The organism is Gemmobacter caeruleus (assembly GCF_008271655.1).
GTDB classification, from domain to species: Bacteria; Pseudomonadota; Alphaproteobacteria; order Rhodobacterales; family Rhodobacteraceae; genus Gemmobacter; species Gemmobacter caeruleus.
The window spans coordinates 1-55,031 of the sequence record NZ_VKKX01000003.1 but is presented as its reverse complement, the minus strand read 5'-3'; the positions used below and the strand labels follow the sequence as shown (position 1 = coordinate 55,031).

Sequence of the window (55,031 nt, the reverse complement as noted above, 5' to 3'; positions counted from 1 at the left end):
GCAATGGCTCTGGACTTACAACAACGACCGCCCGAACATGGGCATCGGCGGCATCACACCCGCACAGAAATTGAAAATGGCCGCGTGAATTCTACGGATGCACCCCGTTAAAAATGGGGGGATTACCCTTACACGCGGCCTTGACAGCAGACAGCCAGTTTGGGCTCAGTTATCGGGCGATGACCATACGGATAAGAAGCTTTGGAATATGCACTCGTTGGAGGCGAAAGAACGACTCCGCAACGCAATCTTGTCGGGCAGTGTCCCATTTGCAGAGCTGCGGTAACCACAAAATGTGGTGAAGTCAGGATTTGGCATTGGGCGCATAAGGGCAGGAAGCACTGTGATCTTTGGCACGAGAATGAAACCGAGTGGCACAGATCTTGGAAGCATCGGTTTCCAGCAGCATGGCGCGAAACAATGGTGCAATCAGTAGACGGCACGCGCCATGTGGCCGACATCAAAACGGAAACAGGATTGGTAGTCGAGTTCCAACATTCGCATCTTTCGACAGTCGAGCGGCGAGAGCGTGAATCGTTCTATGACAATCTGATCTGGGTAGTGGATGGACGACGCTTAAAGCGTGACCTGGATTTCTTTGCGCAGATTCGGTTTCACGAGCGGTCGGGCCCCCGGCAGGACGTGGTCCCATTCAATTGGCGGGTACCTCAGATTACTCGACGTTGGGACGAGAGCACTAAGCTTGTCTTCCTAGACTTCCACGACGATCATGTTTGGTGTGTTCCTCCAATCACGAACGTCTGGCGCAAGTACGCGACAAAGATTGCCAAGGAAGAGTTCGTTTCCGCATTGTTGGCAGGCTCACTCCCCACCAGCATTTTCCGCTACGAGCACGTTGAAAGTGTCCCACAGCGTGGGCTGACGCCCGCTTGGTACGGCGCTCGTAAAACGTTGACATGGTGTTGACACAAAATGCGCAAGCAAAAAACCGCCCTTGCGGACGGCTCGTAACTTCTTGATATCGTTGTAATATTCTGGTTGCGGGGGCAGGATTTGAACCTGCGGCCTTCAGGTTATGAGCCGAACGACGCCATAATCGAAAAATATTTTTTATCAATATGTTAGCGAACCTTTCTGGGTTTCCGTCAGAGACTCCTTCACCACTCGGCGACATCAGGAGGCTTTCAGCGTGCTTTGCCCCCAGAAAGCGCCAACGGGCTGCTTCCTGTGGTTGAGGTGGTGTTGAGGTGAAGCTGACAAAGCGTTAATCTCGATTTCTAGGGCCTGACAGACGAGCCATCGTGGCAAACATCAGGCGCTGCGCGCAACTTGTTATCTTAGAGAGAGACAGTATGTTCCTCGTGACCGGCGCTTCTCGCTCTGGCAAGACTTCGACCATCTCCGCGCTAGTTAAGCGCGAGCCAAAATGGAAGCACATAGTTGCTAGCAGCGTGCTTCGGGACATAGGTTGCCCGTTAGTCAACCTCGACACAACGTCTGCCTGGGAAAACCAATTGGCGCTAGCCAAAGAGTTGCGTCGCCGAGGGCTTCTGCATTCGCCTAGAGTGCTCCTCGACGGGCACGCAGTTATAGAGCTAGATGCGAAGCCCTTTCCGATCCAAGATGAAGCGTTCGACGATCTAGCCCCGTACGGCATTGCAACAATCCATGATACAAGAGACCGGATCATTGAAAGGCGACGCGCGGCAAGCAGGCCAAACATATCACAAGCGGAATTAGAACTTCTTCAAGAGAGAGAAATTGAACACTCTAGGTCGCAGGCAGTTCGCCTAGGCATACCGTTCTTGTTGGTCCAATCTGGAGATACTGAGTCGCTCTCAAACTGGCTTCAAAGAATTCAAGCGTGAACCGGCGGCGTCAGAGCCCCATTGAAAACGTGCTCAATACGCCCAGAACCATAGAAATCGGTTACTGTCTCACGATGTTCGAAATCAAAAAAATCGACAAGCTTATAAAACTCGCACATCCGCCCATCCGGCACTGTGAACAGCGGCCGTGGAGTTCCCACCCAAGTAATCGCACTTTCCATCAGCTCACGCGCAATGGCCCGGCCGCGGAATTCTGATGGAACCCAAACAGTACAGATCTTCTTCTCACTCTCGCGTTTTGCGATCACGATGCCACTAATTCGACCATTGTAGGTCGAAGTAAATATACGCCGACTTCCTAGGGCGACTCCGGGCACAACCTTGCCCCAATACCAATGTTTAAAGCCTGGATAGACGGCTTCAAGGTGACGGAGCTCGCACCAGATGGACAAAAGCGGAACTGCGAACGCGTCCGTGGATCCGGCCGCGCGCTCTACAGATGATGCCATGCAGTGGTTTAGGGTCCTCATGACTTCTTCCTACAACATGTGGGCGTGATTAGGGAAGACACTTTCGGAGCCATCATCTGAGCCGCCTGAAGAGCTTGGCATAGCCTGCCCTGCACCACGCGACCCCGCGGGAGATCAAACCAAGAACGCCCCATCCGGCCCATCGCAGGACGAGCAAGGAGACAAGGAGGAGGACGACGAGCATCAGCCACCCCTCCCATCCAGGCGGTGCGACCGGGGTTCCGGCTCGCGACCAATTCACGAGATTCGCGAGCCCAACGGCCAGCGTGCTGCCGAATGCGCCTAGTAGAACCGCGAAGATAAGATAGAGCCAAATGTTGCGGGAAGTAGCTCGGAAACTTGCAAATGCTACGAAGTCCTCGACCGGCCTGTTGTCCTGAGCATCCTCCCGCCAGTGATAGATAACCATCCTATCCGCTAGACGTTCATATTCTGCAACACTCTCACTGCCACCGTTCCGCAACAAATAGTGTCGCCAGAGCTTTCCCTCCAGCCTACGAACTTTACGAAACTGTTTGTGCTGCATCGTAAGTTCATAGCGCAGGTCTCTAATCAAGAAATAGTGGATCTGCCGCACGTAGAACTGCCCATTTCTAGCCAGTTCTGCAATTCTGGTTGGATAGCTGCGTTTCTCATTTAGTCGAAACTCTGTGAGCTCTAGGCGACCAATTATCGGTACTGTAAACTTATCATTGACATTGACCTCTTGGCTAAACAGCTCAGACGCATCCCCCTTGAGATAAAGACGAAAACGAATATAGGAATTTATGCAGCCCTCAGATTGCTGCTGCCGAAGCCGCGCGCACAAGCCCTCCGTAAAGACGATCAATGAACCAGTGGAGCCATCATCATTCTCGAGGCTTTCTACACGGACATCACCGTTCAGCCTAAAATCTACGGAGTGAACGGTTGTGAAGTGACGCCCAGACTCGACCGTTCTATAGTATCGATCTCCCTGATCCCCTAGAGCAACCACTGAATTGAACACCGCATCTAGAGTTTGACCGAACTTTAGCATTTGGCTCAGATCTTGAAGATCATCATTCCCTATTCGGCGCGGAACATACAAATAAAACTGTTTAACTTGCTGGAATGAGCTTCGCACTCTAATTCCGACATCAAGAAAGTTTGTTTCAAGGGATGCATTAAGATCGCGCCATAGGTTGAAATGTAGCTCGACTTCTGGCCGAACAATACCACTTTGTTCAATCCCGAGAATTCGCTGCGCGTCACGAATTATCTCGGCGCCCGTTTCGCGCTCATCGTACCAGAGTGCAAGCGTCCCACCCATTTTTCTCAATCCTGCCAAGATCTATGCAACCACAAAGAGTGGCTCCGAGCCGTGAATGCGCACTGCCACCTTGGCCCCACGCTTCACTCTAGACGCGACGATCGCAGCGCACAACCTGCAGTGATTTCACCTTCAACTTCTTCGTTCGTGCGAGATGCAGCGACCCACTCCGTATCAGACGACCTTTGGCGCAACTATTGCTACCTCGGAAGCGAAGACCATCATTCACTTCACGCACCTTAATGGACCTAGTCGCAGCGGAGCGCCGACCGATGTACATTTTCACAACATAACTCCGCGGGCTCCGGGCCAAAGCCGACAACAACAGGGCCATAGTTGCATGGATAAGTGTTGGCGTTGACGTCGACTTCTGCAAGTCCGGAGAGGTTGTGGCTAGAGCAATTCCGGTCTCCGCCTCCTTTCCGGTCTTCCCGCCATGCTTGCCTTGATCCAGGCGCGAATCCACGCCTCATGTCGGGACGAGCAAGATGGAGCGATGCATGGTCAAGAGGCTGAAACTGAATGAGAAAACCGTCCGCGAGGCGGCGAACCTGGGGCGGGACTACCAGATCTTCGACACGGATGTGCGGGGGTTTTCGGTCACCATCTACCCTTCCGGAAACCGGGCCTTCACGCTGGATTACCGGGTTGCGGGGCGCCAGCGGCGGATGACGATCGGGCGCTGGCCGGAATGGACCGCGACGGCCGCCCGGGAGCGGGCCAAGCAGCTGCGGCGCGAGATCGACGAGGGTGGCGATCCCCTGAGCCAGCGCCAGGCTGCCCGGGAGGCGCCGCGGATCAGTGATCTGATCGAACGGTATCTGGCGGAACACACGCCCAACCTCGCGCCCCGCAGCGCGGCCGACCATCACACCATCATGCACAAGCTGGTCGGCCCCGACTGGAACAAGAAGCTGGTGACGGAAATCACCAAGGCCGATGTCGAGAAGCTCTTGAACAAGATCGCCGCGGGTCGGGCCCGACCGTCGAAGGCGAAGCCCAACAACCGGGCCCGCAAGCTGCAGGGGCCAAAACCCACGCCGGTGCGCGCCAACCGGGTGGGCGAGGTGCTGCGCAAGATGTTCTCGCTCTCCATCGAGTGGGGGATGCGCACCGACAACCCGGCCAGCGGCTTTCGCCGCCGGATCGAGACGGAGCGCGAACGGTTCCTGTCGCTCGAGGAGATCGCCCGTCTGGCCAAGGTGCTGGACGCATGCGAGGATCAGCGCGCGGCCGGGATCATCCGCCTCTGCATGCTGACGGGCGCCCGGGTGGGTGAGGTTCGGCAGGCGCGGTTCGAACAGTTCAACCTCGATCTGCTCAGCTGGTCGAAACCGGCCAGCACGACCAAGCAGCGCAAGATCCACCGCATCCCGATTTCCGACGACGTCGCCGCCATCGTCCGCCAGCGCAGCCTGCTGGTGCCGCGGGGGAACCCGTGGCTCTTTCCCGGCGACACGCCCGGCCAGCCGGTCAAGGAAATCCGCCGGTTCTGGGTCGGGATCCAGAAGCAGGCAAACCTGCCCGGTGTGCGAATCCACGACCTGCGCCATACCTTCGCGTCTCTCCTTGTCAGCGGCGGGGCCTCGCTCGAGATGATCGGCAAGCTGCTGGGCCATTCGCAGATGACGACGACCCAGCGGTATGCGCATCTGATGGACTCGCCCCTCCGCCACGGGGTGAATGCAGTCGCCAGCATTTTCCGGCCGCGGCCGCAGTTGGTCCATGACGCCGACCAGGAGCAGAAAAGCGCCTGATCGCCGCCCTGCCGGTCAGTCCCGCTCGCGCAGCACCCGCCAGATCGGCGCGATCTTCTTCCGCGTGGTGCTTTCCTCGGGGATGTCGCCGTTGGGCGAGTTCTGGGCGAACCAGTCCTGCACCTCGTTGATCAGTTCGCCCTGCGTCGCAGGAAGGCCCCGTTCGTTGATGCGGCGGAACAGCATCAGGTTCACCCCGTCCCAATCGTAGCGCGGCGCGGATCCCGGCGGCGATGCCGGGCGCCGCAGCAGATCGCGCTCGTCCTCGAACTTGTGGACCTCGTCGGCCAGAAGCAGCAGGTCGGTGATCTTCACCAGCACTCCATCGGTCGGGTCGGTGATGAACTGCCACTCGGTGGTTCCCGGAAGCCGGATCCGGTAGACCCGGCATTCCTCATCGCTCGGCCCATGGCGACGAAACATCCGCATCATGTCGGCCGCGCTCACCTGCACGATTCCCGCCACGGGCTGCCTGCCGCAGATGACCGAGGCGATGCTGGTGTTCAGCGAAAGAAGGCCGGTCGCGGACCACCCGGCGACATCGGCAGCAGTGCAACCCCAGCGAGCAGAAATCTCGGTCAGGGAATAGAACGGGCGGGGCGGCAGGTTCATCGCGGCGGTCTCCTTTCTGCAATCGATAAAACCCAGGTCAGAAAGGCATGCGGCAGGGATGCTGTTTGCAAACAGAGACTTGTCGGCGCGTATCTGGATGTCGGCACCATTTCCCCGCCCCTCCCACAGGCGTGCGTTATTGTTCGGGCTGATTGCCCGTCATTGGCCGTTGGGGATCATGGGAATCGCCTTGATCTGACAGGTTCAGGCTACTCGCCTTTCGCGCGAATTTGCACTATCTCACCCTGACAGGTTCGGTCAGGGATCAAGAAGTGTGAACAAGCGTCTGGGTAAAGCCATCGACATCATGCGGCTGGCGGAAGTGGCGGCCGCGCAAGCGGACGGGATCAGCCTGGTGCAGATCACCGAGACCTTCGGCGTGAACCTGCGCACCGCGCAGCGCATGTCCAAGGCGCTGGAGGCAGCCTTCCCCATGGTCGAGATCCGCATCGACAAGGACCGGCGTAAATGGTGGAAGCTGAACGAACAGAAACTGCTCCATGGGCAGGGCATTCGCGACAGCGAATTGTCGGCACTTGAGATGGGCATTCGCCGGGCCGAGCGGGACGGTGCCCTGACCGAGGTTTCGGCGCTGACGTCGCTGCGGGACCGGCTTCTGGCCACCATGCCGTCTTCCCACGCACGCCGCGCCGAGGCGGATGCTGAGGCAGTGCTGGAAGCCCGTGGCCATGCCTGCCGCCCCGGCCCCCGGGCCAAGTACGACCCGCTGATCCTCGGGGCCATCGAAACGGCACTGAAGGGACCGTTCACGATGCAAATCGACTATGCCGGGGCGCAGGACGCCAGCCCGCGGACGCGGCAGATCGAACCCTATGGCGTCCTGTTCGGCATGCGCGGATATCTTATCGCCCGCGAAATCGGGAACGGAACGACCTACAGGCATTTCCGGCTCGACCGGATCCGCAAGGCCCAGCTGCTGCCATCGTCCTTCAAGCGCGATCCGGATTTCGACCTGCGCGCCCATGCCGCGCGCGCCTTTGGGTCGTTCCATTCGGAGGCAGAGCTTGCCCCGGTCGAATGGCGGTTCGCGCCCGCGGCGGCGCCGGTCGCGCGGGATTTCCTGTTTCATCCTGACCAGGAGGTGACGACCGAGGCCGACGGCAGCCTGACCGTCCGTTTCACCGCCGGAGGGTGGCTGGAGATGGCCTGGCACCTCTACCAGTGGGGTGACACCGTCGAGGTGATCTCACCGCCCGAACTGCGCGCCATGGTCGAGGCGCACCGCCGACCGGACTTCCCCGCCCTGCCCTGACACCACACCGCAGGAAGCGCCGGAACGGCCGATGCCCGCTTCCGGACCAGATTCCCTGCCTTCTGCCGATGAATGCGGCTCGAGGCGGCGATCCGCGCTGATCAGCAGAATCAACGCGCCGACAATCACCGGAAATGGCGGAATAGCGCTGGGCGCATCTGCAATTCCGGATTCCGGTCAGGCCAGTAATCCCCAATGAAACTTGGGCCGGAATGGCCCTTGCCAGGCCTGTTCCGGTCTCCGCCTAGGTTCCGGTCCCATCGCTCTGCTTGCCTCGCCCCGTCTCCGGCATCGACCGGGATCTGGATGGGAGTACGAGATGCAGACCACGACCGCTGCCCCCGAGGGCCAGCCCCTGAACCTTCTCGCGGACTGGATCAGCCGCGACCAACTTGCGGGTGAGCTGGGCGTTGCCAGCGACACCCTCGCCCGATGGGAAGCCCGCCACGAAGGCCCGCCCTGCACCCGCATCGGGCGCAAGGTGTTCTATCGGCGCACCTCGGTCGAGGCTTGGATCCGCGCGCAAGAACAGGTCCGCCCCGCGCCGAAAACCCGGGGGCGGCGCTGATGGCCGCCCCGCATCGCCCCGCCCGGCGCCCTGCGGTCGATCCCGCCTGGCGCGCGCAGCGTCTGGCCGAGGCGCGCACCGTCGTCGCCAATGTCGCACGACATTCCGATCACCTCGTCCGCCTCGCCTGTCAGGTGCTGACCACCCACGGCCAGTCGGAACGCGAACGCCGCGATGCGCGGGCCCTGCTCTTCGCCATCGAGGCCCGATGCCCCGCGCGCCATCGGCGCGCGCAGGCCCTCGACCCAGAGGTCCGCCGATGAAGCGCCGTGGCACCCCCGAGGCCGATCTGCAGCGCGCCGTCGTGCAGGCGCTGCGCATCGCCCTGCCCCGCTCGGCCATCATCCATCACTGCGCCAATGAGGTCACCGAAGCCGGGCCCCGCGGGGCCAAGCGCCAAGCGATCCTTGTCGGTATGGGCGTCCATGCAGGTTTCGCCGACCTGATGGTGATCTGCGACGGCCGCGTGCTGTTCCTCGAGCTGAAGGCGCCGAAGGGGCGGCTGCGGCCGGAGCAGGAGGCGTTCCGCGATGCCGTTCTGGCGCAGGGGTTCGGCTGGGCGCTAGTGCGGAGCCTTGACGATGCGCTGGGCGCGTTGGCGGACCATGGGTTCACCACGCGCATCGCCCCTGCCCCGCGGAGGCCCGCGCCATGAGCCACGAGGCCACCAACTGGGCCATCAAGCAGCGCGGGTTGAAGCCCACGACCAAGATCGTGCTCTGGCACCTCTGCGACCGGTTCAACCCTGATTACGGCTGCTTCCCCTCGCAGGACCGGTTGGCGCACGACTGCGAGATAAGCCGATCCACACTGAACGATCACCTTGGCCAGCTCGAGGCCGTGGGCCTGCTGCGGCGGGTGCCGCGGCTCGACCCCGTGACCAAGCGCCAGCTGCCCACCCGCTACATCCTGGGGTTCGAGCCGGGCTTCACACCCGTGGCTGTGGTGCCGTGTCCGGAAATCGGACACGGGGACGACGGCGCCGCGGAAAGCCTCGACGAAGCCGATGGTTGTGATGTCGACGGCATGGCCGACGCCCTGCCGTGTCCGGATTTCGGACACGGAGAAGACGCCGGAGCCGTGTCCGATTTTCCGGCCGAGCCGTGTCCGGAAAATCCCGAAAGCCGTGTCCGGAATTCGGACACTAACCCTGTAAGGGAACCTCTAAGTAAACCAGTAAAGGAGGAGGAGGGCGCGCAGGCGCGCGAGACGATTTCCGATGAGGTTTTCGGGGACCTGCTCGCAGCACTCGGCCTTGACCCCGACGCCCTGCCCGGCTGGTGGCAAGGCTGGCCACCGCGGCTGCACGTCCAGCGCTGGCGCGACGAACTGGGCCTGACCGAGGCGGAGATCATTGCGACGGCCGAGGCCAGCCGCGAGGAGCATCCCGAACCGCCCGATGGACCGAAGGCGCTGGACCGCGCCATGCAGCGTGCAGCAGGGCGCAAGGTCGAGGATGCCGGGCGGAAGCACCGGAAGCCCAAAGCGTCCCCTGCCTCTGCCCCGTCGGCAAAACCGATCACCGACCTCCCCGCCTTCTACGCCGATCTGGTCAACTCCGACCGCTACCTGCCGGTCAGCGCGATCAGCAACACGATGCGCGACGCCATGCTGGCCCGGGGGCTGGTGACGCCTGAGCGCCTGCGCGAGCGCGGGGTGCGGTGAATGGCATGGTGTCACGTCCCCGGCACGGACTGTCCCTCTGCGCAGGCGGCGGAGGCCTTGATCTGGGCCTCATGCTCGCCGAGCCCGGCTATCACACCCGCGCCTTCGTCGAATGGGAGGACTGGCCAAGGGCGGTCCTCATCGCCGCCCAGCGCGCCGGATACTTCGACCCGGCCCCGATCTGGACCGACCTGCGCAGCTTCGACGCCCGGCCATTCCGCGGCGCCTTCGACACCGTCCTCGCCGGATACCCTTGCCAGCCCTTCAGCGCGGCCGGGAAACGCGGCGGCGCCGATGATCCTCGCCACCTCTGGCCCGATGTCGCGCGGGTCATCGGCGAGTGCCGCCCGGAATGGGTCTTCCTCGAAAACGTCGCCGGTCACGTCACCCTCGGGCTTGAGACCGTCCTGCGAGAGCTTTGGGGCATGGGCTACACGCCTGCGGCGGGCCTGTTCTCGGCGGCAGAAGTCGGCGCGCCGCACGAGCGGCTGCGGATCTTCATCCTGGCCCACACCGATGAGCCTGCACCCCGGCACCGGCCACTACAACCCGGCCGGGAACAGCGACTTCACCCGCAAGGCCGAGGCGCTGGCGCTGGGCATCGCGAAGGCCCTGCCGAACCAGTGGCCGACTCCGGCAGCGCAGAACTGGAAGGGCAGTTCCGAGGCCAGCATCACCCGCACCGACGGCAAGTCCCGGATGGACCTGCTGCACTACCGGGCGGAGCAGGGCTTCACCCGCCCGGCCCCAGTGACCTTGCCGGATGGGCCGCGGTCCTTGCCGCACGCCCCGATCTCGCGCCCGCTCTGGGCTTCGATGATTGCCTCGCATGGGCGCGTCGTCTCGCGGCGAATCCTGAAGAGCCGGTCGCGGCGGCGGCTGAACCCGCTCTTCGTCGGATGGCTGATGGGCTGGCCCATCGGGCACGCTCTCTGCGACTGCTCGGCAACGGACCTCGCGGGCTCTCTCGAACCATGGCGTTCGCCCGCTCGAACCCTCTGGCAGCAGCACATGCGTGGCGCTCTCTCGCAGCTGCCCATGGCCTCGGGCCCGTGGATCTGGCGGCCGATGGATGCCGCCCAGCGCCCGGCGCAGATGGATTTCCTTGAAGGATTGCAGCCATGAGTTTCCACGGCCGCGTCAGCGGCACCAGGGTGAAGCGCGCGCTGGGCGTGCAGGCCGCGCTGGAATGGGCGTTCCGGGTTGAACAGGCGCAGCTGGAACTGCCCCTTCCACCCGACGTCACCGAGGAGGGCTTCGGCTTTGGCCTGGAATACGTCCTGCTGCAGCGCGCCGTGCTGGGCTGCAAGATCGACGGCGGACAGCACAAGATCGGCGGCTACACCCACGAGGACGCCGAGGTGATCGCGGCCACCGTCGCCGGGATCCCTGACAGCCTCGGTGGCAAGCGCATGGCGATCCGCGTCGCCGAACTGGCCCGCGCCGGGCTGACCCCGGACTGGATGCCCGGCGCCGTCCCGCGATGCGTGCCGACCATCGTCAAGCAGAACCAGCACGGCACGCATGCGGGCGCCATCGTCGTGGGCACAGAGCGCATCCGCGTGCGTGGCGCGGGCGCGCGTGCCACATGGAAGACCGTCGACCTCCTGGCCTGCCCGGTCACGTTCTCCCCCCACCCGCAGCAGATCGAGGCCGCCCGACGCGGATATGACGATTGGTGGCAGGCGCTGGGCTGGATCCGTGAGGGACTGATCGCGGGCGGGATGCTGCGCGAGGTCGAGGTGACGGCGGTGATGCCGAAGGCGCGGCCGTGGAAATCGCGTGACGGTCGATGACCGTCACGCATTCAATCACTTGATCACTTTGTCTATGAACCCCAGCGTATTCGCGTTCTCGAGCAAAGTGCGCACTTTGCTTCGGTCGAGGCCATTTGGAACCTCGGCATCGATCTCGAGCTTCAGTGTCACCTCGCTGCCGGGCAGCACAGTAAGCTGCTCGATAATCGCCTCTACGATCTGACGCATCTCGTGTGCTGGCCGGTCTGCGGAGATCATGACCGTCCCGATGAACCGCGTCGGATCACGTTCGGGCTGCACAACAGCTGCCGTTGGCTTCAGGCCGGTCTGTTCTGCTGCAGCTTTCGTCGGTGTCTGCGCCGGTTCCGATGGCGCGACAGCGGCCGCTGCGGTTTCGAGCGCCTGCTTTTCCGCCACCTCTGGCTTCACGATCACGCTGTCGGAGTCGATGACCACCGGGGCATTCGCGGCATTCTGCAGAACGAGGCCGATGTAGCGGCCGCTCTTCTCGTCCCATCGTTCCGCATAGGCGAATGGACCAGGCACCATTGCGCCGACAGCCGCGCGCACGGCCTTGATCAGGACGTTCCGATCCTTGACCCGTGGCAGGTAGATGTAGCGGTTCAGGTATTCCCAGAGATCCCTGAGCGACAGATGGCCTTTTCCATTCCAGATGTACTTCTGCAGTTCGCGGTCGAGGCGAGCCGGACCAAGCTCCGGCAGCAAGCCCTCGTCGCTGGCCAGTTTCTTACTGGCACGGGACAGAAGTCCATCCTGAGCCGGAACCTTCGACGCGATCCATTCGACATCAGCCTGCGCACCATCCTGCATCGGATACAGGAGGTAGCACCAGGTCTCCTTGAGCCGCGTCTTTACCGTCTCGGCCGCCTCGGCAACTTTGGCCTTGGCCAGCGCGCTGTCGCGCTGGGTGAGGTTCAGCCTATCCGTGTCCTTGACGATCCCCGCCCAGGCAAGGGACGAGCGCATGGCCTCCTTCAGCCCGTCGAGCTGGCGTGACTCCGCCGCGAGGAAGACGAGCATGTTCCGATAGACCCGCGGTGTAGAGCCGCGCTGAAGCAGAATATCCTTGGCCTCTGCCATGGCATCGGAGTTCTCGCGGCCGGTGTGCGGGTGAGCGACGCCAAGCACGACGGCACGAACGCCACCGGCTTCGTCGGGAACGTCTGCAGAACTGCTGGGCGCGACCTGCACGGTGTCGAAATGCCCGCGGTCGCCCAAACCGTTGATGTAGGTCGCCAGCGCTTTGTCGATTTCCAGCAGGACCAGCGGCTCTTCAATCTGCCCGGCCCGGTCGGCCGCCAACCGATTCAGACTGGCAGACATCGAATACCAATATCGGCCGAGATCGCCATGCATGAACCTGGCGTTGTTCGCGAGACGGCGGAGGGCATCGCCGAAGATGGCGGGACGTTCACCGGGTTGAACCACGCCAAGATTGATCTGGCGATCATCGAGGCCCTTGTTGTCTTGCCCATGGGTCGGCGCGGTTCCCATGAAGATCGCCCGAGCCACACGGCGGGTGGCCGAGTAGCGGTTAAGGTTCGGGGCGGATTGGTCAATCCGGTAGGGCGTCGAGTTCGGCCCATCGACGTCGCCCGCGATGATCGACTGCCACGAGACGTCGAGGTAATGCAGCAATTCGGGTTCGACGCGCGCCGAGCTGATGGAAACGCTGCCCGGCATGATCATCACCGAGGGGTCATTGTTCATCCACAACTCGTGGATCACCTGAGCCATCAACCGCAGCACGCCACGGGTGCGCTGGAATTTCTCCAGTGAACCCCAGCTGGTGTAGAGCTGATCGAACAACTCCGGGTGGATCGGATACGCCTTCTCCAGCTTCCGGCGATAGTCCTCACCCTCGCAGTTCTGCGGAAACTCGTTCGGGCTGTCGCGATACATCTTCGCGAACTGCTTCAAGGTGTTGTCGCGATGGTGGAACTTGTCGCCCGGGATTTCCTTGAACAGCCGCCGACGGACGATCTCGTAGCTTTCCTCCTGGTCGGCCGGGCGCCAGCCGGTCTCGACCCGGCTGAAGGTCTGCTTCAGGCGCGACAGCGCCTCCTGGCCACCTTCCCCGCCGACCTCGATCTGCGACGCGGGCAGCGATGCCACCAGCAGCGTTCCGGGGCTGGCCTTCACCGCCTCGGTCAGCGACTGCACGAAGGACAGGTTTGAGTCGAACGAGCCCGACGGCAGTCCTTCCACCTTGTAGATCTGGCGCAGGTAGGCGACCCATTCATCGATCAGGATCAGCGATGGCGCGCATTGCCGGAACAGCTCTTCCAGCAGGTTTGACCCTGGCGCAATGCCGTTGGCGTCGTTCTCGGCCACCAGCGCATAGCCCGCCTCGCCCCCAAGCTGGAACGCCAGTTCCCCCCAGGTCGTGCGGATCGGCCGCCCGTAATCCTTCTGCCGCTTGGCCGCATCCGAAGGCCCGTAGGACGTGCCCACCAGCACCGCCCGGTTCACCTTGCCCGGCACAGACAGCCCTTCACGCGACAACAGCTGGTCAAGCCCCGGCAAATCCTCGACCGGCGTACCGCCCGCCATGTGGTAGAGCGCCAGCATCGAGTGGGTCTTGCCGCCCCCGAAGTTCGTCTGCAACTCCACCACCGGATCACCGCCGGTGCCAGACAGCCGCTTCGCCGCGCCGATCAGCAGGGTCGACAGGCCGGAGGTCAGGTAGGTGCGCGAGAAGAACTCGGTCGGGTTGCGGTATTCTGACGGCGCGCTGCCGTTGTGCACCTTGGCGAGGTCGGCCGCGAACTCGGCCTGCTGGAACTCCCCCGTCGCGACGTCCCGGTGCGGCTCTACCACCTCGCGCCACGGCAGCAGACCCGCCACCGTCTCGACCGAGATGTCGGACCGCTGGCTCTTCTTCCGCTCCTCGTTGCGCTGCAATTCGGTGAACTTGGTGCGCAGGATCGTGTCGCGCATCTTGCCCAGCTGGTCCGCCACGTCCGAGGCGCTGATCGCCTCCATCAGCCGCCGCATGCTGTCCAGCGCGCGTTCTGCATCGTCATAGGTGAAGGTCTCGTTGTGCGACAGCTTGTTGCGCACATCGACCAGCTCGTTGACGATCGACCGCTCGGCCCGCCCCAGAACGGTCTTGAACGCCTCCATCCAGAAGCGGTCCATCGCGTTGAGCAGCGCCGCCTGGTCCCAACCGACCTTGCCCTGACTGTTCGGCCGCAGGCCCGGAATCTTCTCCAGAACCTGAACCTGCCAATGCCCCTGCAACGAGGCTTCGAGCCGCCGTTCGACAAAGGGGATCAGCGCCTCGGGCAGCAATTCCATGCCCTCGAACACATACTGGCGCGTGCTTTTTGCCATGGCTCTACCCCTTAAACCTCAAATCTCATCTGACCGCTTCGGTTGGTCAGCGGCGCGGTGGCGGCTTCGCGGGTCAGGTCAGTCCAGTCCGCAATCAGCGCGTTGTAGGCGGTCGCCTCCTTCGCGTCGCCCCGCTTTTCGCAAATGTTGTAAAGCACATAGGCCAGGTCGCGCACGTCATCCGCCTTCGGGCCGAACTTCTTCAACATCACCGCCGCCTCATAGCCGATCCCGTATTTCTCGTGCAGCCGCACCAGATGCTGGCAGCATTCCCAGACGGTCAGGTGGCCATCGGCATCCGGCTCCCACTCCGCATCCATCTCGTCACGCTTCAGGATGCGCACCTTTCCGGCGGCGCTTTCCACGATCCCGGCATGCTTCACGCTTTCGACCGAGATGCCGCGCGCCGTGGCGATGTTGTTCGCTGTGCCATAGTCGCCCGCCTTCAACCCGTTCTGTTCGAACCAGGTGATGGCAAAACGGGTGTCGGCGTCGAACTCGCCCTGGATGCCGCCAAGGTATTCGTCGAGCTCGCGGTTGATCAGCTGCAGCGCGGCCTTCACCGTCATCGGGCTGTCGTCGGATTCCAGCACCGCCTTGTAGCGCGAGAAGACGCCCATGCCGGGGCCGATAGCCGATTGCGGCATGTCGGCCGGGGCGATGTTGGCGGCCTGAAGCTCCCCGATGGCCGGGGGCAGTTCGCGCTTCAGGGCGCGGATAAATTCTGCCCGGGTGATGACCTCGGCCGAGGCTTCCTTCTTGCGGCAGACGAGGACGACCGAGTTGGCGAGGGCGTTGGTGCCCGAAGCGATCATGCGGTTTGCCATCTCGGTGCGCATGGGCCATGTTCCGACGACGGCATAGCCAGCTTCGACCACCGCTTGCAGAAATGTGGCCCAACCGGTGGAGCTGATACCTTCCTGGTCAATTTCGCTTTGCTTGAAAGCGTAGTAGATCGTTGCGGGATAATCGTCTGAAGACTGCGTCGCCATCCCGGCAATCGCCCGACTCATTCCCTCCAGAAAAAAGACTTCCGCGGCGACTCGTCCGCCATGTCGATGCGCAGTAGCCACCAACTCCTCTCCTTTCGGCGTGGCCAAGACCGCAAAAAGCTCAGGATAAATCTCCCTTAAAGCTGGTTTGAGCCAACAAAAGAAGAAGTCAGAGAGATCGGCATAGCCGATGTTATCGTAGTATGGTGGGTCAGTAGAAATAACTGTGCCACTTGGGTATTTTACCGTTTGCGCATCAGCATTTACTTCGAATCCAGTGGCCGCAGGGCAAAATCTGTCAATTACCTTAACTATGCTACCTAAACTGGTTCGAAAATCACCGGCAGCATCCGCAAAAGCGTTATTCTCGCCAAAATCCCAAATCATCGGGATAGCCTGCCGACCGAACAGATTTCGCACTTGAGTTTTGGAGGTTTCCCATCTGCACAAAGAGTTTTGGATGTCGGACAAGCGGCTCACACCGAAGCCCAAATAGACGCCAACAGCTTCGGCATAGGCTCTTGCTCCAACTCCCCCTTGATTTAGGCCTCCTTCGTCTTTGTCTAATCCGCTCGCGACAGCATCGCTCTCAACTCGCGCCCTCACTTCATGAATAAGATCGCTCAGGGTGCTCAGGAGGACCAATTGCCTATTCGTAAAAAGGTCTCCAAAGTTTGTTAGCCCATATTCGACAACATTAGTGCGGCCTGGCCAGTGGGATATATTCAAGTCAGGACGGTAGGTTGGGTGAATTGCCTGCGCCAGTGCGCTTTGGGTTTCATCTGGAGGGAGGAAGAACCGGCCCTTTGGTCCGCTGACAACGATAGCCATAAGCCGCTGTCCCATCCCACCCTTCTTGGCCATGTCACGAACATACTTGAACGGCATTGCCGCGCCCGAGACCAAGCACTTGGCTCCGGCGCGGCTCACCGTGCCAGATTGTTCTTCATAAATGTGCCCAGAAGACTTTGATCGTATCTCAAAGTGGTAGTCCTTTCCGCGGATGACTGGCTTTATCCAAACCTCTTCGCCCTTCTTGGTGGAAAGGTCAAAGCTACTTACCAACGGGACCTGCACATCCGCAAACGCGGGGTCCGGGCTTGGAACTGTCCGTGCCCAAAGCCACGCGATGACCGTTCCTTTCCCGCCCCCATACTCCTTCGGCAGGTCCACTTGCGGGTAAAGATGCCCGATGCGCTCCCATGCCTTCTCGCGCATCCATTCGCCGTAGTATTTCACATCCTCGGCCAGCCCTTCGGCGTTGCGGTAGAACGACCGCTCCTTGATGCCGGGGTGGATGGGGGGCATGTCCTTGAACTTGGGCGGGATCTCGATCATCGCCTTGCCGATCATCACCGCCACCGGGTTCAGGTCGGACCCATAGGCAGGCAGGCCCAGCCGCTGCGCCTCGAGCGGGATCGACCCGCCGCCTGAAAACGGGTCATAGACCGGCGGCAGCACACCACCGCACGACCGCCGGATTTCCGCCCGCGCGCGTTCCAGCACCTCTTCGTTGGTCGAGTTTTCCCACTTCACCAGGTCCTCAATGATGGCAAACAGCCGCTGCCGCTCGCGCTCCTGATCCTCATGGGTGGGGAACTGGTCGGGGTGGCTGGAGGGATCGTCCACCAGCTGCGCAAACAAAACCGCCCGACATGCCGCCAATGGCCGCCGCGCCCACCACAGATGCAAGGTGCTGGGGTGCCCATGCCGGATCGACTTCTCCCGCGCCGAGGCGGCGTTGATGGCCTCAAGCGGGATGGCGACTTCGATCAGTTTCTTCTTGTAGGGTTGGGTCATACGAGTGCCTTTACCGCTTCATCGTTTGCCAAGGCATCGGTCACTTGTTGATCAAGAGCGACCCAGATAACAGCACCGCTTTTGTGTTGGTATCGGACGGGCCGGTGAAGGCGAACTGCGCTGGACATTATCCACGCGTGGCGATGCTTGGAGAACTTTCCGGCAAGGAAGATGTCGGACGGAATATGATGCTTGTCGACGTTGTCGATCATCTTCTGATCAGATAGCGGCCCGTCAGCTCCGACCATTTTGGCGACGCCAACCACATGGCCACTGCCTTTCTTGATCAGGCCAATCCAGCCGCGCTGCTTTGCGGATGTACTGCGCATTTCCCAGATCTTGGTGCCATTCATGATCTTGGTGATCCAAGGTTCATCGATGATCAGCGCTTTGTCGATTCTCAATTGGGCACCTCTGCCCGCTCCAGCAGGCGCTTCAAGTTGAATTGGATGGCTGTGTGCTCGAACGAGGGTTCGTGGTCTGACAGCGCGCCCCGCACATACCGTGGTTCCTGCGCGTAGCCACTCTCGATCTGAACGATGGCCAGGATGTATTTACCGGGTTCATGCAGAGACGTGATGATTTCCTGTCGCGTCAGCATGACCGTGTCAGCACCATCGATCCTGCCCTTGACCTCGATGAAGCGCAGATGCCCAGACTTGGGATCGAACGAGGAGATGTCGTAGCCCACCTTCTGCGCCGACACATCGGACGGCTCGTTGCCCAACGCCCGCTCGGCCTTGATGACCGCCTTCATGGCCTTCAATTCGCTGATCCGCCGGGCCTCCGCGTCTTCGGCAAAGCCGCTGGCCTTGGCCCCGCCTGCAACAGCAGCCTTCGCCAACAGCAGCCCCTTCGGCACGACGACCATGCCACCCCGCACTCGCGGCGGCTGGGCGGAGATGAAGCGTTCCTTCTCCAGCAGCTCCATCCTGCGTTTCAGACGGTCGGCTAAGTCCTCGGCCCGGCGCTCTGCGTTCTGCCAGTTCAGGCGGGTCTTCTTCCCAGCCTTTTCGTCCTCGCGCAGTTCGGCGGCGCGGTTGTCCCAGAAGTTGATCTCCTTCTTCAGGCGGGCCTTTACCTCCTGCTCGACCTTGGCGACCTCGGGCAGGCGTCGTGCCTTCACTTCGGCCACATGGCTCTGGGCGAGATCGACGGTGGCGAAGCGGATCGCCGCCTTTTCCAGGTCGTTCCGCAGCCAGTCCTCGTGCAGCTTGTCGGAGACCAGCGCGATTTCCTCTGCCGTGGCAGGCCGAAGGTTCAGGTGGGGGGCGATCCCCGCATTCGCCGCTTTCCCTGTCTTGTCGATCGAAGCGAACTGCAGCTTTTCCGAGATGATGTGGGGTTTGCCGGTGCTGGTTGGGCGGCCGTCCTGGACGCTGTGTTCCAGCAAGAAAATGGCAGACAAGTCCTGGCCGAGGTCGGTTTCGTCGACCATGACCGCACCCTGCTTCATCAGGTGGTCGTACTGTTCGCGCACAATGCTGATGACAGCTTCAAGCAATGGGTGGCCAGGGCAGACGAACGTTGCCACGGGCTGCTGGTTCACCTTGCCCTTCTCGAAGCAGATGCGTTCATACTTCTTCTGAACCGGAGACCCTGTCCCAATCTGCCGGTCACGTTCGCGGATGCTGACCGGGACATGGGTGATCTCCCACCGCCCCTCTTCCCGCGGCTTGATCTGACCACCGAGGCGCTTGAACGCCTCGACGAAGAAGCTCTGGATATGGTGCGGCTGCAGGCGCTGGGCCTCAGCGCGTTCCATGTCGATGCGGATTTCCTGCACCTTGGCGGCAGGCATCGTGTCATTGGTCAGCGCCCGACGGGCTAGAAGATCGAGCAGGTGCTGCTGATCGACTGCACCATCGACGGCCTGGAATAGCCGGGCCTTCACATCGGGTTGCTCGCCATACTGGATCGCCTCGAACAACAGATCCTTCAGCGCCGTGCCGTCGAACAGCTCGCCGAGGACGTCATAGACCCGACCACCTAGCGCCTCGCGTGCTGCTTCCAGCTTTTCCAGAAGCCGGGCGTAGACCTCACCCTCGCGCGTGTCGGCCGCGACAAGGTTCCAGAGATGGCAGACCTCGGTCTGGCCGATCCGGTGGATACGGCCGAACCGCTGCTCAATCTTGTTCGGGTTCCAGGGGAGGTCGTAGTTCACCATCAGGTGGCCACGCTGGAGGTTAACACCTTCACCAGCCGCGTCGTTCGCGATCAACACCAGCATGTCACGGTCCTGCATGAACCGCTCGACAATCTTCCTCCGATCCTCGCGGGATACGCCGCCATGGATCACCTCGACCGCATCGGCGCGGCCAAGACGCGACCTTACGCGATCATGCAGGTAGTAGAGGGTGTCCTTCGGCTCGGTGAAGATGATCAGCTTGCGGCGGTTGCCGTGCGAGTCGACCATCAGCTCATCATCGAGGATGCGGTTCAGCTGCGACCACTTGGTGTCTTGGCCAGAGCTGAGAACGCCCAGCGCCATTCGTTCAAGGCCTTGCAGCGTTTCGACCTCAAGGGCGAGCTGATCGACGGTTTCGGCCGTGGTCGCGGTCGTGGAAATCCGATCCTCGATGTCGTCGATCTCGTCCTGGCCAAGTTCCTCCAGGTTCTGCAGGGCGTCATCCGGCACGTCCGGGGTATCGAAACCGGATCTCTTGCCGCGGACCATCAGGCGCGCCTCGGCTAGTTCAGCTTCCAGCCGTTCGCGCCGCCTTTTCAGGGACTGGTAGATCGCGGCCGGTGAGGATGCGAGGCGGCGCTGTAGGATTTGAAGGGCAAAGCCGACGTTGTTCCGTTTCTTACCATCCTCGGCCGCAAAGCGCTGGACCCGGTTCATCTCGTTGCGGACGTACTCGGTCACGGCAGCGTAAAGCGCGGCCTCTTCAGGCGACAGTTCGTACTTGACGGTATAGGCACGGCGCTCCGGGAAGAGCGGGCGGCCATCGAAGCGCAGCAGTTCTTCTTTCGTCAGGCGCCGCATCATGTCGGCGGTATCCGCGTAATGCACGCCATCACGGAACCGACCCTCGAACCGGTCACCATCCAGCAGCGCCATGAACAGCTGGAAATCTTGCTCATGCCCATTGTGAGGGGTCGCCGACATCAGAAGCAGGTGGCGGCAGGATTCGCCGAGTTTCTGACCGACGCGATACCGCTTGGTATACTTGGCTTCACCACCGAAATAGGTCGCGGACATGCGGTGGGCTTCGTCACAGATGATCAGATCCCACTCCGCCGCCTGTGCCAGCTTGTCCTGCAGTTCCTCATTCCGAGCCAGAACATCAAGCCGGGCGATCAGTCGATTGCGGTCGCTGAACGGATTTCCGGACCGGGAGTTTTCGATCATGTCACGGGTCAGGATATCGAATTCCAGCCCGAATTTCTCTCCAAGTTCATCCTGCCACTGCTCAACCAGGCTACCGGGGGCCACGACGAGGCACCGTTCCAGATCGCTGCGGGCGATCAATTCCTTGATCAACAATCCTGCCATGATGGTTTTGCCAGCACCCGGATCGTCGGCCAGAAGAAAACGCAACGGCTGGCGCGGCAGCATTTCGCCATAGACGGCAGAAATCTGGTGAGGAAGCGGATCAACCAGGCTGGTATGAATGGCGAGATAGGGGTCGAAGTAATGCGCTAGCTTTATCCGATTGGCCTCAGTGACAAGGCGCAAGAGATCACCATCGGCATCGAAGGACCATGCCCGGCCGCGGGCATCCAGTTCAATTCGGGCCTGATCATCACGATACAGGGTTGTTTCAGCAACACCGCCACCGGGCACGCGATAGACAAGGTTTATTGCCTGATCCCCAATCCACTCGACAGTAACAACCTCGACGGGCTGGCCTGGAACGACGCCACGCAATTGAGCGCCATTCTTGATATCTTCCAGAACCGTCATCTTCCCTCCGCCCACTTGCACCGGGATCGAATCGGTGCAGCACTCCAGTCTACTCGAAACGCATGGCCAAACAGCCTGAAAGCCCAGCAATTTCTATCAGATGGACGTTAGACGCCGATGCATCCGGGAACAAGCGGCGACCGCCGCCGAAAGCCGACGATCTGGAGGCTGACCACGCCTCTCAACCCACCGATCGTGCACCCTCCCCCCTTCTCTGGTTCCTCCCCGGCCCTGAACGTATGCGGGGGGGCGCAGCGCGGCGGTTCGCTAGCGTGAGGCATTTTCACCGGGGAAGCCAGGCGGAAGCCACCTTGCGACCCGGAGCCGAAAATCTTGAGTCAGATCAGCGGCTTGCGGAATCACGATCTGGCCACGGTGGATCCCCGGCGGGAAGCCAGGGAAGCCACCTCCGGGGAAGCCAGGTGGCCGGAAGCCACCCCGGAACGCCAATTCATTAGAAGCCGTTGAATCCGCTTCACTTTTCGGGTTGACAGACCTGCCCCCATTGACCTACCCCTTGATCATCGAAGCATTGCGCCCGGAGGACCCCCCTCGCGGGCGCTTTTCATTTCCCTCCCCCACATCCCGAGCCCCATCCCATGGACCTCGTCTTCGCGCCGAGCCAGATCGAAACCTGGCCGATTGCCCGGCTGCGCCCCTATGCCCGCAATGCCAAGATGCATGGCGACGACCAGGTCGCCAAGATCGCCGCCAGCATGGCGAAGTTCGGCTGGACCGTGCCTTGCATGGTGGCCGACGACGGCGAGCTGATCGCCGGGCATGGCCGGGTCCTGGCGGCCGCGATGCTGGGGCTGACCGAGGTGCCGGTGATCCGGCTCAGCCATCTCGACGAGGCGGAACGCCGGGCGTACCGGATCGCCGACAACAAGCTCACGGAGCTCGGCGAATGGGACGAAGCCCTGCTGCGCGACGAGATCGCTGGGCTCTTGGCCGAGGATTTCGACCTTTCGCTCCTGGGCATCAGCGATGAAGATCTGGACGCCCTGCTGCGGGATTCGGAGGCGCTGGGCGGCGATGGCCCGGTCGACGGCGAGGACGATGTTCCGGACCTGCCGGTCACGCCGGTGTCGGTGCCAGGCGACTTGTGGCTGCTGGGCGCGCACCGGCTGATCTGCGGCGACAGCACCGCGGCCGATGTGGTCGGGCGGCTGCTGGGCGATGTGCGCCCCCTGTTGATGGTCACCGATCCACCCTATGGCGTGGAGTACGATCCCTCCTGGCGCAACCAGGCGGGCGCGGCCAAGACCAAACGCACCGGCAAGGTGCTGAACGACGACCGGGCCGACTGGCGCGAGGCTTGGGCACTGTTCCCGGGCGACGTCGCTTATGTCTGGCACGGGGCGTTGCATGCCGCCACCGTGGCGGACAGCCTGGTGGCCGCTGGCTTCGCCATCCGGTCGCAGATCATCTGGGCCAAGGACCGGCTGGTGCTCAGCCGGGGCGATTACCACTGGCAGCACGAACCCTGCTGGTATGCGGTGCGTGCCAAGGGCAAGGGTCACTGGGCAGGGGACCGCAAGCAGACGACGCTTTGGGCCATCGCCAACCGGGATCAGGACGCTGACACGGTGCACGGCACGCAGAAGCCGGTGGAATGCATGCGCCGCCCGATCCTGAACAACTCCAGCCCCGGTCAGGCTGTCTATGAACCGTTCATGGGTTCGGGCACGACGCTGATCGCGGCCGAAACCACGGGCCGGGTCTGCCTCGGCGTGGAACTGAACCCGGCCTATGTCGATGTCGCCATCGAGCGCTGGCAGTCCTTCACCGGTCAGGAGGCTGTTCTGGCGGAAACCGGCGAGACCTTCGCCGTGCTCAAGGCGAAGCGGCTCGCAGCATGAACGCGCCCCTCCTGCCCGGCCGGATCGAGCATTGGCCGCTGGCCCGCCTCCGCCCCTATGCCCGCAACGCCAAGACCCATGATTCTGATCAGGTCACGAAAATCGCCGCCAGCATGGCCGAATTCGGCTGGACGGTCCCTTGCCTTGTCGCCGCCGATGGGGAACTGATTGCAGGCCATGGCCGCATCCTGGCCGCAGCCCAGCTCGGGCTGGCAGAGGCGCCAGTCATCGTGCTGGGCCATCTGACCGAGGCGCAGCGCCGGGCCTACCGGATCGCCGACAACAAGCTGACCGAACTGGGCGGGTGGGACGAGGCGCTTCTGCTTGAGGAACTGCGCGGGCTGATGGCCGAGGACTTCGACCTCGGGCTGATCGGCATCCCCGAGGACGAACTGGACGCGCTGCTGAACGATGCCGACGACCGCGCGCCCATCGACGATGACGCCGCCGACACGATCCCCGAGGCCCCGGCCGAGCCGATCACCCGGCTGGGCGATATCTGGGCGCTGGGCGATCACCGGCTGATCTGCGGCGATGCGACCAACCCCGCCGTGGTGGCGCGACTGATGGACGGCGCGCAGGCCGCGCTGATGTTCACCTCCCCGCCCTACGCCCAGCAGCGCGACTATGGCGCGGCGAAGGAGAAGGTCGGCGATTGGGATGCGCTGATGCAGGGCGTCTTTTCCGCAGCGCCCGTCACCGCCGATGCCCAGCTTCTGGTGAACCTCGGCCTCGTCCATCGGGACGGTGAGTGGGTCCCGTACTGGCAGGGCTGGGTCGACTGGATGCGGACGCAGGGCTGGCGGCGGTTCGGCTGGTATGTCTGGGACCAGGGGCCCGGCCTGCCGGGCGACTGGAATGGGCGGCTGGCTCCGTCGCACGAGTTCATTTTCCACTTCAACCGCCAGCCGCGGAAGCCGAACAAGACCGTGGAGAGCAAGCACGCAGGCGAAACCCTCGGCGGCGGCGGCCTGCGCGGGGCGGACGGCACGGTTCATCGCAAGACCGGCTACGGCAACGAGATCCAGAGCCACCGCATCCCGGACAGCGTGTTCCGCATCATGCGCCACAAAGGGGGCTTGGGCGCCGCCGGATCCCACCCGGCCGTGTTCCCCGTGGCGCTGGTCGAGGCGGTGCTGGAGGCCTTCACCGATCCCGGCGACCTCGTGTTCGAACCCTTCTGCGGCTCCGGCACGCAGCTGATCGCCGCCGAACGCACCGGACGGCGCTGCTGCGCGGTCGAACTGGACCCTGCCTATTGCGATGTCGCCGTGCGGCGGTGGGAGATGGCGACGGGGCGGAAGGCATCAAGATCTGGTATCAAAAGCTCTCACCTGATCATCCACGAACCTGACCATCCTTGAAAGCGTATCGGTCAAGTCATGTAACGATTCTTGAGTGACAACATTCAACTCACCAGTTTCTTGGTTCTTTCCGTTTCTATGGACACAGTCGTGGCGTATCTTGATCGCTTCTTGAATTATATCTGCGGCATCACCCTCAGGCAAAATGGTTACGCCCATTCCAATTTGATAAAGGTTTGAAACCTTGGTGATATTGTGAAAGGAAATTGATCGCAGATGTTCTAGCAACTTTTCCTTTGCAAAATCTTCCACGCCGAAAGCGTCCGTCAACTTGAACTGCTTGGTTCCAATCTCGAGGCTCTTTGACCGAAGCAACTTCTCTTGGACCGCTTTGTGACTCAGAACTGCCAGTATCAAAGTGTCAGACAAGAAAACCTCGAGAGCAGTGACACTCTGCGCCAACAGCATTCGCGCTAGCATCTGAGGTTTCGGCTCCAAAGATATCTCAGAGGCCAATGCGGCGACATCATCGATCGTCCGTAGAAAGGCCTTCAGTATTGGCCTAGAAGAGAGCTCTTGTTGCTCGAGCCACTCAAAATAATCATGATCATATTCTTCATAGTCACTGGTCGAACCGCGCGCCGAATTAGCTTTGACAACTACATCTGGATGTTCATCGAGTTCAATCTCGCATGTGAACCAGTCGGTCTTAACCCATCCATCGAAGCTTGAATTACAGCTAAAGCAACGAATGCTTATTGGCAGATGCTCTTCGCCACCGTGTTCGTAGACAACAGGCAAGCTGGTGGTTCCATCCACGTCGTATTCGCAGTTCGGACAACAGAAAGAGACATCGGCCTCCTCCCATTGGGCTTCCTCCATCTCCAACATCAGCTGCTTAGCTCTACCCATTCTAACCTCTTCAGTCAGCAGCCGCGGCGACATCTATACCGGAAAAGATGCACAATAGCGCAGCAATCATCTGAGGATGATACCCCGATACCCAATCTACCTAAAGCTATGTCCGTGTCGCAGGTACACAGAAGAAATGCTTGGCGGGCAACAATAAACTTCGGTCATGGCAACGAAGGACCGCCACCCGGGTGGGGCGGCGGCGCAGTGTGGCATTCATTGAAGGCTCAGCTGGGCAGCCTATACACCGTCCCCCTGCCTTCGACCTTCTCGGCGGCGATGGGCAGACCCAGCTTCTTTTTCAGGGCGCCAGAGATGCAGCCGCGGACGGTATGCGCCAGCCATCCGGTGGCCTCGACCATCTCCGCGACCGTTGCGCCATCGGGGCGCTGGAGCATGGCGATGATCTGCGCCTGCTTGGTGCCAGCGCGGATCGCGACTGGCTTCGCGGCATCGGTGTCGTCGGGCATCTGCACCGGTTTCGGCTTCACCTTTCGCGCACTGGCGACAGCGCTGGCCGCGAGCGGCTCGATCCCGATGGCCTCGAGCCCAGCCTCGGTCGCAATCAGCGTGGTGCCGTGGCCGTCGCCGGTCTCGCGCCACATCGGCTCGCTGCGGCGCAGGTTGGCCTCGACCTCCTCGAGCCAGCCGCGGGCGATCATCTTGCCGACGACCATCTTGGCGGCGGCGCCGACCAGCCCCTCGGGCAGCGGCAGGGCGAGATTGCCGGGCCGGGTCGCAGCTCGGGACAGGATCAGGGATTGGGTATCGGACGGGGTGGTCATCGCGGCCTCCGTGGCTGTGGGCGCGCGGTGTGCGCGCCTTCTACGGAGGCAAGCCCCGTCGTCGGACGGGGCGGCCATCGCGCCGTGTGGGCGCGTCAGGCGGCGTGTTCGCCTTCCTTGAAGGCGCTGTCGGTAATCTGGCGCAGCAGGCCCGCATAGTGCTTCAGCGTGCCAACATGCCCCCAATGAATCTCGTCGGGGTGGGTCTCGAAGTGGTCGTCGCTGAGGGCCTTCAGGCGCTCCAGCATCACGTCGATCTCGGCCTTGGCGGCGATGAAGGCGTCGAGGGCTTTGGAATTGTCGGTGGCGCGGCGGATGGTCATGGCGGGGCGTCCTTCGGTGAGTTGCATCGTTCCGGTGCGAACACCATCGCTCTGTCGGGCGAATGATCGTAGGCAAATCGGAGCAATATCAGTGCTTTCTGATCGCTCCGGTCAGATCAGCCGCATCTCGGCCAGCGCGCGGCTGGCGGCGCCAAGCTGGGCAGTCGGCAGTTCGATCTTGAGGTGCGACAGGACGTCGGATGCCTCGGCCGGGATCCCGCTCTCGCGCAGCGCTTGCTCGATGACCTCGGCGATGGCGTCCGGGCGGCTCAGGTCGAACCCCTCGGGAAGGGCAGAATAGTCGATGCGGATGGTGGTGATGGCCATGGTCATGTCTTTGACCCCCCTCAGCGCCGGGCCGCGGCAAGACCCGCGGAATAGGCCTCAATCAGGGCGGCGCGGATCGACCAGACGGCGACGTCGTGGAAATCCAACCCGTCGCTGTTCCAGGTATCCAGCGTCTCGACGAAGAAGTGGCGCTTCGCGATGTCGAGCATCAGCGCCTCGGGCGCGTTGGGGGTGGGTTTGGCAGTTTTGGTCATGGTTTGGCCTCCGATCCAGGGTGAGTTCCTGATCGCAGAATCGCTCCGGAGGGGGAGACAATCAACGGGAATGATCGTCTTTTCCTGTTTATTTTCAATATCTTGATAGGCTTCACAGCGCCATGAAGGGCATGAGCGAACGCGAGTACGCCGCGCATTCCGGCCTGTCCCGCGGCGGGGTGCAAAAGGCGCGCAAGAACGGGCGGCTGGTGGTTTTCAACGACGGGTCGATCAACGCCGCGGCCTCGGACGTGCGGCGGGCGGAGATGACGGACCCCGACCAGCAGCGCCGGTCCTTGGGTGGGGATGGGTTGGCCAGTGGTGCGGGCGAGACCTCGTCCTACATCAAGGCGCGCACGCTGCTGACGGTCTATGCTGCGCAAGAACGCCAGCTGGCGGTCCAGAAGAAGAAGGGCGCGCTGGTCGACCGCGCGCGGGCGGAAACGCTGGTGTTCCGCCTCGCGCGGCAGGAACGGGATGTCTGGGTGACCTGGCCCGGACGGGTGGCCGCGCTGATGGCGGCGCAGATCATGGCGGAGGTGGAACGGCAATCCGGGGCATCGGTGACGATCGAGACCGCGATCATGCAGAGGGTGCTGGAAGCCCATGTCCGCGAACAGCTCGACGCCCTCGCCGACCTCCGGGTCTCGCTTGCATGATGAGGATGACAACAACGACCTGACCGCGGGTCTCGACCTCGGCTTCGACGGGGCCGAAGACCTGCTCCGGGTCTGGCGACAGGGGCTGCGCCCCGACCCGGACCTGACGGTGTCAGAATGGGCGGATCAACATCGCTGGCTGTCGTCGCGCGGCGCGGCCGAGCCGGGGCGGTATCGCACCGCCCGCGCACCCTATCTGCGCGAGATCATGGATGCGCTGTCGCCCGGCCATCCCGCCCAGCGCATCACCTTCATGAAGGCAGCGCAGGTCGGGGCCACGGAAGCGGGCAACAACTGGATCGGTTTCGTGATCCATCACGCCCCGGGGCCGATGCTGGCGGTTCTGCCGAGCCTCGAACTGGCCAAGCGCACCTCACGCGGCCGTCTTGATCCACTGATCGCGGACAGCCCGGCGCTGCGCGAACGGGTGAACCCGGCCCGGTCGCGTGATGCCGGGAATTCGATGCTGTCGAAGGAGTTTCCAGGCGGCATTCTGGTGCTGACCGGGGCGAATTCGGCGACCGGCCTGCGGTCGATGCCTGCGCGCTATGTCTTCCTCGACGAGGTCGACGCCTATCCGGCCTCGGCCGACGAAGAGGGCGATCCGGTCACGCTGGCGGAAGCGCGGACGACGACCTTCTCGCACCGGCGCAAGGTGTTCATGGTCTCGACGCCCACGATCCGGGGGTTGTCGCGGATCGAGCGGGAATTCGAGGCATCGGACCAGCGGCGCTACTTTGTACCCTGCCCCCACTGCAGCACCATGCAGTGGCTGCAGTTCGACCGGCTGCGCTGGGCCACGGGGAAGCCGGAAACCGCCGCCTATCACTGCGCGGGCTGCGAGAGGCCCATCGCCGAGCACCACAAGACCGAGATGCTGGCCCGCGGGGAGTGGCGGGCGACTGCGGTCTCCAGGGATCCGAAGGCCATCGGCTTCCACCTTTCGGCGCTCTATTCGCCCTTGGGCTGGAAAAGCTGGTCCGACGTCGCGCGGGAGTGGCTGGCGGCCCAAGGGTCGGACGAGACGCTGCGCGCCGCGCGCAACACGCTTCTGGGCGAAACATGGGTCGAAAGCGGCGACGCGCCGGAATGGCAGCGGTTGGCGGATCGGCGGGAGGCTTGGAAGCCGGGCACCGTGCCTGTGGCGGGGCTGTTCCTGACCGCCGGGGCCGACGTCCAGAGGGACCGGATCGAAGTCGACATCTGGGCCTGGGGCCGGGGCATGGAAAGCTGGCTCGTCGATCACATCGTCATCCCGGGCGGGCCTGATGATCCGGCCGCATGGGACAAGCTCACCGCCCTGCTCGGGCGCAGCTGGCAACATGCCAACGGCGCCTTCATGACGGTAGCACGGCTTGGCATCGACACTGGCTACGAGGCTGCGGCGGTCTATGCCTGGTCGCGCAAGGTCGGGTTCGAACAGGTAGCGCCGCTGAAGGGGCTTGAGGGCTTCAACCGGTCAGCGCCGGTCTCGGGGCCGACATATGTCGATGCGACCATCGGCGGGAAACGCCTGCGCCGCGGCGCGCGGCTCTGGTCGGTGGCAACGGCGACCTTCAAGGCAGAGACCTACCGGTTCCTGCGGATCGAGCGCCCGTCGGATGAGGACCGCGCCACCGGAGTGCTCGACGCTCCCGGCACGATCCACCTGCCCGGCTGGGCGGACACCGAATGGCTGAAGCAGCTGGTGGCCGAGCAACTGGTCACGATCCGCAACAAGCGCGGCTATGCCCGTCAGGAATGGCAGAAGATGCGCGAGCGGAACGAGGCGCTGGACTGCCGGGTCTACGCCCGTGCCGCAGCGTGGATCCTCGGCGCCGACCGGTGGGACGAGGCGACATGGCGGCGGCTGGAAGCGCAAGCGGGCGTGGAAACGCGCATGCCCACGGCCACCGCAACCGACAGTGCCACGCAAGACCCGGCCCAGCCAAAGGCCGGAACCCTGACCACGCCACGCCGAAAACGGCGAGCCTACACCCCGAACTTCATGAGGGACTGATGGACCTGGAACGCATGCAGGCCCTGCTGACCGCGCTGCAGGAAGCCCGCTTCGCGGGGCTGCGCAGCGTCAGCTACGATGGCAAGACCGTGACCTATGGCTCGGACGCCGAACTGGCAGCGGCGATCCGGGATCTGGAGGGCCGGATCGCTACCGCCTCTGCCACACCCCGTCGCCGCCGCTGGGGCACAATCGCCACGAAGGGTCTGTGACCGATGGTCTTCGACGCCTTCCGCGCGCGGCTCGGGTCCATCATCGGTGGGTTCGACGCTGCACAATCCCACCGCCGCATGCGCGGGTTCCGCGCCACCCGCTCGCATGTGAACACGCTGATCGCCGCTTCCGGCGAGACGATCACCGCCCGGGCGCGCTGGCTGGTGCGCAACAACGGCTATGCCGCGAACGCCGTCGACGCCTTCGCGAACCATGTCGTCGGCGACGGAATCAAACCGTCCTCGAAGATCGCGGATGCAGGGAAGAAGGAGGAGCTGCAGAAGCTCTGGCTCGCCTGGACCGACGAGGCCGATGCCGAGGGTCTGACCGATTTCTTCGGCCTGCAGCGGCGGGCCGCGCGCGAGGTGTTCCTGGCGGGCGAGGTCTTCCTGCGCATCCGCACGCGGCGGTCGGAAGACGGGCTGACGGTGCCGATGCAGCTGCAGATGCTCCCCTCGGAAATGCTGCCCCAGGACATGACCCGCGTGCTGCCCGGCGCGGGATCGATCCGGCAGGGGATCGAGTTCGACGGGATCGGGCGGCGCGTGGCCTACCACTTCCTGCGCCGCCATCCGGGCGACATGACCGATCCGGGGCTCATCGGCGAAACCGTCAGGGTTCCAGCCTCGGAGGTGATCCACATCCTGGACCCCGTCGAGGCGGGGCAGCTGCGCGGCGTATCGCGCTTCGCCGCGGCCGTGGTGAAGCTGTTCACCCTCGATCTCTACGACGACGCGGAACTGGAGCGGAAGAAAACCGCGGCGATGTTTGCCATGTTCATCACCTCCCCCGCTCCGGAAACTGCCCTCGATCCGGCCGAAGACGATCTCGAGGTCGAACCCGGTCAGGTGGTGCGCCTTGACCCGGGCGAGGATGTCACCACGCCCTCGACGCCGGATTCCGGGTCCACCTATGAGCCCTTCCAGTACCGCACACTCCTTCAGATCGGCGCCGCGCTGGGCGTGCCCTATGGGTATCTGACCGGTGACACGGCGAAGGGGAACTTCTCGAACACCCGGATCGCGCTTGTCGACTTTCGCCGCCGCATCTCGGCCTTCCAGCATTCGGTTATGGTCTATCAGCTCTGCCGCGCGGTCTGGACCCGCTGGATGGATATGGCCGTACTGGCGGGCGCCATCGACCTGCCGGGCTATGCCAGCGACCGGCGCGCTTACCTCGCCTGCGACTGGCTTCCCACGAAATGGGACTGGATCGACCCGGCCAAGGATGCCGCGGCCGAGATCCTGCAGATCGAGGCGGGCCTGAAATCTCGCACACAGGCCATCGCCGAGCGGGGATACGACGCCGAGCAGGTCGACCGGGAAATTGCTGCGGAACGGAAACGCGAGGCGGAACTGGGTCTGGACTTCCGGCGGCCGGGGTCGCCCGCGCAGGCGGCGGGTGGCGGCACTGGGCCGGGTGATGCCGAGGGCCAGCAGGAAAATCGGCAGGACGGCAGCAATCAGGATGACGACGGCGAGAACCGGGAACCAAGGCCTGCGGAGGACGCATGATGCACCACACCCAGATCGCCCAGCGAGTCTTCAACACACCGCTGATGGTCGATCCCGCAAAGGCGCTGGCCTTCCTGACCGGGCTTGGCCCCCGGATCGTTGGGCGGGAAATCAGCGTCGAGGGGCTGGAGATTGCGGCCATAGATCGGGATGCGGCCAGCCTGCCCGCGCGCGCCTCTCTCTTCGGCGACGACCTGACCAGCCGCCAGGCGCGCAACGGCGGCCAGCCCTTCGCGGTCGTCGACGGGATCGCGGTGATCGAGATCGCTGGCACGCTGGTGCATCGCGGGGCCTGGATCGGGCAATCCTCCGGTCTGACCTCCTATGAAGGGATCGCGGCCCAGCTGCAGGCGGCCGTCACCGATCCCGCCATCCGCGGCATTGCCCTCGACATCGACAGCTTTGGGGGCGAGGTGGCCGGTGCCTTCGATCTGGCGGATCGCATCCGCGCAGCGCGTCAGGTCAAGCCTGTGCAGGCTTTCGTCGCCGATCACGCCCTCTCGGCCGCCTATGCGCTGGCCTCACAGGCCGACCGGATCATCCTGCCCCGCACCGGCGCCGTTGGCAGCATCGGTGTCGTGGCCATGCACAGCGACATGAGCGGGGCGCTCGACCAGAAGGGCATTGCCGTCACGCTGATCCATGCCGGGGCCCGCAAGGTCGATGCGAACCCGTATCAGCCGCTGCCTGAGGCCGTCCGCGCCCGGATCGCGGGCGAGCTGGAAGACCTCCGCCAACTCTTCGCCGAGACCGTCGCCGAAGGGCGCGGCCGCCGCCTCGACACGCTTCAGGCGCTCGCCACTGAGGCCGCCGTCTTCCGCGGCGAGGCGGCGATCTTCGCCGGTCTCGCCGACGAGGTCGCCGATCCCGTCACCGCCTTCCGCGCTTTCGCCGCCGCACCCCGCGGCACATCCACCCTCACATCCACCCCCAAAGGAAAGGGCCCGATGATGACCACCGCCCCCGAAGACCATGCGCAGCCCACGGCCGCTACCCCGCCGGAACCGGCCGCGCCCGCGGCAGTCGCACCGCCGCAAACCGCGGCGGCCGACATGTCGCCCGAAGCGATCAGGGCCGAAGCGGCCGAGGTCGCTCAGGTCTGCGCGCAGGCCGCCCGGCTCGGCATCCAGATCGACGCCGCCGATGCGGTCGCAAAGGGCGTGAAGCCGGAAGCCCTGCGCACCAAGGTCCTGGCCGATCTCGCCGCCCGCAGTGATGCCGCGGGCATCATCGCCTCCGCCCCGGCGGCTGGCGCGAAGGAAAGCCCCATCGTGGCGGCCGCGAAGAAATCGGCCGCCGCCTCGCGCTGATCACTGCGCCCACCACTACCGCGCCCGCGTTGGGCGCCCCCTTTCCCCAACATCCTGGAGTCTGAACCATGCCCGTCCTGACGGAACCGCCCAGCATGGGCGATGTCCTCAAATATGAGGTCAACCCGAACTACACCCGCGAGGTGATCACCGTGCTCGCGGGCATGCCCTATCCCGTGGGCGCCGTCCTCGGCCGCATCACCGCCAGTGGCAAATACAAGCTGGCAACCAGCGGCGGCACCGATGGCGCGCAGACTGCCTCGGCCGTCCTGCTCTATGCCGTCGATGCCACGCTGGCGGACGCCACCGGCATTGTTGTCGCCCGCGGCCCGGCCATCGTCTCGCGCGCTGGCCTCGCCTACGACGCCACCGTCGATGACGCGGCGAAGATCACCACCAAGATCAGCCAGCTGGCCGCCGCAGGCATCATCGCCCGCGACGGCGTCTGATCCCCCTCATCCCCCGGAGCATCCCCATGACCCTCGTCCGCAATCCCTTCGACGCTGGCGGTTACTCGCTGGCCGAGATGACGCAGGCCATCAACATCCTGCCCAACCTCTACACCCGCCTCGCCCAGATCGGCCTCTTCCGCTTCGAAGGGGTCAGCCAGCGCTCGGTCATCATCGAGCAATACGAAGGCGTCCTGAGCCTCCTTCCCTCCGTCCCCCTTGGCGGACCCGCCACGGTCGGCACCCGGGAAGGCCGGTCCATGCGGTCCTTCGCCCTGCCGTGGATCCCGCATGACGACGTGGTCCTGCCTGCCGACATCCAGGGACAGCCCGCGCTGGGCGGCGCGTTCGATGCTGCCGATCCCCTCGTCGAGGTGATGAACCGCAAGCTGCTGCTGATGCGCCGGAAGCACGCCCAGACCCGCGAATACATGGAAATGAATGCGCTGCGCGGCATCGTGAAGGACGGGGCCGGGACGACCCTCTACAACTACTTCACGGAATTCGGCCTGGCGCAGATCTCGGTGGACTTCGTGCTGGGCACCGCAGGCACCAACGTGCAAGGCAAGGTCCGCGAGGTGCTGCGCGCCATCGAGGACAATCTGCTGGGCGAGGCGATGACCAGCGTCCATGCGCTGGTCAGCCGGGAGTTCTTCGACAAGCTGATCGCGCATCCGAAGACGGAAGAGGCCTACAAGTTCTACGCCTCGACCGGCGCGCAGCCCCTGCGCGAGGATGTCCGCCGCAACTTCCCCTTCGGCGGCATCCTGTTCGAGGAATACTCGGGCACAGTCACCCTCTCGACCAAGGCGACCGAACGGCTGGTCCCGGCGAACGAAGGGATCGCTTTCCCGCTCGGCACGATGGACACCTTCACGACCTATGGCGGCCCGGCGAACCTCCTGGAAACCGCCAACACCATCGGCCTGCCGCTCTATGCCCGCCAGCATCTGGACGAGAAGGGTCGCTGGATCGACGTCATGACCGAGGCCTCGATCCTGCCGGTCAACAAGCGGCCCCGGCTGGCGATCCGCCTGCACACGTCGAACTGATGGACACGACCCATGTCCGTCTTTGCCGCTGCCATGGACCGCATCTTCACCCAGGCTGACATGGCGGTTCCGGCCCTCTGGATCTCGGCCACCACCTCCGAGGAACGCCCGATCCGCATCATCCGCCGCGCACCCGACCGCCTCACCGACTTCGGCGCGGGGCGCTTCGTCAGCGACACGACGGTGGTCGACGTGCGTGTGGCCGACCTGCCTGCCCCGCGCCCGGGCGACATGATCGTCATCGGTGCCGACAGCCATGTCATCCAGGGAGAACCCCTGCGCGACCGGGAACGGCTGATCTGGACCCTCGACCTGCGCCCGGCGTGATCCGATGAAACTGAAGCTCACCATCGATCCTGACCTCGCCGCCCTGATGCAGGTGGAAATCGCTGCCGGGGAAAAGGCCGTCACCATCGCCATGCGCGAGGCGGGCGCGGGCCTCAAATCCGCCTGGCGCGGCCAGATCACCGGCGCGGGGCTCGGCACCCGGCTCGGCAACTCGATCCGGCTGGCCACCTATCCCAAGGGCGGCGAAAGCCTGAACGCCGCGGCGCTGGTCTGGTCGAATGCCCCGGTGATCGTCGGCGCGCATGACACGGGGCCGCTGATCCGGTCGCGCAACGGCTTCTGGCTGGCGATTCCCACCGCCGCCGCAGGCAAGTCCACCCGCGGCGGCCGCATTACCCCCGGCGAATGGGAACGCCGCACGGGGCTGCGCCTGCGGTTGATCTACCGCCGCCGCGGCCCGAGCCTGCTGGTGGCCGAGGGGCGGTTGAACAGCAAAGGGCGCGCCGTGGCATCCCGCGCGAAGACCGGTCGCGGGCTGACCACTGTGCCGATCTTCCTCCTCGTGCCGCAGGTCAAGCTGCGCAAGCGACTGGATCTGGCGCGGGATGCCGAGCGGGCCATCGATGGCGTGCCGGGGCGGATCGTGGCAGGGTGGGTTGAAACACGATCTTGACGGGGCTTGTCGACACGGAAGACCGATTGGCATATATTGCCAATGATACGCAGGGAGATTCCCATGGCCACCCGGAACGTCGTCCTGACAGAAGCGCAATCCGACCTCGTCGACCGTCTGGTCTCGACCGGCCGGTATCAGAACGCCTCGGAGGCCCTGCGCGCCGGGCTGCGCCTTCTCGAGCGCGAAGAGGCGGAGATGACCGAACTGCGTGCACGCCTGACGGCTGGTCTGGACGAGGCCCGACGTGGTGATCTGGCCGAGGGCAGTGGCGAAGATGCCATCCGTCGGGCATTTGCCGCTGCGCGTACAAATACCTGATGCCGAAACCCTGGCGTCTGACAAGGCAGGCGGAGGCCTCGCTGATCGAGATTGCCCGCTGGACCATCGAGACCTTTGGTCCACGACAGGCGGCGGCGTATGAGGACGACCTGATCTCCACCTGTCGCGAGATCGCCGCGGGCACCGCCCTGTCACAGGATTGCCGTCGGCTCATCGACCCCGCCTTGGCCGAGGACCTGCGCTTCGCGCGGGCAGGCCAGCATTTCGTGGTCTTCGTCGAAAACCCAGAGCAGGTGATTATTGTCGATTTCCTGCACAGCCGCGCCGACCTGCCGCGACGGCTGGCCAACCTGCCGCTGCCGAAAGGCGGCGGGGAACACTGACCCGGGCATGATCCCGGTAGAGGGACGCATCACGACAGGATGGGTGACAGATTCGGACAGGGACCTATACCGAAATCGGCGAGTTCGCTTGATGGCTGAAATCTGCATAGTTAGCCTGATTCCGAAAGTGACCAGATTTCGGAGCTGCCAATGTCGTTGAAACCGTTCGTCTTCGCCATTTCCCTCGCCGCGGCCCTTCCGGCCTTCGCGCAAGACACCTCCCTTTCCACAGAATTGGCCGATATCGAACGGCAGCTGACCGAGATCGACGCGCAAGCCGCGCGCTACGACGGCGGCCTGATCCTGACGCTGATCGAAGCACGCCGTGAGGCGCTTCTTCTCGCCAAGACACTCATCGAAAACCGGATCAACGCGGAAGCGGGTGGCGCAACTGTCGAAGTGACAGTACCGGCTGTTCAGCCTGACGAGGCGCGTGCAGCGCAGATCCTCGGTGAAATGGCCGCTGCTCAACAGCGTATCGAAGAGGCGGAACGCGAAGCTGCAACCGGCGGCGGGCTGATCCAGGCGCTTGCGCTCAGCCGCGCCGAAACCGAACGCCTCACGCTGGCGCAGCTGCAGATGGGGTATCTGCAGGCGAAATACGGGATCGCTTTCCCTGTGATGGTCGCTCAGCCTCCGGCAGCAGCTCCGGCCGCAGCGCCCGCGGCTGAACCGGCGACGCCGCCGGAGGGTGCGGCACAAACCGTCGCGTGGGCGGATGCGCGGTTTTCGGCCATCGACTATACGCTCGCGCCATTCGAGCAGGCCAATCGGGATGGGCACCGGATTTCCGGCTGGTGGACGATTGAATCGAGCCGGGCGGCGGTGGACGACAGTCCGCAGATCGTCGCGCTGAACCATTCGCAATTTCAGCCGAACAACTTCATGGGCCAGACCGCCCTCGTCGCGCGCTGCATCGAAGGCGAGACGGCATTCGTCTTCGTGCAGGACGATTTCCTGATGAACGACTACCGCCGGAATTCGTTCGAAATGACGCTGCGCATCGATGACCAGCCGTCGCAGCAGTCTCGCTGGAGCAGTCTCACCTCCAACAAAGGGGCGGGTCTGTTCGGGCGGGATGCAGAGACGTTCATCCGGTCGATCTACGATGCCGACCGCCTGTTCATCCGGCTGGTCGAGTCAAACGGCCAGCAACATGATGCACTGTTCGAGCTTGCCGGGGCGCAGGATGCCTTCGAGGAGGTCGCCGCGGCATGCGGATGGACCACCCTGTCGCTTTCCACAGACGACTACCGCGCCATTCAGACCCTCCTGAATGCCGGAGGTTTCGATGTGGGCACGCCGGATGGACAATGGGGCCCAGCCTCCCAGAGGGCTATGCGCGCCTATCAGGCATCGGTCGGACTACCCGAAACCGGCGCGCCTGACCGGGCAACCCTAGAAAGGCTCGGCGTCCGTCAGTGACGAACGGTTAGGCGGGCTGGACAGAGACCGACGTCGCGACTCTTCAATCCTGCCGACTTTCGGCACTCCCGATGGCCTGATCATGCCCACCACCCGCGAAACTGTCCTAACCGCGCTGCACGCGCGGCTGCAACCGCTTGCCGCCCTCACCCTGCGTGACGAGGTCCTGCCCGAGCGGATCCCGACAGCTGGTCTGATCATCCTGCGCGACGGCCAGCCGGGCGAGCCAGAGGTGACACTGTCACCGCTGCGCTATCACTACCAGCACCGGGCCGAGCTGGAAGTCGTCGTCCAGGCGGGCACCGCCAGGGCCAGCGCCTTCGATGACCTGATCGCCGCCATCGGCGCGGCGCTGGAAGCTGACCGGACGCTGGGCGGCCTCTGCGACTGGATCGAACCCGAGGCCCCGGCCTCGGTCGACCTGCCCATCGAGGGTGCCGCCGCCCTTAAGGCAGCGGGAATCACCGTCGTCCTGCACTACACCACGACCGGCCCTCTGGCCTGACATCCCCCACACTCAAAGGAGACCCCCATGGCACGCGCACACGGCGCGCGGGCGCAGATGGCGCTTGCGTTCGAGACCGTCTACGGCACCCCGCCCGCCTCGGGCTACCGGACGGTGCCCTTCGCCAGCACTACGCTCGGGTCCGAGCAGCCGCTGATCGCCTCGGAACTGCTAGGCCAGGGGCGCGACCCGCTGGCCCCGATCAAGGACGCGGTCACGGCCGATGGGGATGTTGTGGTGCCGATCGACGTCGAGAACTTTGGCCTCTGGCTGAAGGCGGCCTTCGGTCAGCCGACGACCACGGGCACGACGCCCAAGACCCATACCTTCCAGTCGGGGAACTGGACGCTGCCGTCGATGGCCATCGAGACGGCGATGCCGGAAGTGCCGCGCTATGCGATGTACACTGGCTGCGTCTGCGACCAGTTGTCGTGGCAGATGGCGCGATCGGGGCTGCTGACCGCCACGGCCCGACTTGTGGCGCAGGGCGAGAACGTCGCAGCCGCCACGGCCGCAGGCACACCGACGTCGCTGGCACTGCAGCGGTTCGGGCATTTCAACGGAGCGATCACGCGCAACGGCACACCGCTTGGCAACGTCATTTCCGCCGAGGTGACCTATTCCAACGGCCTCGACCGGATCGAGACCATCCGCAACGACGGCAAGATCGAGGGCGCCGACCCCGGCATGGCGGCACTGACCGGCCGGATCGAGGTGCGGTTTGCCGATAGCGCCCTCGTAACCCAAGCCATCGACGGCACGCCTTGCGAGCTCGAGTTCGCCTACAGCCTCGGCGCGAACGCCAGTTTCACCTTCACCGCCCATGCCGTCTACCTGCCGGTCCCGCGGATCGAGATCCCCGGGCCCCAGGGCATCCAGGCGACCTTCGACTGGCAGGCCGCCAAGGCCACCAGCCCCGCCCGCATGTGCACCGCCGTCCTCGTCAACACCGTCACGGGATACTGACCATGATCCGACTGAACCTTTCGAACCGGCCCGAATGGCTCGACCTGCTGCCCGGCCTGCGCGTCCTGGTCGCTCCCCTGACCACCGCGCTCATGGTCTCTGCCCGCGCCGATCCCTTGATCGACGGCCTTTCGGAAAGCTCCAGCCAGGAGGATATGGCCCTCGCGATGGCCAAGGCTGTCGCCCGCCGCGCGGTGCTGGATTGGGAAGGCGTCGGCGACGAGGCGGGCAACCTTGTCCCGGTCAGCCCGACCGGGATCGATGCCCTCTTGGAAATCTGGCCCGTGTTCGAGGCCTTCCAGGCGCAATACGTCGCCCGCGGCCTGATGCTGGATCAGGAAAAAAACGCCTCCGCGCCCTCGCCGACTGGTCCTTCGGCGGGGGCGACGGCTACTGCGCGGTCTGCGCAGGTCCCTGCCCGGACTGCCCCGCAAGGCTGAACCGACCGCAGACGGTCGAGGGCTGGCAGGTCTGGGACCTGACCCAGCGCCTCGGCGGTCAGCTGCGCATCGCGCCGGGGGCGGTGATCGGATGGGACATGGGCGCTGCGCTTTCACTGGCAGAGGCGCTGGGCGTCGACGCCCTGATCGCAGCCGAACTGCTGCCCGAGATCGAGGCGGTGATGGTGCGCAAACTCAACGAGCAGATGGAAGGACGCCAGAATGGCTGAGAAGAAGGTCTCCGTCCGCCTCGTGGCGGAGGGCGGACGTCGCGTGCGCGCCGAACTGGAGGGTGTGGGCGAGGCCGGTGCCCGTGGCTTTGGCCGCCTGTCGCGCGAGATGGAACTGGCGAACACCCGGCTTGCGGCCTTCGCACGCCGTGCGGGCCTTGCCCTCGGGGCCGCCGCGGCGGCCGCTACAGCCTCGCTCGGCCTGATCGTCCGATCCACCGCCGAGAGCGCGGCGCAGATCCGGCAGTTCGCGCAGGTCGCCAATGCAACACCCGATGCGCTGCAGCGCTGGTCGGCCGGGGCGCGGACAGTCGGCATTGAACAGGAGAAGCTGGCCGACATCCTGAAGGACGTGAACGACCGGGTGGGCGACTTCCTCCAGACCGGCGGCGGGCCGATGGCGGATTTCTTCGAGAACGTGGCCCCGCGCGTGGGCGTCACGGCCGACCAGTTCGCGCGCCTTTCCGGCCCCGAGGCGCTGCAACTTTATGTCGACACCCTCGAACGCGCGGGTCTGAGCCAGCAGGAGATGACCTTCTATCTCGAGGCCATGGCCTCGGACGCGACGCGATTGATCCCCCTCCTGCGGAACAGCGGCGCCGAGATGGCCCGACTTGGGGATCAGGCATCCGATCTCGGCGCAGTGCTGGACGGCGATGCGCTGGAAGCCCTGCGTCGCACCCAACTCGCTCTGGGCACCGTATCCCTCGTGTTCGATGGCCTCCGGAACCGCATCGCCGTCGCCGTCGCCCCGACCATCGAGGCACTGGCCAATGCCTTCGTGGCGCTGGCCTCCGATGGCGGCATTTTGCGCTCGGCCATAGACACGCTGATCGGCAACCTCGGCCGACTTGCCTCCTATGCCGCGACCTTCGCCACCGTCATGGCCGGGCGCTGGGTCGCGGGCCTTGCCGCTGCTGCCCTGTCCGTGCGCGGCCTTGCCACCGCGCTGGTCTTCCTCCGCGGCGCCCTGATCCGGACCGGCATCGGGGCGCTGATCGTCGGTGCGGGCGAACTGGTCTACCAGTTCTCGCAGCTGGTCGCCCGGGTCGGCGGGGTGGGCGAGGCGTTTCGCTTGCTGGGCGATCTTGCCCGTGAAGTCTGGTCTCGCATCGGCCTGTCGCTGGACGCGGCCCTGGCGCGGATGTCGGCCGGATGGGAGGGCCTGAAGGCGGCGGGCCTCTCGGCGCTGGAGGGCACCATCGCAGGCGTCGTCAGCTTCGGTGACCGGACAGCCGCGATCTTCCAGGGGGCCTATGACGCTGCGGTTGCGATCTGGGGCAGTTTGCCAGGCGCCATCGGCGACTTCGCCTTCCAGGCAGCGAATGGCCTGATCTCGGGCGTCGAGGCGATGCTGAATGGCGTCGTCACCCGCATCAACAGCTTCATCGAGACCCTGAACGCTGCCCTTGCGCTGTTGCCCGAATGGGCGACAGGCGAAGGTGGCGTGCGGATCGGCATCCTCGACCCGGTGGAACTCGGCCGCATCGGCAACCCCTTCGAGGGCGCCGCGACCGCTGCAGGTGCCGCCGCCGCCGATGCCTTCTCGGCAGCGCTGTCGCGGACCTACCTCGAGCCGCCCGATCTCGGGCTCGGTGCCATGGCCGACGACGCCCGCGCCCGGGCAGATGGCTATCGCGAAGCGGCAGGGATGCTGGCTGACGCCGCCGGTCGGCCGCTCGCCAGCTGGCAGGCGCTGAAGGATGCAGTGAACGGAACAGGGACCGAGGCGGAGACGGCACTGGATGATGCGGCTGGTGCGGCCGATGCCCTTACGACAGGACTGAACGACACCGCCACGGCCGCCGAAGGTGCGGGCGGGGCCGCGCGCGCCGCCGGGGCGGCAGCGGCCGAGGGCGCGGACACGGCCCTTACCGGCTGGCAGGCCGTCACCGCCGCGCTCGCCGACTATGCCGCCAAGGCACGCGACATCGGCGGGGACATCGGCAGCGCGCTGGTCGGCGCGTTCCAGAGCGCCGAGAACGCCATCGGTGACTTCGTGAAGACCGGCAAGCTCGACTTCCGCGACTTGGTCACGTCCATGATTGCCGATCTCGCGAAACTGGCGGCCCGACGTTTCATCCTCGGCCCGATCGCCAATGCCCTCTCCGGCGCGCTGGGCGCGGCGGGTGGGATTTTCGCCAACATCCTGCATGCGGGCGGCATGGTCGGCGCCCGTGGTCCTGCCCGGATGGTCCCGGCCTTGGCCTTTGCCAATGCCCCGCGCATGCACAACGGCGGTTGGGCCGGTCTGCGGCCGGACGAGGTGCCCGCAATCCTGCAACGCGGCGAACGGGTGCTCTCGCGCCGGGAGGCGGCAGGGTACGGCCAGGCGGGTGGCTCGACTGTCAACGTCACGATCAACGCCCGCGACGCCGAGAGCTTCCGCCAGTCCCGCACGCAGGTCGCGAGCGACATTGCCCGCGCCGTGTCGCTGGGCCGAAGGGGGATGTGATGGCGTTTCACGAGGTCAGGTTTCCGGACAACATCAGCCGGGGCGCGCGCGGCGGCCCCGAGCGGCGCACCCAGATCGTCGAACTGGCAAGCGGGGCCGAGGAACGCAATGCGAGCTGGGCCAACAGCCGCCGCCGCTTCGACGTGGCCTATGGCATTCGCCGCGCCGACGATCTGGCGGCGGTCGTCGCCTTCTTCGAGGCGCGGAACGGCCGTCTCCACGGCTTCCGCTTCAAGGACTGGGCCGACTTCAAGTCCTGCCTGCCGTCGCAGACGCCGGGCCCTACCAACCAGCCCATCGGCACCGGCAATGGGGCGGCCACCCTGTTTCAACTGGCCAAACGCTACACCTCTGGCGCGCAGTCCTGGGCACGGGCCATCACCAAGCCCGTCGCCGGAACAGTGAACATCGCCCTGAACGGCACGCCGCAGGTTTCAGGCTGGTCGGTTTCCACCGCGACCGGCCTCGTCACCTTCACCACCGCCCCGGCCGCAGGCGTGGCCATCACCGCAGGCTTCGAATTCGACGTCCCCGTCCGCTTCGACACTGACGCCCTCGACGTAACCCTCGACCTCGAACGCCTCGGCTCGATCACCTCGATCCCCCTCGTGGAAATCCGCACATGAAGACCCTGAACCCGGCGCTGCAGGCGCATCTCGACGAGGGGACGACGACGCTGGCGTGGTGCTGGCGCATCACCCGCGCCGATGGCGTGACCTTCGGTTTCACCGACCACGACCGAACGCTGGCGTTCGACGGGACCGAGTTCGAACCGGAAAGTGGGCTTACGGCGTCAGAGGTGCGATCCGGCTCCGACCTCTCGGTCGATGCGCAGGACGCGCAAGGCGTGCTGTCGTCGGACCGGATCACCGAGACCGACATCCTCGATGGCCGATGGGATAATGCAGCGGTCGAGGTCTGGCGGGTGAACTGGTCGGCCCCTTCGCAGCGCGTGCTGCTGCGTCGCGGGGCCATCGGACAGATCAGGCGCGGGCGGCTGGCCTTCGTGGCCGAAGTGCGGTCACTGGCCCATGTCCTCGGCCAGACAGTCGGGCGGACGTTTCAGGCGAGCTGCGATGCAGCGCTGGGCGATGCGCGCTGCGGCGTGAACCTCGAGGCCCCAGCCTTCAAGGGCAGCGGCGCGATCATCGATGTGCTGCGCGACCGTGCCTTTACAGCCTCCGGCCTTGGCAATTTCGCGGCGGGCTGGTTTGCCTTCGGGCTGATCGAGTGGTCGACCGGTGCGAACGCCGGGCGGCGCGTCGAGGTGCTGTCGCACGACCTCGTCGACGGGGTGGCGATCCTGACCCTGCTCGAGGCGCCGGTGCGACCCATCGCGGCGACGGATGCCTTCGTGGTCCGGGCGGGCTGCGACAAGCGGATCGCGACCTGCGGGACAAAGTTCGCCAATGTCGCCAACTTCCGGGGTTTCCCGCACATCCCGGGCCAGGACGCAGTCCTGCGATACGCCACCAGGGACGGCGGCCACGAAGGGGCAGTGCTGTGACCGCGCCCGTCCCGACAGCCGATCCCGGCCGCGTCATTGCCGTCGCGCGGTCGTGGCTTGGCACGCCCTACCACGACCAGGCCAGCCTGCGCGGGGTTGGCTGCGACTGCCTCGGCCTCGCGCGGGGTGTCTGGCGCGAGGTCGTCGGCCCGGAGCCGTTCCCGATCCCGCCCTACAGCCGCGATTGGGGCGAGACCGGCCCGCGCGAGGTGTTGGCGGACGGCGCGCGCCGCATGATGCCGGAAATCGCACCGGCCGAAGCCCCACCCGGTGCGCTGATCCTGTTCCGCATGATGCCCCGCGCCATCGCCAAGCATGTCGGGATCCTCACCGGCCCCGACACCTTCCTTCACGCCTATGAGCGACTGGGCGTGATCGAGGAACTGCTGACGCCCGCTTGGGCGCGCAAGATCGCCTTCGCCTTCCTGTTCCCCGCACGCTGAGAATTTCATATGGCCACGCTTGTCCTCGGCGCTGTCGGTTCCGCCATCGGCGGGGCGTTCGGCGGCGCGATCCTCGGCTTCTCCGGGGCTGCCATCGGTGGCTTCATCGGCTCCACAATCGGCTCGGTGGTCGACAGCTGGATCGTGTCCTCGCTGGCCCCCACGCAGAAGATCGAGGGCCAGCGTCTTGACAGTCTTCGGATCACATCAGCGACGGAGGGAGCGATCATCCCGCGCCTCTACGGCCGCATGCGCATCGGTGGCAACATCATCTGGGCCACCGATTTCCGCGAGGAGACCAGGACCACCACGCAGGGCGGTGGCAAGGGCGGGGGCGGTGGCCGGGTCCAGACGACCGAGTACCTCTACTACGCCAGCTTCGCCGTTGCGCTCTGCGAAGGCCCGATCACCGGCATGGGGCGCATCTGGGCCGACGGCAAGCCGCTCGATATGACCGGGATCACCTGGCGCTGGTATCCGGGGAGCGAGACGCAAGCCGCCGACCCGTTCATTGCTGCCAAGATGGGGGCGGCCAACACCCCCGCCTATCGTGGCACCGCCTATGTCGTTTTCGAGGAACTGGCGCTTTCCACTTACGGCAACCGCCTGCCGCAGCTCAGCTTCGAGGTGTTCCGGCCGCTCGCGGCTCCCGACACGGCCGAGGGGCTGGTCAAGGCGGTGACGATGATCCCCGCCTCGGGCGAGTTCACCTATGCGACTGAGGCTGTCCGAAAGACAGTCGGGGCGACGACGACGGTCTTCGGCCAGACGACTGGCGGCACGACTTCGGCCGAGAACCTGAACGCGCTGCCGGATGAGGCCGATATCGTTGTGGCCCTCGATCGGCTGCAGGCCATGGCACCTGCGGTCGAAAGCGTCAGCCTCGTCGTCGCCTGGTTCGGCAATGACTTGCGCGCGGGCAACTGCGCGATCAAGCCTGGCGTCGAAGTGGCGACCAAGGTCACCAGCCCCAAGGTCTGGACAGTCAACGGCGTGGCGCGGGCGAGTGCGCATCTCGTCAGCCGTGATGCCGAGGACCGCCCGGTCTATGGCGGCACGCCTGCCGACTTCGCGGTGGTGCAGGCGATCCGCGAGATGAAGGCGCGCGGCCTGCGCGTCACCTTCTATCCGTTCCTGCTGATGGACGTTCCGCCCGGCAACACCCTGCCGAACCCCTATTCGAACAATGCCGCGACGCCGGGCCAGCCTTCCTTCCCCTGGCGCGGTCGGATCACATGTTCCCCGGCGGCAGGCTTCGCGGGGACGGCAGACAAGACCGCCGCTGCGGCCACGCAAGTCTCGGCCTTCTTCGGCGCCGCCACCCCGGCGCAGTTCGCGGTGTCGGGCGACACGGTCAGCTGGACCGGCCCCTCGGGCGACTGGGGCCTGCGCCGGATGATCCTGCACTACGCCCATCTCTGCGCGGTGGCGGGCGGGGTCGATGCTTTCCTGATCGGCACCGAGATGCGCGGGCTGACGACAATCCGGTCGGGGGCAAGCGCCTACCCAGCGGTCACCGCCTTCAAGGTGCTGGCGGCGGATCTCAAGGCGATCCTCGGGCCGGGCACCAAGGTCGGCTACGCCTCGGACTGGTCCGAGTATTTCGGCCACCAGCCAGGCGATGGAACCGGGGACGTGTTCTTCCACCTCGACCCGCTCTGGTCGGATGCCAACATCGATTTCATCGGCATCGACAACTACATGCCGCTGTCGGACTGGCGCGACGGCTTCGACCATGCGGATGCCCTGCAAGGCTGGCCCGCAATCCATGACCGGGGCTATCTGCAGGCGAACATCGCAGGCGGCGAGGGCTTCGACTGGTTCTACGCCTCGGCGGCCGACCGGTCGGCCCAGATCCGCACCCCGATCTCCGACGGCGCCGCGGGCAAGCCCTGGGTCTTCCGCTACAAGGATCTGCGGGCCTGGTGGTCGAACCCGCATTTCAACCGGCCGGGCGGGGTGGAGAGCGGCACGCCGACGGCATGGGTGCCGCAGTCAAAGCCCGTGTGGTTCACCGAACTCGGCTGTCCCGCCATCGACCGGGGCACGAACCAGCCCAACGTCTTCTTCGACCCGAAGTCGTCCGAGAGCTTCACGCCATACTTCTCCCGCGGCTGGCGCGATGACGCGATCCAGCGCGCCTATCTCGAGGCCAGCTATCTCTGGTGGGGTCAGGGTGCGAACAACCCGACGTCGTCGGTCTACGGCGGCCGGATGGTCCATGTCCCGGAATGCGCCGCATGGACCTGGGATGCGCGACCCTATCCGTTCTTCCCCGAACTGACCGGGGTCTGGACGGACGGCCCCAACTGGCGGCTTGGTCACTGGCTGACGGGGCGGCTGGGCGCGGTGTCACTGGCGGCCCTTGTGCGTCATCTCTGCCTGCGCGCTGGGCTTGATGAGGCGATGATTGACGTCACCGGCCTCTGGGGCGCGGTCGAAGGCTATGTGATCGTCGCCCTCGAAAGCCCCCGCGCGTCGATTTCCACGCTGGCCCGCCACTTCGGCTTCGATGCCATCGAGACGGAGGGCGTGATCCGTTTCGTGATGCGCGGGCGCGCCTCCGTCGCCACGCTATCCATCGACGATCTGGTCTCCAGCCGTGAGGGCGAGGCCTTTGAACTGATCCGTGGCCAGGAGACGGAACTGCCGCAGGCGCTGAAGTGGCAAGTTGCGCGCGCGGACGAGGACTATGACGCTGCCCTCGTCGAGGCGCGGCGGATTACCGTCGATACCACCCGCATCGCCTCCGAGTCCTTCCCCATGGCGATCCCGCCCGAGGAGGCCGAACGCCGCTGCCGCCGCGCGCTGATGGAGGCGTGGATCGGCCGGGAAAGTGCAACCTTCCGCCTGCCGCCCTCGCGGTTGGCGCTGGACCCGGCTGATGTGATCCGGCTGGCGCATGACGGTCGGGAGGTCGAGTTCCGCCTCGCCTCGGTCGCCGATGCCGAGGCACGGAGCATCGAGGCGGTGCGCCAGGACCGCGCCGCCTATGACCTGCCACCCGGCGATCCCCGCCCGGCCTCGCTCGCCAGCCCCGTCGTATTCGCCGTGCCCGAAGTGGTGATGCTGGACCTGCCGCAGATCAGCGAGGACCAGCCCGCGCATCGCCCCCTGATCGCCGCCCATGCCAGCCCCTGGCCGGGCGAGATCGCCGTCTTCCGCAGCGCGTCAACCGACGGGTTCAACCTCTTGACCACCTTCGGCAGTCGGGCGCGGATCGGCACGCTGGCCTTCGACTTCTTTCCAGGGCCGACCTCGCGCTTCGATCTGGGCAACCAGCTGGTCGTTGATCTCCTGTCGGGGACGCTAGAGAGCGTGACGGACGTCGCATTGTTCGGCGGGGCAAATGCACTGGCCGTGGAGACGGCGGACGGGGTCTGGGAGATCGTCCAGGCTGGCCAAGCCGAACTGATCGCCGCTGGCCGCTACCGACTGACCCGCCTCCTGCGCGGCCAGCGCGGGACGGAACATGCGATGGGCAACCCGGCCCCGGCCGGGGCGCGGGTCGTGGTGCTGGATGCAACGCTGGCCTCACTCCCAATTGCCGAGGCCGATCTCGGACTGCCGTGGAACTGGCGGGTGGGTCCGGCCGCGCGCGCGGTCAGCGATGCGAGCTATGCCGCGTTGGGCTTCACGCCGACCGGGCGGGGGCTTGTCCCTTTCGCCCCGGTGCATGTCGAACAGCCATGGCGGACCGCCCGCAGCTCGGGCGATCTGACCATCCGCTGGACACGGCGATCCCGCGCGCTGGTGGCCGATGCCTGGGAGCAGGTCGAGGTCCCACTCGCCGAAGACCTGGAGAGCTACGACGTCCATATCCTCGAAGCGGCCACAATCAAGCGCACGCTGACCAGCACCATGGCCTCCGTCCTCTACACCGCCGCCCAGCAGACCGCCGATTGGGGCGCACCGCTCGGGCCCGGCCAGACGCTGGCGATCCGCATCTACCAACTCTCGAACCGCCTCGGCCGCGGCACGCCTGCGACCGTGACCCTTCAGTTCTGACGGGAACCCTCATGTCCGACACCACGACCCATCTGGGCCTGCCCTACCTCCTGGCCGCCCAAGCCCAGAAGCATGTCACGCATAACGAGGCGCTGCGGCTGCTCGACGCCATGGTGCAGCTTTCCGTCCTCGACCGGACGCGTACCACGCCTCCTGCCAGCCCGGCCGATGGCAATCGGCACCTTGTGGCCTCGGGCGCGACCGGCCTCTGGGCCGGGTGGGATCTGAACATCGCCTTCTGGGTCGACGGCGCATGGATCCGGCTGGTGCCGCGCACCGGCTGGCTCGTCTGGGTCGCGGCCGAGGGTCTGTTCCTCGTCTGGACCGGCAGCGCCTGGGAGGTCGTGGGCGAGCCGCGTGACGTGTCGGACGCGGTCTTCAGTCTGGTGAACGACGCCGATCCGACGAAGAAGGCCACCTTTTCGCTGGCGGGGATCAGCGCCGGGGCGACGCGTAGTTACACGCTGCCGAACACCTCGTCGGAACTGGCGATCCTCGCGGGCACGCAAACCTTTAGCGGCAATAAAACCTTCTCAGGGACGCTCACGGCGTCCGGGACCGTGACGGTCTCCGCAGCCAGCGCCTCGATCGGCACGGCGACTACGACCGCCACCTACGGCATGGGCACCGGGGCCACGACCACGGGCGTCACGAAGACCGTGAACATCGGCACAGGCGGCGCTTCCGGGTCGACCACGGTCGTAAACATCGGCTCGGCTACGGCTGGCGCGGGCGGCACCACGGTGGTGAACACGCCCACCGTCACCTTCGCCAATGCGGTCACGCAGGTCGGCATGCCGCAAGCGAACCTGACCGCGCAGTTCTTGGGCCTCGGTGGCGCGACGGCTGACAGCTACAATCGGCTGTCTGTGAACACACCGGCCGTTCTTCTGAACAACGCCGGGGCCGGGATCGAGGCGACGGTCAACAAGGCCGCCGCCGGGAATGACGCTGCCTTCGCCTTCAAGACCGGCTTCTCGGCCCGTGCCCTGATCGGTCTCTTGGGCAACGACGATTTCAGCTTCAAGGTCAGCCCGGATGGCTCGGCCTTCTTCGACGCGATCAGGATCGACCGGACCAGCGGCCAGGTGGAACTGCCGCAGCCGACCGTTCTGCCGGGACTGGCCGCAGCGCCGTCACCTCCGCCTGCAGGGAAAGCCGCCGTCTATGCCCGCAGCCGCGCCGGTGCGCCGTGGATCGACGTCATGCGCCCCTCCGGCCGGGACTTTCCGCTCCAGCCCCACTTCGGGGTGAACCGCATCGCCAATTGGTCCCCCTCGGTCAGCACCACGATCACGACCGAGGGCCTGCCGATCACCTCGGTCGGGACCGTGTCGCACCCGACGCTGGCCGCCACGAACCTGGCCGCCAGCATGCGGCGCTGGCGGCTGACTTCTGCGGCCGTCGTGGACTCGGTCGCCGACCAGCGATCCGCAGGCTGGGCCTGCTGGCGCGGCAACGCGGCGAGCCTCGGCGGCTGGACCTTCGTCACGCGGATTTCGCTAACGACCCTGCAGGCGACTGGCATGGGGTTCTTCGGCCTTTATGGATCGACCGTAGCGCTGGCCACCACCCTGACGCTGGCCGCGGCCATCAACTGCATCGGGATCGGCTTCCAGCGCGGGACGCACACCCGCTGGCAACTGGTCGCGAACGACGGGACCGGCGCACCGACCCTGACCGACATGGGGGCGAGCTTTGCCATCGCCACAGGCGGCGTGCTGACCCTGTTCATCGCCGCACCACCGAACGGCAGTTCCGTGTGGGTCCGTGTGGTGGACGAGGTCTCCGGCGCGATCTTCGAGCAGGAGATCACCGCCGACCTGCCCGCCGCGACGCAGTTCCTATCGCCGCGGCTGTTCCTGAACACCGGGGCGACAGCCGCCGCCGTCGCCTATGACTGCGCCGGGGTCTACCTGGAAACCGACTTCTGACTGGCCGCGCTTCGCGGCAATGAAAGGACCACCATGAACGACCAGACCACCCTCGCCGACGCGGTCGCGCGGGCCTTTCGGGACCACGGGATCACCGCCGCGCTGACCGCCCTGATCGGCGGCACCATGGCCCTGATTGCGGCGATCACCCGCAAGGCCTTCACCAACGAGGCTCTGCTGGACCGCCTCGACCGCGAATTGGTCGCCGACCGGGACCGCATCGACCGCCAGCGCAGCGAGGATCGCAAGGCCGATGGCGACCGCCTCGACCGGATCGAAACGGACATCCGTTCGATGCGCGACATGCTCTTCGACGCCTTCCAGCGCGGCCGATCCGACTGACCCATCCGAACCTCGCCAACCGACACCCCACCCGCCCCAGAGGCGGGTTTTTCATTTGGAGAATCCCATGCCCACCCTGACCTACCCCCACTGGCGCGACGTGCCCGCCAACACCTGGCGCTGGCCGAACTTCTCGGCCGCCGAGATCGCCTGCCGCGGCACCGGCGCGATCAAGATCAACACCGAGGCGATGGACAAGCTGCAGGCCCTGCGCGATCGGCTGGGCAAGCCGCTGATCGTGCGCTCGGCCTACCGCAGCCCGGAACACAATCGCGCTGTCGGCGGGGCGCCCGCGTCCAAGCACATGCAGGGCACAGCCTTTGACATCGCGATGGCGAACCACGATCCTTCGGCCTTCGAGGCAGCGGCGCGGGCGGTCGGGTTCCTGGGGTTCGGATACTATCCCCGCTCCGGCTTCATGCATATCGACCTCGGGCCCGCCCGGTCCTGGGGCGATCCCTTCCCGGTGCGGCCCGTGCCCTTCGCCTCTGAACTGCCGCCCGCGCGCGAAGTCCTGTCGGAAAGCCGGACCCTGCGCGGGGGCGGTGCAGCTGGGGCGGCCACAGTCGGCGCGGCCGGGGTGGAAGTTCTGCAGGACGCCCTCGCGGAAACCCAGTCCACCATCCAGCCGCTGGTGCCCTACCTCGACACCCTGCGTTGGGTGCTGATCGCCATCGCCCTGATCGGCATCGCCGTCACGATCCATGCGCGACTGGACGACTGGAAACGGGGCCAGCGGTGATCGGCTGGCTCCTCACCCATGGCCCGGCGCGCAAGGCGCTGGGCCTGTTCGTCTCCGCCGCAGCGATCCTGCTTTTCCTTTTCAACTTGCGTCGCGCCGGTGAACGCGCCGGGCGCGCCGCCGAACGCCTTGATGCCCGAGAGAGAAACGATGCCATCCACCGCCAGATGCTCGACGCCGCCGCCCGCCGCCCTCCTGATCGTGATGCTCTGGCTGACCGGCTGCGCGACGGGCGGTTCTGAGACCCACGCGCCCTGCCCGCCCGTGGTCGACTACACCGCCGCCGATCAGGCGCGCGCAGCTCACGAGGTTGAAGCGCTGCCGGAGGGGGCCGTCATTGTCCGGATGCTCAGCGACTACGCCGTGTTGCGAGACCAGGCGCGGGCGTGCGGGTAAGGGCGGGTAGCAGTCGTTCGCCGCGGCAGGGCTCAATTGCCAGTTCGTGGCCCGTTGCTGACCGACCCCCTTCTGGAGTCTTGTCAATCTAACCGCGCTCTGTGTGACGGGAACCCAACGGTGGCTAGGCTCCCACTTCCTTGGGCTTTGGCTTCAAGTTTAGATTGACCTTGGCGCAGCCGCAGCGGGCAGCTTCCTTCGTCTTGCCGGTCTGCACCACATAGATCAGGTCGCCGCAGGCGGGGCATTCAAACTCGCGTTCCAAACGTTTGAAGGCGGCGACAACCGGCTCAAAATCCTGCCGCTGGAGGTTAGCCCATTCGTTGTAATGGATGGCTGGGTTTATCTCCCATTGCTCGCTCTGGGATTTGGTAACGGCGGCTGTAAAGGCCGCATGGCACGCATTGATCTCGTCAACGCGGGCATTGTCGCCCCAGCTTTGCGCGGTCGCCTTGGCCTTCTTGTAGAGATCGTTCAAGGCGCTGATCGCGGCGGGCAACAGGTCGCCCAAGTCGTATTTGCCGTTGCTGCGATATTCGACGCGCCCGCCCAGCCGGGCGCACCATTCGGCTGCGGCATATTCGAGGTAATGGCGAAGCTGACCGGATGCGGCGCGTATTTCGTTTGCGGCGACCAGTCCATCGACCTCGGCCCATACGTCGGTTTGTTTCCACTCCTTTGGGCCATGATCGACATGCCATTTGCGGAAGGTGAGCGCGCTCTTGGCTGGAACGAGCTTGCTGCTTTTCATGTGGTTCAGCCACACCGGATCGTGCGTGGTAAGCACAAACTGTGTAGTTGGAAACTTGGTCCTGAGCAGGGTGCAGACTTCGCGCCGATGTCCGGCATCGACCGACATCAACACATCGTCCAGAACGGCGAAGGTGAACTGGTCGCCAAGTAAGTGCTTCATCAAGGCGAGGTAGAGGCACAGACCCATGCCATCTTGATGGCCTTCGCTGTGGTAGGCCCCGGGTGGGAAGAAGCCTTTGCCGTAGAAATCGACCTCGAAGCCGAGTTTTCCAAGCGAGGGCGTGAGCTGCGCCTCGAACTTGCTTTCGTCGTCGCCGTTGATGTCGCGATAGTAGCTGCGGAACTCCGCCTCTACCTCCTTGTAAATCGCCTCGAGCGCCTTGTCGGTGGTCGTGCCATACAGCGCGTGGACCTTGGCGGCGGCATCGGCTTTGGCCTTCCCCGCTGCATGTTTCGTCATCGCCTGACGCCACGATTCCATGCGTTCCTGCCCCACGGTCAGGTAATCACGCGCCGCGTCGCGGTCGGTCGGCTCCGGCAAAGCATCGACGCTGGCCGAGAGGCTGGCGATCTGGTCAAGCGCCGGTTGGATGTCCACCCAATCGGTGTCCAGCGCGGCGATGGCATCGTCCAGAGGCAGGAAGCGGCGCAGCACTTCGGCGCGGCGGGCCGCTTCATTGGCCACCACCGCAAACGGTTCAAAGTCGAGCGGCGTCGGCAGGTCGCGGGCATAAACCGCCAATTGCCGCAACATCGGCCGCAGCCCCTCCAGCGCGGCGACGACGGGTTCGATCAAGGCCTCGACCCGTTTGCGTTCGGCCGCCGCCGCTTTCAGTTGCTCGCGCTGGGCCTCGACCACCGCACGAAACTCCGCGGGCTCCCAAGCGGTTTCGCAAACAGGGCAATGCTCGTCATCGAAAAGATCAAGGGCGGTGGCGAGCATTCCGTCGCGGGAAATGTCGGCAAGTCTGGCTTCGTTCTCTTTCAGGGCGGTGAGCGCATCGACCACGACCGACCATGCTGCCTCGGTTTCAGGTGCTTTGATCGCTTCAAGCAAGGCCCGCCCATCGGCAATGTCGGTCTTAGCCTGGACTTTGGGAACCTTGGGTGCAGTGACGGCGCCCTGTGTTTCCAGCCCGTCCCTTAAGGACGTGGTGGCTTCGAGTTTGGTTATGGTTGGAAGATCCAATGCAGCCCGTTTGGCATTGACCGCAGCAAGCAGTGTCGGCGCTTTCAGTTCGGCGATGCCAAGGGCGCGCATCAAGTGGGTGGCGGAGCGGTCGCGCTCACCCTCCAGCGCCTTAAGGTCGCGCATCGCGGCGTTCGATATCTTCAGCAGGAGCTTGCGAGTGGTGTCGAGCTTTTCGAGCTGCAACAGGGCCTGAACTTCCTCGGCGCGCACGCCGGGTTCGGCCAAGACGTATTTGATGATCTCGCGCCGTGAGAGCGAGAACTCCGGGTGACGCTGCACATGCTCGAACACGGCGCGGATAGCCGGGTCATCCGGCGTGATCGTCGGAGCCTTGGGCGATTTTACGTTACGAGTTATAGTCGCCTTCTTGCCGAGGGTAGGGATCGAAACCTCTAGTGTGACTACCGCTTTTTCGGGATGGGTGCGGCTGTTAACGTGCGGGCCATGCTCTTTGACCGACAGCGCGCCGCGACCCTTTCCGACCAAGCGGGAAATCGTGCCTGTCAGCCCAAATTCGAGCGCATCGACAATGCCACTTTTACCAGTGCCGTTCGGGCCGCACACTGCAAAGTTCGCACTGCCAAGATCAACATTCAGGTCACGGATTCCCCGGAACTCTTTAATCAGGATGCGATCAACGGTGATCATGAGTCGTCGCCGAATATCGCCTGATACAATGCAGCTTCGTTGACTGTATCGCCATCGAGCAAGACGGGTTTCAGGCGCGTGGCCACTTCGACCAGCGCTTCGTCTTCCCCAACCGCGGTTATGAACATCGATAGCACGCGGTTGGCGACCGATTGTTCAGGTGTCTGCTGTGTTTCCTCATCCATGATTCAATTCTTCACTATAGTGCCACCCACGCAAGTCGAAATCTGGTCATTACAAGGTCGACCGGTGGCGACGGGCTGGGTGTGTGGTCAGCGACCGCGCGCCTTGCTTCTCGAGACCCAGTTTGCGCCACCGTAGGTAACGGCGAATATCAGCACCTCAGCGGCTTCGTCGTCCACCACGAACGCGATGACAGCTTTCCGCCCGGCCGGGATGGCCCGAAGTCCGGGGGCGATCTCATCGCGAATGCTTCCCTTGTGCGGCGTGTCCCTCAGGGTCGCGATGGCTTCCTCGATCTCGGCCAGCTTCCGCGCTGCGATATCCGGCCCGGCATAGCCGAGGATCCATCGCACGATTGCGTCGAGGTCACGCGCGACGAGAGGGTGGAAACGGATTCGGTAGGTCACGCTCCGCGCGCAGCCTCGATCGAGGCGCGGGCGGCGGCGAAGGCGCCGTCCTCGTCGATGAAGGCTTCGCGCGGCGTTTCCATGCGGGCACGGATTTCCTGCGCGAGGGCCTGGAGGGCAACATTTCGCTCCTCCTCATCCTGCATCATCTGTTCCAACGCAGCCGCGACGGCGGCACTCTGCGTTGCGAACACGCCCTGTCCGACCTTTTCCGACAGGAACTGATGATGGCGGTCGGTGAAGCTTAGGGTGGTCTTGACGGTCATCCGCGCCTCCAAGGGTATGACTCAGTCATATATGGCTTGCGGGCACGTCCCGCAACCTGGCGCAAGCAGACGGACGACGCCCCGCCCGGAACGCAAAAAGCCCCCTTGTGGGGGGCCTGGTGTAACGTTGAGTTGTTGTTGAGGTGTTTGCGTTTGCTTATACACAAGCGAAACGCTCAACATTTAACTATTTGGTTTTATTGGAAGATTTGGTTGCGGGGGCAGGATTTGAACCTGCGGCCTTCAGGTTATGAGCCTGACGAGCTACCGGGCTGCTCCACCCCGCGTCAGGGTGTTTTGTATCGTTGATGGGGTCTTTTCTAGGTTTGGCGGTGAC

General features: G+C 64.6%; 52 protein-coding genes, 1 tRNA gene and 2 pseudogenes. 38 read left to right on the top strand and 17 right to left on the bottom strand.

The genetic code is table 11. The features are described 5' to 3' along the window. Positions 1 to 201 precede the first annotated feature (201 nt). Together FOA17_RS20420 and FOA17_RS00985 are read left to right on the top strand one after the other, a co-directional pair. Positions 202 to 336 (top strand): annotated as a pseudogene (locus FOA17_RS20420) (competence protein CoiA family protein); the annotation flags it as partial. Between the two features lie 84 nt (positions 337 to 420). After that, entirely contained in the window at positions 421 to 927 is a 507-nt protein-coding gene (locus FOA17_RS00985; RefSeq protein ID WP_476729688.1) for a hypothetical protein, read from the top strand. Positions 928 to 1,819: 892 nt separating this feature from the next. Here FOA17_RS00985 and FOA17_RS00980 read toward each other — a convergent pair. Both FOA17_RS00980 and FOA17_RS00975 read right to left on the bottom strand, forming a co-directional pair. Beyond that, positions 1,820 to 2,299, bottom strand: coding sequence for a GNAT family N-acetyltransferase (locus FOA17_RS00980; RefSeq protein WP_203232241.1), 480 nt, complete (start codon positions 2,297 to 2,299; stop codon positions 1,820 to 1,822). 73 nt (positions 2,300 to 2,372) lie between these two features. Further along, complete coding sequence (locus tag FOA17_RS00975) at positions 2,373 to 3,611, bottom strand: hypothetical protein (RefSeq protein ID WP_149139648.1); 1,239 nt, start codon at positions 3,609 to 3,611, stop codon at positions 2,373 to 2,375. A 500-nt stretch (positions 3,612 to 4,111) separates the two neighbouring features. Between FOA17_RS00975 and FOA17_RS00970 the strand changes: the two genes are divergently transcribed. Continuing rightward, on the top strand, positions 4,112 to 5,368 hold the full coding sequence (locus FOA17_RS00970; protein ID WP_149139647.1) for a tyrosine-type recombinase/integrase: 1,257 nt from the start codon (positions 4,112 to 4,114) through the stop codon (positions 5,366 to 5,368). A gap of 15 nt (positions 5,369 to 5,383) precedes the next feature. On the opposite strand, the gene FOA17_RS00965 is transcribed toward FOA17_RS00970, so the two are convergent. Further along, complete coding sequence (locus tag FOA17_RS00965) at positions 5,384 to 5,980, bottom strand: hypothetical protein (protein ID WP_062562686.1); 597 nt, start codon at positions 5,978 to 5,980, stop codon at positions 5,384 to 5,386. A gap of 274 nt (positions 5,981 to 6,254) precedes the next feature. On the opposite strand from FOA17_RS00965, the gene FOA17_RS00960 reads away from it, so the two are divergent. The 8 genes and pseudogenes from FOA17_RS00960 to FOA17_RS00930 all read left to right on the top strand — a co-directional run bounded on the left by FOA17_RS00960 (position 6,255) and on the right by FOA17_RS00930 (position 11,282). Then, positions 6,255 to 7,253 (top strand): helix-turn-helix transcriptional regulator, encoded by a 999-nt coding sequence (locus tag FOA17_RS00960; protein ID WP_149139646.1) that lies wholly within the window; start codon positions 6,255 to 6,257, stop codon positions 7,251 to 7,253. A gap of 319 nt (positions 7,254 to 7,572) precedes the next feature. Next, positions 7,573 to 7,821, top strand: a complete 249-nt coding sequence (locus FOA17_RS00955; protein ID WP_043133696.1) for a helix-turn-helix transcriptional regulator — start codon at positions 7,573 to 7,575, stop codon at positions 7,819 to 7,821. Continuing rightward, positions 7,821 to 8,084, top strand: coding sequence for a hypothetical protein (locus tag FOA17_RS00950; RefSeq protein WP_113900834.1), 264 nt, complete (start codon positions 7,821 to 7,823; stop codon positions 8,082 to 8,084). The genes FOA17_RS00955 and FOA17_RS00950 overlap by 1 nt, the downstream gene beginning before the upstream one ends. Beyond that, a complete protein-coding gene (locus FOA17_RS00945; RefSeq protein WP_149139645.1) occupies positions 8,081 to 8,476 on the top strand; it encodes a VRR-NUC domain-containing protein in 396 nt (131 codons plus the stop codon). Before FOA17_RS00950 ends, FOA17_RS00945 begins: the two co-directional genes overlap by 4 nt. After that, the gene (locus tag FOA17_RS00940) at positions 8,473 to 9,486 is read left to right on the top strand and encodes a helix-turn-helix domain-containing protein (RefSeq protein WP_149139644.1); all 1,014 of its coding nucleotides are present in this window, start codon (positions 8,473 to 8,475) and stop codon (positions 9,484 to 9,486) included. Before FOA17_RS00945 ends, FOA17_RS00940 begins: the two co-directional genes overlap by 4 nt. 5 nt (positions 9,487 to 9,491) lie before the next feature. Beyond that, positions 9,492 to 9,959: pseudogene (locus tag FOA17_RS19995) on the top strand (DNA cytosine methyltransferase); the annotation flags it as partial. A gap of 43 nt (positions 9,960 to 10,002) precedes the next feature. Next, complete coding sequence (locus FOA17_RS19990; RefSeq protein WP_238991681.1) at positions 10,003 to 10,611, top strand: DNA methyltransferase; 609 nt, start codon at positions 10,003 to 10,005, stop codon at positions 10,609 to 10,611. Then, entirely contained in the window at positions 10,608 to 11,282 is a 675-nt protein-coding gene (locus tag FOA17_RS00930; RefSeq protein WP_149139642.1) for a hypothetical protein, read from the top strand. Before FOA17_RS19990 ends, FOA17_RS00930 begins: the two co-directional genes overlap by 4 nt. 15 nt (positions 11,283 to 11,297) lie before the next feature. Here FOA17_RS00930 and FOA17_RS00925 read toward each other — a convergent pair whose 3' ends face one another. From FOA17_RS00925 to FOA17_RS00910, 4 genes are read right to left on the bottom strand one after another with little or no spacing between them, the layout of a single operon-like run. Beyond that, entirely contained in the window at positions 11,298 to 14,600 is a 3,303-nt protein-coding gene (locus FOA17_RS00925) for a DUF499 domain-containing protein (RefSeq protein ID WP_149139641.1), read from the bottom strand. Positions 14,601 to 14,611: 11 nt separating this feature from the next. Then, the gene (locus tag FOA17_RS00920; protein WP_149139640.1) at positions 14,612 to 17,392 is read right to left on the bottom strand and encodes a DUF1156 domain-containing protein; all 2,781 of its coding nucleotides are present in this window, start codon (positions 17,390 to 17,392) and stop codon (positions 14,612 to 14,614) included. Then, the gene (locus FOA17_RS00915) at positions 17,389 to 17,796 is read right to left on the bottom strand and encodes a hypothetical protein (protein ID WP_149139639.1); all 408 of its coding nucleotides are present in this window, start codon (positions 17,794 to 17,796) and stop codon (positions 17,389 to 17,391) included. The genes FOA17_RS00920 and FOA17_RS00915 overlap by 4 nt, the downstream gene beginning before the upstream one ends. Next, positions 17,793 to 21,302 carry a helicase-related protein gene (locus FOA17_RS00910; protein WP_149139638.1) on the bottom strand — a complete coding sequence of 1,170 codons (3,510 nt, stop codon included), beginning with the start codon at positions 21,300 to 21,302 and terminating at the stop codon, positions 17,793 to 17,795. The genes FOA17_RS00915 and FOA17_RS00910 overlap by 4 nt, the downstream gene beginning before the upstream one ends. A gap of 599 nt (positions 21,303 to 21,901) precedes the next feature. Here FOA17_RS00910 and FOA17_RS00905 point away from each other — a divergent pair. Together FOA17_RS00905 and FOA17_RS00900 are read left to right on the top strand one after the other, a co-directional pair. Beyond that, positions 21,902 to 23,164, top strand: coding sequence for a site-specific DNA-methyltransferase (locus FOA17_RS00905; protein WP_149139637.1), 1,263 nt, complete (start codon positions 21,902 to 21,904; stop codon positions 23,162 to 23,164). Then, entirely contained in the window at positions 23,161 to 24,528 is a 1,368-nt protein-coding gene (locus FOA17_RS00900) for a site-specific DNA-methyltransferase (protein ID WP_149139636.1), read from the top strand. Before FOA17_RS00905 ends, FOA17_RS00900 begins: the two co-directional genes overlap by 4 nt. Here the strand turns inward: FOA17_RS00900 and FOA17_RS00895 are convergent. The 5 genes from FOA17_RS00895 to FOA17_RS00875 all read right to left on the bottom strand — a co-directional run bounded on the left by FOA17_RS00895 (position 24,472) and on the right by FOA17_RS00875 (position 27,030). After that, positions 24,472 to 25,413, bottom strand: a complete 942-nt coding sequence (locus FOA17_RS00895; protein WP_203232240.1) for a hypothetical protein — start codon at positions 25,411 to 25,413, stop codon at positions 24,472 to 24,474. The genes FOA17_RS00900 and FOA17_RS00895 overlap by 57 nt on opposite strands. Before the next feature lie 194 nt (positions 25,414 to 25,607). Further along, positions 25,608 to 26,165 (bottom strand): DUF3489 domain-containing protein, encoded by a 558-nt coding sequence (locus FOA17_RS00890; protein ID WP_149139634.1) that lies wholly within the window; start codon positions 26,163 to 26,165, stop codon positions 25,608 to 25,610. Between the two features lie 95 nt (positions 26,166 to 26,260). Beyond that, positions 26,261 to 26,488, bottom strand: coding sequence for a hypothetical protein (locus FOA17_RS00885; RefSeq protein WP_149139653.1), 228 nt, complete (start codon positions 26,486 to 26,488; stop codon positions 26,261 to 26,263). A gap of 111 nt (positions 26,489 to 26,599) precedes the next feature. Continuing rightward, positions 26,600 to 26,821, bottom strand: a complete 222-nt coding sequence (locus FOA17_RS00880; protein WP_201744254.1) for a hypothetical protein — start codon at positions 26,819 to 26,821, stop codon at positions 26,600 to 26,602. A 14-nt stretch (positions 26,822 to 26,835) separates the two neighbouring features. Further along, positions 26,836 to 27,030, bottom strand: coding sequence for a DUF6900 domain-containing protein (locus FOA17_RS00875; protein WP_149139633.1), 195 nt, complete (start codon positions 27,028 to 27,030; stop codon positions 26,836 to 26,838). Between the two features lie 122 nt (positions 27,031 to 27,152). On the opposite strand from FOA17_RS00875, the gene FOA17_RS00870 reads away from it, so the two are divergent. The 25 genes from FOA17_RS00870 to FOA17_RS00755 all read left to right on the top strand — a co-directional run bounded on the left by FOA17_RS00870 (position 27,153) and on the right by FOA17_RS00755 (position 51,091). After that, positions 27,153 to 27,689: a hypothetical protein gene (locus FOA17_RS00870; RefSeq protein ID WP_149139632.1), complete on the top strand. Its 537-nt coding sequence runs from the start codon at positions 27,153 to 27,155 to the stop codon at positions 27,687 to 27,689. Beyond that, positions 27,637 to 29,688, top strand: a complete 2,052-nt coding sequence (locus tag FOA17_RS00865) for a phage terminase large subunit family protein (protein ID WP_149139631.1) — start codon at positions 27,637 to 27,639, stop codon at positions 29,686 to 29,688. Before FOA17_RS00870 ends, FOA17_RS00865 begins: the two co-directional genes overlap by 53 nt. Continuing rightward, positions 29,688 to 29,900 (top strand): phage head-tail joining protein, encoded by a 213-nt coding sequence (locus FOA17_RS00860; protein ID WP_149139630.1) that lies wholly within the window; start codon positions 29,688 to 29,690, stop codon positions 29,898 to 29,900. The genes FOA17_RS00865 and FOA17_RS00860 overlap by 1 nt, the downstream gene beginning before the upstream one ends. Positions 29,901 to 29,903: 3 nt before the next feature. Beyond that, positions 29,904 to 31,415 carry a phage portal protein gene (locus FOA17_RS00855; RefSeq protein WP_149139629.1) on the top strand — a complete coding sequence of 504 codons (1,512 nt, stop codon included), beginning with the start codon at positions 29,904 to 29,906 and terminating at the stop codon, positions 31,413 to 31,415. Continuing rightward, a complete protein-coding gene (locus tag FOA17_RS00850) occupies positions 31,415 to 32,725 on the top strand; it encodes a S49 family peptidase (RefSeq protein WP_149139628.1) in 1,311 nt (436 codons plus the stop codon). Before FOA17_RS00855 ends, FOA17_RS00850 begins: the two co-directional genes overlap by 1 nt. 68 nt (positions 32,726 to 32,793) lie before the next feature. Further along, positions 32,794 to 33,174, top strand: a complete 381-nt coding sequence (locus tag FOA17_RS00845; protein WP_149139627.1) for a head decoration protein — start codon at positions 32,794 to 32,796, stop codon at positions 33,172 to 33,174. Between the two features lie 26 nt (positions 33,175 to 33,200). After that, a complete protein-coding gene (locus FOA17_RS00840) occupies positions 33,201 to 34,226 on the top strand; it encodes a major capsid protein (RefSeq protein ID WP_074556081.1) in 1,026 nt (341 codons plus the stop codon). A 12-nt stretch (positions 34,227 to 34,238) separates the two neighbouring features. Beyond that, a complete protein-coding gene (locus tag FOA17_RS00835; RefSeq protein ID WP_149139626.1) occupies positions 34,239 to 34,553 on the top strand; it encodes a head-tail joining protein in 315 nt (104 codons plus the stop codon). Positions 34,554 to 34,557: 4 nt separating this feature from the next. Then, positions 34,558 to 35,187, top strand: coding sequence for a DUF6441 family protein (locus tag FOA17_RS00830; protein ID WP_149139625.1), 630 nt, complete (start codon positions 34,558 to 34,560; stop codon positions 35,185 to 35,187). 63 nt (positions 35,188 to 35,250) lie between these two features. Beyond that, positions 35,251 to 35,508 carry a type II toxin-antitoxin system ParD family antitoxin gene (locus tag FOA17_RS00825; RefSeq protein ID WP_149139624.1) on the top strand — a complete coding sequence of 86 codons (258 nt, stop codon included), beginning with the start codon at positions 35,251 to 35,253 and terminating at the stop codon, positions 35,506 to 35,508. Further along, a complete protein-coding gene (locus FOA17_RS00820; protein ID WP_149139623.1) occupies positions 35,508 to 35,852 on the top strand; it encodes a type II toxin-antitoxin system RelE/ParE family toxin in 345 nt (114 codons plus the stop codon). The genes FOA17_RS00825 and FOA17_RS00820 overlap by 1 nt, the downstream gene beginning before the upstream one ends. 150 nt (positions 35,853 to 36,002) lie before the next feature. Next, positions 36,003 to 37,277, top strand: coding sequence for a peptidoglycan-binding domain-containing protein (locus FOA17_RS00815; protein WP_149139622.1), 1,275 nt, complete (start codon positions 36,003 to 36,005; stop codon positions 37,275 to 37,277). Between the two features lie 82 nt (positions 37,278 to 37,359). Further along, positions 37,360 to 37,782 carry an acyl-CoA transferase gene (locus FOA17_RS00810; protein WP_149139621.1) on the top strand — a complete coding sequence of 141 codons (423 nt, stop codon included), beginning with the start codon at positions 37,360 to 37,362 and terminating at the stop codon, positions 37,780 to 37,782. A gap of 27 nt (positions 37,783 to 37,809) precedes the next feature. Beyond that, positions 37,810 to 38,748, top strand: a complete 939-nt coding sequence (locus FOA17_RS00805; RefSeq protein WP_149139620.1) for a phage tail tube protein — start codon at positions 37,810 to 37,812, stop codon at positions 38,746 to 38,748. A gap of 2 nt (positions 38,749 to 38,750) precedes the next feature. Then, on the top strand, positions 38,751 to 39,188 hold the full coding sequence (locus tag FOA17_RS00800; RefSeq protein ID WP_149139619.1) for a hypothetical protein: 438 nt from the start codon (positions 38,751 to 38,753) through the stop codon (positions 39,186 to 39,188). Between the two features lie 83 nt (positions 39,189 to 39,271). After that, positions 39,272 to 39,418 carry a DUF7697 family protein gene (locus FOA17_RS20250; RefSeq protein WP_420841668.1) on the top strand — a complete coding sequence of 49 codons (147 nt, stop codon included), beginning with the start codon at positions 39,272 to 39,274 and terminating at the stop codon, positions 39,416 to 39,418. Beyond that, complete coding sequence (locus FOA17_RS00795) at positions 39,411 to 41,873, top strand: phage tail tape measure C-terminal domain-containing protein (RefSeq protein ID WP_149139618.1); 2,463 nt, start codon at positions 39,411 to 39,413, stop codon at positions 41,871 to 41,873. Before FOA17_RS20250 ends, FOA17_RS00795 begins: the two co-directional genes overlap by 8 nt. Beyond that, positions 41,873 to 42,499 (top strand): DUF2460 domain-containing protein, encoded by a 627-nt coding sequence (locus FOA17_RS00790; RefSeq protein ID WP_149139617.1) that lies wholly within the window; start codon positions 41,873 to 41,875, stop codon positions 42,497 to 42,499. The genes FOA17_RS00795 and FOA17_RS00790 overlap by 1 nt, the downstream gene beginning before the upstream one ends. After that, complete coding sequence (locus FOA17_RS00785) at positions 42,496 to 43,380, top strand: DUF2163 domain-containing protein (RefSeq protein ID WP_149139616.1); 885 nt, start codon at positions 42,496 to 42,498, stop codon at positions 43,378 to 43,380. The genes FOA17_RS00790 and FOA17_RS00785 overlap by 4 nt, the downstream gene beginning before the upstream one ends. Next, complete coding sequence (locus FOA17_RS00780) at positions 43,377 to 43,823, top strand: NlpC/P60 family protein (protein WP_149139615.1); 447 nt, start codon at positions 43,377 to 43,379, stop codon at positions 43,821 to 43,823. Before FOA17_RS00785 ends, FOA17_RS00780 begins: the two co-directional genes overlap by 4 nt. A 9-nt stretch (positions 43,824 to 43,832) precedes the next feature. Further along, positions 43,833 to 47,831, top strand: a complete 3,999-nt coding sequence (locus tag FOA17_RS00775) for a baseplate multidomain protein megatron (RefSeq protein WP_149139614.1) — start codon at positions 43,833 to 43,835, stop codon at positions 47,829 to 47,831. Between the two features lie 11 nt (positions 47,832 to 47,842). Next, positions 47,843 to 49,765, top strand: coding sequence for a DUF2793 domain-containing protein (locus tag FOA17_RS00770; RefSeq protein WP_149139613.1), 1,923 nt, complete (start codon positions 47,843 to 47,845; stop codon positions 49,763 to 49,765). Positions 49,766 to 49,798: 33 nt separating this feature from the next. Next, positions 49,799 to 50,107, top strand: a complete 309-nt coding sequence (locus tag FOA17_RS00765) for a hypothetical protein (RefSeq protein WP_149139612.1) — start codon at positions 49,799 to 49,801, stop codon at positions 50,105 to 50,107. 67 nt (positions 50,108 to 50,174) lie between these two features. Next, complete coding sequence (locus FOA17_RS00760) at positions 50,175 to 50,849, top strand: YcbK family protein (RefSeq protein ID WP_149139611.1); 675 nt, start codon at positions 50,175 to 50,177, stop codon at positions 50,847 to 50,849. Next, positions 50,846 to 51,091, top strand: a complete 246-nt coding sequence (locus FOA17_RS00755) for a hypothetical protein (RefSeq protein ID WP_238991680.1) — start codon at positions 50,846 to 50,848, stop codon at positions 51,089 to 51,091. Before FOA17_RS00760 ends, FOA17_RS00755 begins: the two co-directional genes overlap by 4 nt. A gap of 278 nt (positions 51,092 to 51,369) precedes the next feature. On the opposite strand, the gene FOA17_RS00745 is transcribed toward FOA17_RS00755, so the two are convergent. The 5 genes from FOA17_RS00745 to FOA17_RS00725 form a co-directional block, all read right to left on the bottom strand. Continuing rightward, positions 51,370 to 53,838, bottom strand: coding sequence for an AAA family ATPase (locus FOA17_RS00745; RefSeq protein ID WP_149139609.1), 2,469 nt, complete (start codon positions 53,836 to 53,838; stop codon positions 51,370 to 51,372). Then, positions 53,835 to 54,023 (bottom strand): hypothetical protein, encoded by a 189-nt coding sequence (locus FOA17_RS00740; protein ID WP_149139608.1) that lies wholly within the window; start codon positions 54,021 to 54,023, stop codon positions 53,835 to 53,837. Before FOA17_RS00740 ends, FOA17_RS00745 begins: the two co-directional genes overlap by 4 nt. 87 nt (positions 54,024 to 54,110) lie before the next feature. Next, positions 54,111 to 54,428, bottom strand: a complete 318-nt coding sequence (locus FOA17_RS00735) for a type II toxin-antitoxin system RelE/ParE family toxin (RefSeq protein ID WP_024846217.1) — start codon at positions 54,426 to 54,428, stop codon at positions 54,111 to 54,113. Then, positions 54,425 to 54,694, bottom strand: coding sequence for a hypothetical protein (locus FOA17_RS00730; RefSeq protein WP_231487014.1), 270 nt, complete (start codon positions 54,692 to 54,694; stop codon positions 54,425 to 54,427). The genes FOA17_RS00735 and FOA17_RS00730 overlap by 4 nt, the downstream gene beginning before the upstream one ends. Positions 54,695 to 54,904: 210 nt before the next feature. Continuing rightward, positions 54,905 to 54,981 (bottom strand) — tRNA-Met (locus FOA17_RS00725). Positions 54,982 to 55,031 lie beyond the last annotated feature (50 nt).

What these genes read in the sequence shown, in the direction of transcription:
- FOA17_RS00760 (WP_149139611.1), top strand. Translation starts at nt 50,175, where the DNA reads ATGCCCACCCTGACCTACCCCCACTGGCGCGACGTGCCCGCCAACACC.
- FOA17_RS00795 (WP_149139618.1), top strand. Translation starts at nt 39,411, where the DNA reads ATGGCTGAGAAGAAGGTCTCCGTCCGCCTCGTGGCGGAGGGCGGACGT.
- FOA17_RS00800 (WP_149139619.1), top strand. Translation starts at nt 38,751, where the DNA reads ATGATCCGACTGAACCTTTCGAACCGGCCCGAATGGCTCGACCTGCTG.
- FOA17_RS00825 (WP_149139624.1), top strand. Translation starts at nt 35,251, where the DNA reads ATGGCCACCCGGAACGTCGTCCTGACAGAAGCGCAATCCGACCTCGTC.
- FOA17_RS00885 (WP_149139653.1), bottom strand. Translation starts at nt 26,488, where the DNA reads ATGACCATCCGCCGCGCCACCGACAATTCCAAAGCCCTCGACGCCTTC.
- FOA17_RS00745 (WP_149139609.1), bottom strand. Translation starts at nt 53,838, where the DNA reads ATGATCACCGTTGATCGCATCCTGATTAAAGAGTTCCGGGGAATCCGT.
- FOA17_RS00855 (WP_149139629.1), top strand. Translation starts at nt 29,904, where the DNA reads ATGGTCTTCGACGCCTTCCGCGCGCGGCTCGGGTCCATCATCGGTGGG.
- FOA17_RS00985 (WP_476729688.1), top strand. Translation starts at nt 421, where the DNA reads ATGGTGCAATCAGTAGACGGCACGCGCCATGTGGCCGACATCAAAACG.
- FOA17_RS19990 (WP_238991681.1), top strand. Translation starts at nt 10,003, where the DNA reads ATGAGCCTGCACCCCGGCACCGGCCACTACAACCCGGCCGGGAACAGC.
- FOA17_RS00835 (WP_149139626.1), top strand. Translation starts at nt 34,239, where the DNA reads ATGTCCGTCTTTGCCGCTGCCATGGACCGCATCTTCACCCAGGCTGAC.
- FOA17_RS00765 (WP_149139612.1), top strand. Translation starts at nt 49,799, where the DNA reads ATGAACGACCAGACCACCCTCGCCGACGCGGTCGCGCGGGCCTTTCGG.
- FOA17_RS00925 (WP_149139641.1), bottom strand. Translation starts at nt 14,600, where the DNA reads ATGGCAAAAAGCACGCGCCAGTATGTGTTCGAGGGCATGGAATTGCTG.
- FOA17_RS00865 (WP_149139631.1), top strand. Translation starts at nt 27,637, where the DNA reads ATGTCCGCGAACAGCTCGACGCCCTCGCCGACCTCCGGGTCTCGCTTG.
- FOA17_RS00890 (WP_149139634.1), bottom strand. Translation starts at nt 26,165, where the DNA reads ATGACCACCCCGTCCGATACCCAATCCCTGATCCTGTCCCGAGCTGCG.
- FOA17_RS00785 (WP_149139616.1), top strand. Translation starts at nt 42,496, where the DNA reads ATGAAGACCCTGAACCCGGCGCTGCAGGCGCATCTCGACGAGGGGACG.
- FOA17_RS00920 (WP_149139640.1), bottom strand. Translation starts at nt 17,392, where the DNA reads ATGACCCAACCCTACAAGAAGAAACTGATCGAAGTCGCCATCCCGCTT.
- FOA17_RS00740 (WP_149139608.1), bottom strand. Translation starts at nt 54,023, where the DNA reads ATGGATGAGGAAACACAGCAGACACCTGAACAATCGGTCGCCAACCGC.
- FOA17_RS00775 (WP_149139614.1), top strand. Translation starts at nt 43,833, where the DNA reads ATGGCCACGCTTGTCCTCGGCGCTGTCGGTTCCGCCATCGGCGGGGCG.
- FOA17_RS00845 (WP_149139627.1), top strand. Translation starts at nt 32,794, where the DNA reads ATGCCCGTCCTGACGGAACCGCCCAGCATGGGCGATGTCCTCAAATAT.
- FOA17_RS00810 (WP_149139621.1), top strand. Translation starts at nt 37,360, where the DNA reads ATGCCCACCACCCGCGAAACTGTCCTAACCGCGCTGCACGCGCGGCTG.
- FOA17_RS00790 (WP_149139617.1), top strand. Translation starts at nt 41,873, where the DNA reads ATGGCGTTTCACGAGGTCAGGTTTCCGGACAACATCAGCCGGGGCGCG.
- FOA17_RS00820 (WP_149139623.1), top strand. Translation starts at nt 35,508, where the DNA reads ATGCCGAAACCCTGGCGTCTGACAAGGCAGGCGGAGGCCTCGCTGATC.
- FOA17_RS00965 (WP_062562686.1), bottom strand. Translation starts at nt 5,980, where the DNA reads ATGAACCTGCCGCCCCGCCCGTTCTATTCCCTGACCGAGATTTCTGCT.
- FOA17_RS00930 (WP_149139642.1), top strand. Translation starts at nt 10,608, where the DNA reads ATGAGTTTCCACGGCCGCGTCAGCGGCACCAGGGTGAAGCGCGCGCTG.
- FOA17_RS00730 (WP_231487014.1), bottom strand. Translation starts at nt 54,694, where the DNA reads ATGACCGTCAAGACCACCCTAAGCTTCACCGACCGCCATCATCAGTTC.
- FOA17_RS00770 (WP_149139613.1), top strand. Translation starts at nt 47,843, where the DNA reads ATGTCCGACACCACGACCCATCTGGGCCTGCCCTACCTCCTGGCCGCC.
- FOA17_RS00905 (WP_149139637.1), top strand. Translation starts at nt 21,902, where the DNA reads ATGGACCTCGTCTTCGCGCCGAGCCAGATCGAAACCTGGCCGATTGCC.
- FOA17_RS00955 (WP_043133696.1), top strand. Translation starts at nt 7,573, where the DNA reads ATGCAGACCACGACCGCTGCCCCCGAGGGCCAGCCCCTGAACCTTCTC.
- FOA17_RS00940 (WP_149139644.1), top strand. Translation starts at nt 8,473, where the DNA reads ATGAGCCACGAGGCCACCAACTGGGCCATCAAGCAGCGCGGGTTGAAG.
- FOA17_RS00815 (WP_149139622.1), top strand. Translation starts at nt 36,003, where the DNA reads ATGTCGTTGAAACCGTTCGTCTTCGCCATTTCCCTCGCCGCGGCCCTT.
- FOA17_RS00840 (WP_074556081.1), top strand. Translation starts at nt 33,201, where the DNA reads ATGACCCTCGTCCGCAATCCCTTCGACGCTGGCGGTTACTCGCTGGCC.
- FOA17_RS00975 (WP_149139648.1), bottom strand. Translation starts at nt 3,611, where the DNA reads ATGGGTGGGACGCTTGCACTCTGGTACGATGAGCGCGAAACGGGCGCC.
- FOA17_RS00910 (WP_149139638.1), bottom strand. Translation starts at nt 21,302, where the DNA reads ATGACGGTTCTGGAAGATATCAAGAATGGCGCTCAATTGCGTGGCGTC.
- FOA17_RS00980 (WP_203232241.1), bottom strand. Translation starts at nt 2,299, where the DNA reads ATGGCATCATCTGTAGAGCGCGCGGCCGGATCCACGGACGCGTTCGCA.
- FOA17_RS00970 (WP_149139647.1), top strand. Translation starts at nt 4,112, where the DNA reads ATGGTCAAGAGGCTGAAACTGAATGAGAAAACCGTCCGCGAGGCGGCG.
- FOA17_RS00860 (WP_149139630.1), top strand. Translation starts at nt 29,688, where the DNA reads ATGGACCTGGAACGCATGCAGGCCCTGCTGACCGCGCTGCAGGAAGCC.
- FOA17_RS00945 (WP_149139645.1), top strand. Translation starts at nt 8,081, where the DNA reads ATGAAGCGCCGTGGCACCCCCGAGGCCGATCTGCAGCGCGCCGTCGTG.
- FOA17_RS00950 (WP_113900834.1), top strand. Translation starts at nt 7,821, where the DNA reads ATGGCCGCCCCGCATCGCCCCGCCCGGCGCCCTGCGGTCGATCCCGCC.
- FOA17_RS00900 (WP_149139636.1), top strand. Translation starts at nt 23,161, where the DNA reads ATGAACGCGCCCCTCCTGCCCGGCCGGATCGAGCATTGGCCGCTGGCC.
- FOA17_RS00805 (WP_149139620.1), top strand. Translation starts at nt 37,810, where the DNA reads ATGGCACGCGCACACGGCGCGCGGGCGCAGATGGCGCTTGCGTTCGAG.
- FOA17_RS00880 (WP_201744254.1), bottom strand. Translation starts at nt 26,821, where the DNA reads ATGACCATGGCCATCACCACCATCCGCATCGACTATTCTGCCCTTCCC.
- FOA17_RS00875 (WP_149139633.1), bottom strand. Translation starts at nt 27,030, where the DNA reads ATGACCAAAACTGCCAAACCCACCCCCAACGCGCCCGAGGCGCTGATG.
- FOA17_RS00830 (WP_149139625.1), top strand. Translation starts at nt 34,558, where the DNA reads ATGAAACTGAAGCTCACCATCGATCCTGACCTCGCCGCCCTGATGCAG.
- FOA17_RS00850 (WP_149139628.1), top strand. Translation starts at nt 31,415, where the DNA reads ATGCACCACACCCAGATCGCCCAGCGAGTCTTCAACACACCGCTGATG.
- FOA17_RS00870 (WP_149139632.1), top strand. Translation starts at nt 27,153, where the DNA reads ATGAAGGGCATGAGCGAACGCGAGTACGCCGCGCATTCCGGCCTGTCC.
- FOA17_RS00895 (WP_203232240.1), bottom strand. Translation starts at nt 25,413, where the DNA reads ATGTCGCCGCGGCTGCTGACTGAAGAGGTTAGAATGGGTAGAGCTAAG.